The sequence below is a fragment of the Ramlibacter sp. GS1-15 genome, assembly GCF_057785015.1.
The window spans coordinates 221617-277035 of sequence record NZ_JBYNTU010000002.1 but is presented as its reverse complement, the minus strand read 5'-3'; the positions used below and the strand labels follow the sequence as shown (position 1 = coordinate 277035).

Below are 55419 nucleotides of genomic sequence, written 5' to 3'. Positions count from 1 at the left end.
CGTCGGGGGCGAATCCTTGTTCACCGGGCATGGAGGATCTCCTTGTCGACAGTCGGTTGGCGATTCGCCCGCCACAGCCACGCGGCGGAAACGAACGAGGTCAGCGCCGCCACCTGCAGCGCGATGTTCAGGCCCGATTGCGCGAAGCCGGGCACGTGCAGCAGCAGCGAGGACGCGATCGGGCCGGCGATCTGGCCTAGCGCGAAGGACGAGGTCATGCGCGCGACCGCCGGCGTCGGGTCGCCTTGGGCCCGGGCCCGCACCTCCTGCACGCCGGCGAGCGTGACGATCATGAAAGTACCGCCGACCATCAGCGCGGACAGGGCGATGGTCACGCCGCTCAGCCACAGGCTGGGCAGCAGCACGCCCAGCCCCATGATGACGTTCGAGACCGCCCACACCTGCAGGCGCGTCGCGTGGCGCAGCGCCCAGCCGGCCACGAAGGTGGAGATCGCGGCCGTGATGCCGAACACCGGCCAAGCCAGGCCGAACAGGCGCGGATCGCTCACGAGCGTGCGCGCCATCACCGGCAGGAAGGTGGCGGGCAGGATGTAGCCGAAGCCGAGCATGCCGTAGCAGATGACGAGCCCCCGCAGGCCTTGCGGTGCCTCGGAGCGCGCCGCCGCGCGCGCGCCCGCCGGCATCTGCGCATGCAGGTGGCGCAGCACCATCGCCACCGGCACGATGAGCACGGCCGCGACGATCCCCAGTTGCACCCACATCGCCGGTGCGCTCGCGTGCAGCGCCGACGCCGCCAGGCAGTACAGGCCCGCCGCCGCGATGCCGAAGCCCACGCCGGAGAAGACGGCGCCGCCACGGTGGATCTCGCCGCGCTCGGCCAGCGCGCCCAGGCACCAGATCGCCGTGGCGACGAACGCCCACGCGCTGCACACGCCGGCCGCGAAGCGCAGCAGCGCCCAGCACCACGCGGGCACCGGCAGGGCCATGGCGGCCGTCAGCACGGCCGTGAGCACGAGCGCCACGGCGGCCAGCCGGACCGCGCCCCAGCCCAGGCGCGGCGCCGTGATCGCGCCGACGAGGTAGCCCGCATAGTTGGCGGCGGCGATCCAGCCGCCCGCCGCGGCGTCGAGCTGGCCGGCCTGGATCATCAGCGGCAGCAGCGGCGTGAACGCGAACCGGCCGATGCCCATCGCCACCGCCGCCGAGAGGATGCCCGCGACGGTGATCGCCAGCGGCGAGGCGCGGCCGGTGCCTTCGTTTGCCATGGAAAACGATTAGACCGAGAATCGCCCGCACGCACAAATGAATTATCGAGAAGGATCGTTCTTGCCGTGAGAACCATCGACCTGGAGTCGCTCGAGATCTTCCGCGCCGTCGTGCAGGAGGGCGGCGTGATCCGCGCCGCCGCCAAGCTCAACCGCGTGCAGTCGAACGTGACGACGCGCATCAAGCAGCTGGAGGAGCGGCTCGGGTTGCGGCTGTTCCGCCGCCAGGGCCGCTCGCTCGCGCTTTCGCCCGAAGGCGAGCTGCTGCTGTCGTATGCGCAGCGCCTGTTCCGCCTGGCCGACGAGGCCGAGAACGAGTTGCGCAGCGGCAAGCCCATGGGGGTGTTTCGCATCGGCTCGCTCGAGAGCACGGCCGGCAGCCGGCTCGCGCCCATCCTGTCGCGCTTCCATCGGCTCTATCCCGGCGTGGTGGTCGAACTCGTGACCGGCACCACCGGCGCCCTGGTGCAGCGCGTCGCCAATTTCGAGATCGAGGCCGCCTTCGTCTCCGAGCCCTTCACCGCGCCCGGGCTGGAATCGATCAAGGTGTTCGAGGAGGAACTGGTGCTGATCACCGCGCGCGACGTGGCCGAGGTGACGCGGGCGAGCCAGCTCGCCGGATCGACGCTGATCGCCTTTGCCAACGGCTGCTCGTACCGCAAGCGGGTGGAGGAGTGGCTGGGCGCGTCGGCCGTGATGCCCGCGCGCACGCTCGAGTTCGGCTCCTACCAGGCGATGATCGCCTGCGTCGCGGCCGGCACCGGCTTCGCGATCGTGCCGAAGTCGCTGCTGGTCGCGCTGAAGGCCACGCACGACGTGAAGCAGCACGAGCTGCCCGCGCGCATCCGGCGCAACCACACGCACCTGGTGTGGCATGGGGCGGCGTCGCAGGCGCTGGAGCGGTTGAAGGGGCTGGTGAAGTAGGCTGGAGTGCCGCTGCTCTCCTGGCTACCCATGTTTCCGTGGCGCTTCCTTGGGTCTCAGGCGAATCACGTTGTCGTCAAGCGGCCGAGCTTGTGGATTGCGCACCATTTCGCGAGCATCGTCGACTTCGATACCGAGATATCGAACAGTGCTCTGGGCTTCCTGTGGGACCGAATCACCGATACGGTTCTGCGGCTGGCCACCCAGTCTTTGCGAACTGCGTCACTGAAGCCTTCGATTTCCAAGGCTAGGATGCGCGCCAGGCTCGTTCATCCTGGGGAGACGGCGATGGCGACGGCATGGATTTAGGGTGCTTCGCGTGTACTCACGGTGCTCGCCTGGTGGCATGGGCGCGGCAATCGCAAAGGCAAGCGCTGCGAGCGCGCTCGGATCCTGCGCGAGCATCCCCGAGCTTGCGGAAGTCGCACCACGCGGCTGGCACACCTGAACTGACACCCGCGCCGGTGGGAGTGAGCCGGTAGGAGGGCGTTTGACGTAAGTGCCTAACGTATCAAGCATCACCGCTACTACGCGGATCGCCCCTCGTTGCCGCGTCTAATCCCGAGTTCACCGGCGGCGACTTGCGGCCGCCCCAGTCCCAGCTAATGATTCGTGAAGACGAGGAGTATCGATGCCAACGAACAGAATTCTTTTTCTTCATCTAAGCGACATCCACATCGGAGGCGTAGGAGATGTGGTTTTGACCCGCGGACAGAGCATTGCGGCAACGACTTTCAAATACCTTTCAGACGTCGATCTTGTGGCTGTAGTTCTGTCTGGGGACATCGTGTGGAGCGGCAAAGATGACGAATATGCGTTGGCCGAGAAGCTGCTGGCGGAAATCCTCGCTTCAATCCGAGCTGAGGCACCGGCGATGTCAATTGAAGTGTTCGCCTGCCCGGGCAACCACGATTGTGACTTCACGAAACACGATGACACTCGCGATGCAGTGCTGGACCGAGTGCGGCTACTCGAAGGAAAAGAGCCGAGCGAGTCACTGATCGACAGCGCGACGATCACTCAAGCAGCCTATTTCCGGTTTTTGTCGCGCGTGTCGACGAGTAGGTGGACCTTCTACTCCAAATTGGCGCAGGAGGTCAGCTTCGTGCTAGGTGACATGAATATCGGCGTACGCTGCCTGAACGTCGCTTGGATGTCCACGCTCAAAGAGAAGCAGGGTGCGCTCCAATTTCCGCCATCGGCGGTTCGCCCGTTCGCGTTCGATAAGCAGGGCGGACTATCGATCACCATCCTGCACCACCCGTTTAATTGGATGGGACAGGCTAGTTACCGTCGATTTCAGGCGAGCGTTCGCAATGAGAGTCATATCGTCTTCACCGGTCACGAGCATTTCCAGAACGCCGGTGAAATCTCTGACAGTCGGAGCACCCCAAGCGTTTTTGTTGAAGGAGGTGTTCTGTATGAAGAAAATGCGCCCGAGCACTCCACGTTCAACCTCGTCGTAGTCGACCTCAAGAAAGAGCAGTATCGAACCTCCTTCATTGAGTGGGGAGGAGATGCGTACGTTCCCGATGCGAGCAGTGATGAATTCGGATCACTGAAGACACTGCCTAGCATCGGAGCACGCAGGCTCAGACTTCGCCCAGACTTTGAGGCATTTCTTCGAGACCCTGGCGCGAATTTCAGCCACGCAAATAAGAAATCCCTTTTATTGGATGACATTTTTGTCTGGCCGGAGTTGCTCGATCTGGATGATCGCGCGCCGATCAAGCGGCAAGTTCTCGGCTCATTCTTTGAGAACGCCGAAAACCTGGGTGTGGGCGTCCTCATTCGAGGAGATGAGAAGACCGGAAAGAGCACCCTAGTTAAACAGTACTTCAATAGCTACTACTTGCGCGGTTATCTGCCGCTTTATGTTCGAGCTCGCTGGATTACAAGCGGCCACCAGACGGATCACTTGCGACTGGTCCGAAATGCCCTTGATAAGACCTATGAGCGGTCGAACCACGAAGAGTGGCTTCAACAGCCAAAGTCGAGGAAGGTTCTGCTGCTCGACGATGTCGATCTCAATACGCTGCCACCGGCAGCCTTGTCTGCCGCGCTCGAGGGGCTCTTCGCCTTTTTCGGAGCCATCATTGTCACAGCTCGAGACACCAGCGCGGCAACCGACCTTCTTTCACTAGAGAAAGTCGATGCGCTGCTAGGCCTTCGGCAATTTGAGCTGCGTGAGTTTGGGTACAAAAAGCGCTTTGAGCTTGTCTGCAAATGGGTTGAGGTTGGCAATGAGATTGACGATTCATCTGAGAGGTGGATGGCCACGATCGACAAGCTCGAGAAGGATTTGACAGCGGCCGTTGGCAAGCAGCTGGTTCCTTCCGTCCCGATCTTTCTCCTTACGTTATTGCAGAGTGTCGAGTCTGGTCGCACCGCCGACCTGAAGAACAGCGCATTCGGCCACTACTATCAATTTCTTATCACCTCCTCGTTCGAGGACGTCGGCTTCGAACGCGAGCAGTGGAACGAAGTCTTCAACTATTGCGCGAATCTCGCTTGGTTCTTTTATAGCAACAACCAACCGGGGATCTCGCTCCAGCAGATGAGCGACTTCAATGTCGCATTTAGCGTCGAATTCACCCCGGTTCATTTCGATCAGAGGTTGAGACGCCTAACAGAAGCCGGCGTTCTCGACCGCGACGGCGATGAACTACGCTTCAAGTATCCGTACATCTACTACTTCTTCTTGGGCCAGTACTTAGCGGATCGAATCCACGAAGAAGAAGTTAAGAATGTCATCGTGGAGCTCTGTAAAGAGCTTCATCTCCGCGAGAACGCGAATGCGCTTCTCTTCGCCAGCCACCATACCAAAGATCCCGTGGTCTACGAACAGGTAGCTGCAGCGCTCGATAAGTGCTTCGCGGGGGCACCCCGTTTCGATTTCCAGAAGGATGTTCAGCTGGTTAACGAATTGGTGGACGCGGCCCCGAGGCTGGTGTATCACGAGCGCCCCGTCAAGGAAAGTAGAGCCGCCATTCGTGCGCAGCAAGATGGAAAGGGCGATTCCGGCGTTCCGGCCCACGACGGTTCTGAGGCGATGAACGCAATTGCGGGGGTTACGCGATTGTTTCGCGCGATGGAGATTCTTGGACAGCTCCTCAAGAATCATTACGGCACGACGAAGAATCCCGTGAAGGAAGAGCTCATTCGTAAACTGATCGACAGTTCCCTTCGCGGTTTGCACTCCATCGCTCAAATGATTTTGAAAGATCGAGCTGGGCTAGCCGAGCACATTCAGAGAGCACTCGAAGACGATTCTCCAGGTGCTCCCAAGGAGCAGGTTGAGCGTCAAGCGAGAGCTATCGTCTTTGAGCTAATCGGATTCATTAGCTTTGGGTTTGTCCGCAAGGCATCGACTGCAATTGGATCCGGATACCTGCGTGAGAATGTGGAAAACGTAGTTGCCGAGGCGAATTCACTGGGGTACGACCTAGTCGAAATGAGCTACTTGCTCGACCTACCTGACGGACTTTCCCTACCAAAGCTGAGGGAGCTTCATAGGAATGTTGAAGGGAATTTCTTCTGCCGGACGTTGATTACTCATATCGCGCTGAATCATCTCCACCTGTTCAAAGTGAACTACCGGGACAAGCAGAAGCTCTGTGAGGAGCTTGGGATTGATCTCCGACGGCAAAACGCTCTGCAATACGACAGGACGAAGCGCGCAGGCTAGCGGAAAGCTCTGTGGACATCTTTGGACGCGCGAATGTCTGCTTCCACCCAGAGCAGCCCTTCGCGCTTAGCGCCCTCCGCCGGCACGCAGTCTGGCCAACGTGAGCGCGGAGGACGCCCTCAAGGCAGCCGCTGCAGGTGACGGAAGCGATACGCGAAGGGTTGCTCGATCTTCGGGTGCTTGCGTGCGTACTCGATCAGGTCTCCGGCCTTGAAGGACACGCCGGCGAACTCGAAGGGCGCCTGGACGATGAACGCCTCCCACTCCTCGACGTGCCCTGGCACGTCCGTTCGAGTCAGCACGATCCGGCCCGGGGAAGGCATGTCCCAAGACACCACCGTCGGCAGCGCGCGCTGCGTGGCGAACTGGTCAGCCTTGTCGGGGCACTTGATCGCGGAACCACGCAGTTCCGCGGTGCGCGACTCGCCTTCCGGCAGGAATCCGACCACCTCGCATTTCATCGGCACGATTCGCTCCTGCTGCCAGCTCGGGGACTTCGGCGGCAGAAACAGCTTCATCGATGGTTCTGGCATGAGCCAGGTGCCTTCGAGGTCCGCGCGTGCGGCGGGGCGCAGTTCCGTGCGGTGGTAGGGCGAGAAAGGACACGGGTAGCGACTGGACATCGCGACCAGGAGCTGAAGGGGCGTCGGCAGCCCCTGGACACCCGTGCGTTGCAGCTCGGCTTCGACCTCCTGCCGCACGGATCCGACCGAGTCTCCCGGCCCGAAGCACATTCGAAAGCCGTTCGTGGAGTCGCCAAGGTACCGAATGACGCCGCGGACCTGGTCCGCTGACGCCAGCGGTTGATCCATCGGCACCGTTTCTTGTGCCTGCACCGCGGACGAAGCGATGACGAGTGCAGCCCATACGATTTTCCGCATCTCAAATCGCTCCCCCAGGCTTCTTCGCGACCTTTTCAGTCACCCGCTCGCCCGTATCCACGTCTTCGATCCACACGGCGATCTCCTGCGCGTCCATGCTGCCCTTGACCTGGTACTTGTGTCCCGACTTCGGGCTGAAATCGACCACGCCCTTGTGGCTGTAGTAGAACTTCCCCTGCGCCAAAAGCGCGAAGCCCGCGAACGGAGCAGCCATATGCTGCGCCTGCAAGTGGACCTTCATCGGCCTGACTTCCACCATGCGAGTGGCCGAGGCTTCCATCAGGCCGAATGTGGCCCCTGTTGATCTTTGCGCGCTCGCACCGATCGCGTTGTAAAGCTGTTTACCGTCGATCTGGGTCGCAGCATAAGCACGCAGCACCCCGGGACTTTCGCGCATCACTGAATCCGACAGTTCCACGGTGGGTCCCGTGTACTCCTTCGGCACGCTGTAAGTCGTTGCGCAACCTGCGACCGCGACGGCCAACAGAGCAACGGAATACGTCATCCACTTCATGGGGGTCCTCCTCAAATGCAAATGCCGTGCAATCGTAGTCGCGGGCCGGCCGCTCTGCCAACAAGCGACCCCGCCTGATTGCGGCGCGCATGCCACAAACGATCAACTTCCCGGGTCCCAATCAGGCGACCCGCCGAATTGGCGATGTCACGTCAAAGCAGTGACCGCACGCGCTCCGGCGTGATGTCGTACAGGCAGCGCGTGTGGCCGAGCGGGCAGTCGCGCTCGAAGCAGGGCGAGCAGTCCAGCGGCGGCGTGTAGGCCGGGTCGTTGCGCAGCCAGATCACCTGCGCGCGCACGTTGAGCGGCGGCGTGTGCTCGGGGCTGGACGAGCCGAACAGCGCGACCTGCGGCACGCCGAACGCGGCGGCGACGTGCATCAGGCCCGAATCGTTGCTGACCATCGCGCGCGAGCCCGCGATGAGCGCGAAGGCATCGAGCAGCGAGGTCTTGCCGGCGAGATTGAGGCAATGGCCGTCGGCCGCCTCCTGCGCGATCTCGTCGGACAAGGGCCGCTCCTTGGCGGAACCGAGCAGCACCACGGGCAAGTCCAGGGATTTCGCGAGTTCGGCGTAGTGGATCGCTGGCCAGCGCTTGGCGGGGCCGTACTCGGCGCCGGGCGCAAAGACGAAATACCTGCCGGCAGGAAGGTGGGCCCTCTCCAGCGCGGCGTCGATCTTCTCTTGAGGAAGCAGCAGCTGCGGCCGGTCACCTTCGATGCCCGTTTCGCCGCTCAGCGCCGAGTAGAACGCCACCATCGGCGGCTTGCCCTTGGGGTTCTTCAGCCGGTGCGTGAGCAAGCCGACGCGCGCCTCACCGAGATAGCCCACACGCTTCGGGATGCTGGCCAGGAAAGGCAGCAGCGCGCTCTTGAGCGAATTCGGCAACACGTACGCAACGTCGAAGCGGCCCTCCACCTCCTTGGCGAGGCGTCGCCGCTCGCGCAGTTGCAGCCCCCCGTGATGGAACGGGAACTCGATGACCTCGTCGACCTGCGGCATCGCCCGGTACACCGGCGCCACCCAGGGCAGCGCGCCGACGGCGATGCGCTCGCCGCGCGCACGCAGGCGCCGCAACAGCGGCTCGGTCATCACCGCGTCGCCGATCCACTGGGGCGCGATGACGAGCGAGCGCGTCACGCGAGCGCGGTCAGTGGTGACCGCCCCAATGCTCGCCCGGCTTGAGCTTGTACACGGTGCCGCAGTATGCGCATTTCGCTTCGCCCGTGCGCGCGACGTCGAGGTAGATGCGCGGGTGGTTGTTCCACAGTTTCATGCCGGCCGTGGGGCTGGGGCAGAACACGCCACCATTGGCATTCAGGTCCTTCGCGGAGAGCTCGACGACGGCTTCCTTGTGGGCGGTGCTTTCCATGTTGTGCTTCAGACCTTGGTCAGCCAGTGGGCGTATTTGGGATTGCGGCCGTTGACGATGTCGAAGAAGGCCGACTGGATCTTTTCCGTCACCGGGCCGCGCGCGCCGATGCCGATCTGCACGCGGTCCAGTTCGCGGATGGGCGTGACTTCAGCGGCGGTGCCGGTGAAGAAGGCCTCGTCGGCGATGTAGACCTCGTCGCGCGTGATGCGCTTCTGCACGATCTCGATGCCGAGATCTTTGGCGATGTGGAACACCGTGTTGCGCGTGATGCCGTTGAGCGCACCGGCCGACAGGTCGGGCGTGTAGATCACGCCGTCCTTCACGACGAAGATGTTCTCGCCCGCGCCCTCGGACACGAAACCGGCCGCGTCGAGCAGCAGCGCCTCGTCGTAGCCGTCGTCCAGCGCTTCCATGTTGGCGAGGATGGAGTTCGAGTAGTTCGACACCGCCTTGGCCTGCGTCATCGTGATGTTCACGTGGTGGCGCGTGTAGCTGGAGGTCTTCACGCGGATGCCGCGCTTCAGGCCCTCTTCACCCAGGTACGCACCCCAGGCCCAGGCCGCGACCATCATGTGGATGCGGTTGCCCTTGGGGCTGACCCCGAGCTTTTCCGAGCCGATCCACACCAGCGGGCGGATGTAGCAGCTCTCCAGCTTGTTCGCGCGCACCACCGCCTTCTGGGCCTCGTTCACCTGCTCCTTGGTGAAGGGCATCTGCATGCGCAGGATCTTGGCGCTGTTGAAGAGGCGATCGGTGTGTTCCTGCAGCCGGAAGACGGCCGTGCCGTTCACGGTGTTGTAGGCGCGCACGCCCTCGAACGCGCCGCAGCCGTAGTGGAGCGTGTGGGTGAGCACGTGGACCTTGGCGTTGCGCCAGTCCACCATCTCGCCATCCATCCAGATCTTGCCGTCCCGGTCGGCCATCGACGGTATTGCGCTCATGCTGAAAGTCCTTGGGTTCTCTGGGAACCCCGGATTTTACGGCGCGGGCTGCTCAGTCGCGGCCGGCCGCTCCAGCGTCCATTTCACCAGCCGCCCGTGCACGAACTCGCAGGTGACGCTGGAGCCACTCTCGTCCGTCCAGCGGAAAAGCTCCGGATCCTGGCCTTGCGGGGTGAGCGCCTCGCCGATCGAGCGCGTCATCGCCATCACGTGCAGCAGGTTGACACCCGGCTTGAGCTTGGCATTGAGCATCACGGCGCTGCCGACGTGGCCCTTAGGGTTCTTGGCCGCGCGGTTGAGCACGCCCATCATCCGGCTGAAGTGCATCAGCACGAACATGATCAGGCCGCCGGCCACGAACGCCAGCCCGCCCCAGCGGGCCGAGTACCAGCCGGCGTAGAGCAGCGCCAGCACGGCAATGGGAACAACGATCTTTCGCCAGTCCATGGTCTCTTCTTATTGCAATGCTCGCACGACTTCCATCGCTTCCTCGATCCGGTCCACCGGGTGGATGGTCAGTCCCTCGAATTCGCGCCCGCCCTTTTTCGGCGCGTTGGCCCTGGGCACCACGGCGACCGAGAAGCCGAGCTTGGCGGCCTCGCGCAGGCGCTCCTGTCCGCGCGGCGCCGGGCGCACTTCGCCGGCCAGGCCGACTTCGCCGAAGGCGATGAAGCCGCGCGGCAGGGGCCGGCCGCGCAGGCTGGAGGTGATGGCCAGCATCACGGCCAGGTCCGCCGCCGGCTCGCTGATACGCACACCGCCCACCGCGTTGACGAACACGTCCTGGTCCAGGCAGGCGACGCCCGCGTGGCGATGCAGCACCGCCAGCAGCATGGCGAGGCGGTCGCGATCGAGGCCCACCGACAGCCGGCGTGGGCTCGGCCCGCCGCTGTCGACCAGCGCCTGGATCTCCACCAGCATGGGCCGCGTGCCTTCGAGCGTCACCAGCACGCAGCTGCCCGGCACCGGCTCGGCGTGCTGCGACAGGAAGATCGCGCTCGGGTTGGCCACGCCCTTGAGGCCCTTCTCGGTCATCGCGAACACGCCGATTTCGTTGACAGCGCCGAAGCGGTTCTTGATCGCCCGCACGAGCCTGAACGAGGAGTGCGTGTCGCCCTCGAAATAGAGCACCGTGTCCACCATGTGTTCCAGCACGCGCGGGCCGGCGAGCGCCCCTTCCTTCGTCACGTGGCCCACCAGCACGACGGCCGTGCCGCTCGCCTTGGCCGCGCGCGTGAGGTGCGCGGCGCACTCGCGCACCTGCGCCACCGAGCCCGGCGCGGAGGTGAGCTGGTCCGAGTACACGGTCTGGATCGAATCGATCACGGCGATCGCCGGCTGCGAGCCGCCCATCGTGGCCAGGATCTTCTCGAGCTGGATCTCGGCCAGCACCTTCACCTGCGAGTTGTCCAGGCCGAGGCGCCGCGAGCGCAGCGCCACCTGGGCGCCGCTCTCCTCGCCCGTGACGTAGAGGCTCGGGACATTCGCGCGCTGCAGGCCGTCGAGCGCCTGCAGCAGCAGCGTCGACTTGCCGATGCCCGGGTCGCCGCCGATCAGCACGACGCCGCCTTCGACGATGCCGCCACCGAGCACGCGATCGAGCTCGCCGATGCCGGTGGGCGTGCGTTCGATGTCGCTCGCCTCGATGTCGGCCAGCACCGCCACTTCGGCCGTCCTGGCCAGCGAGGCAAAGCGGTTGCGGCTCGTGGCCGCGGCCTGCTCCGGCACGGTTTCGATCAGCGTGTTCCAGGCCTCGCACTGCGGGCACTTGCCCAGCCAGCGCGGGCTGGTGCCGCCGCATTCGGTGCAGGTGTAGGTCGTCTTCTCTTTCGCCACGCGGCGAGTGTAGGCGAGGCGGCGCTAAACGATCCCGCGGTACGACCCCCCATCCAGCTGGATGTTCTGGCCGCAGATGTAGGAAGCCTGCGCGCTGCACAGGTAGGCGCACATGTCGCCGAACTCCTCGGGCCGCCCGAATCGCTTGGCGGCAATGGTGTCCGTGAGCTTGGCGCGCGCTTCTTCCAGCGTGCTGCCATCGATCTTCGCCTGCCGCTCGATCAGGTACTGCTGGCGGCCGGTATCGATGCGCTCCGGCAGCAGGTTGTTGATCGTCACGTTGTCGACCACCGTCTCGCGCGAGATCGCCTTGCACACCGCCGTCAGCGCCGTGCGCGCCGCGGTCGACAGGCCCTGGTGCGGGTTGGGCGACTTCACCATCGCCGACGTGATGTTCACGATGCGGCCGAACCGGCGCTCGCGCATGCCCGGAAGCAAGGCGCGGATCAGCAGCACGGCCGGCAGCATGTTCTGCTCGAAGACGGCGATGTAGGCGTCGTGGTCCCAGTCCTCGAACTTGCCCGGCGTGGGCCCGGCGTTGTTCGTCACGAGGATGTCCGCGTCGGGACAGGCCGCCACCAGCGCGGCGCGGCCGGCCTCGGTCATGATGTCCGCCACCACCGGCACGACCTCGTTGCGCGTCTCGCGCATGAGCTCCTGCGCCGTCGCCTGCAGCTTGTCGGCGTGGCGGCCGTTGATGAACACCTTCACGCCTTCGCGCGAGAGCGACAGGGCGCAGGCCCTGCCCAGCCCCTGGGACGACGCGCAGACGATCGCCTTGCGGCCAGCGATGTGCAGATCCATGCGGGTTGCCTCCTGTTTGCGCCCGACGGGGCATTCATTTAACATCTTAACTAATCGGCCGCGCCATGACCACTTTCAAGCACCGCAACCTGCCGCGCCTGCTGCTGCAAGCGCGCGAGGCCGTCATGGCCCACACGCGGCCCAGCCTGCGCGGCCACGGCCTGTCGGACCAGCAGTGGCGCGTGCTGCGGGTGCTGGGCGAGCACGGCACGGTGGAAACCGGCCGCGTCGCGCGCGAGGCGTTCATCCTCGGGCCCAGCCTCACCGGCGTGCTGGCGCGCATGGAGCGCGACGGCCTGGTGCGGCGTGAGCGCGATCCCGCCGACCAGCGGCGCACCGTGGTCGAGGCCACGGCCAAGGGGCTGAAACTCGTCGAGAAGCTGTCGCACACCGTCGAAGCCCATTACGCCTGGATGGAACAGCAGCTGGGCACGGCCAAGCTGACGCAGCTCTATCGCCTGCTGGACGAAGTCATTGCGCTGGAGGGCGCGGCGCCCGAACATTCCCGGCGTCACACGAAACTGCAACCATGCGAATCGACCACCTCATCAACGGCAAGCCGGTCCCGGGCCGCGATTACTTCGAGAGCCTGAACCCCGCCACGCAGGACGTGCTGGCGGAAGTCGCCTCGGGGGGCGAGGCGGAAGTCAGCGCCGCGGTGCAGGCCGCCAAGGACGCGTTCCCGAAATGGGCCGCGCTGCCGGCGCAACAGCGCGCGAAGCTCGTTCGCAAGTTGGGCGACCTGATCGCGCGCGACGTGCCGGAGATCGCGCGCATCGAAACCGACGACACCGGCCAGGCGATCGCGCAGACCGGCAAGCAACTGGTGCCGCGCGCCGCCGACAACTTCCACTACTTCGCCGAGATGTGCGTGCGCGTGGACGGCCACACCTACCCGACCGACACGCACCTGAACTACACATTGTTCCACCCGGTCGGCGTGTGCGCGCTGATCTCGCCCTGGAACGTGCCGTTCATGACGGCGACATGGAAGGTCGCGCCCTGCCTGGCCTTCGGCAACACGGCGGTGCTGAAGATGAGCGAGCTGTCGCCCATGACCGCCGCACGGCTGGGCGAGCTTGCGCTGGAAGCGGGCATCCCGCCCGGCGTGCTGAACCTCGTGCACGGCTACGGCAAGCAGGCGGGCGAGCCGCTGGTGCGCCACCCCGACGTGCGCGCGATCTCCTTCACCGGCTCGACCGCGACGGGCAACCGCATCGTGAAGGAAGCGGGCCTGAAGAAGTTCTCGATGGAGCTGGGCGGCAAGTCCCCCTTCGTGATCTTCGACGACGCGAATCTCGAGCGCGCGCTCGACGCCGCCGTGTTCATGATCTTCTCCAACAACGGCGAGCGCTGCACGGCCGGCTCGCGCATCCTGGTGCAGCGTTCGATCTACGCCGACTTCGCGCAGAGGTTCGCAGTGCGCGCGAAGAAGATCCGCGTGGGCGACCCGCTGGATGAATCGACCATCATCGGTCCCATGGTGTCGCAAGGCCACCTGGCCAAGGTGCGCAGCTACATCGAGCTCGGCACGAAGGAAGGTGTGACGCTGCTGTGCGGCGGGCTGGACATGCCCGAACTGCCGCAGCGCGTGCGCAAGGGCAATTACGTGGCGCCCACGGTCTTCGCCGACGTGGACAACGCCATGAAGATCGCGCAGGACGAGATCTTCGGGCCGGTGGCCTGCCTGATCCCCTTCGACGACGAAGCCGATGCGATCCGCATCGCCAACGACATCCCGTACGGGCTGTCGAGCTACGTATTCACCGAGAACGTCGGCCGCGCGCTGCGGGTGGCGGCGGCGATCGAGGCCGGCATGTGCTTCGTCAACAGCCAGAACGTGCGCGACCTGCGCCAGCCCTTCGGCGGCACGAAGGCCTCGGGCGTCGGCCGCGAAGGCGGCACCTGGAGCTACGAAGTGTTCCTCGAGCCGAAGAACATCGCCGTGTCGCTGGGTTCGCATCACATTCCACATTGGGGGGCGTGACATGGGCAAGCTCGCGTTGGCCGCAAAAATCACGCACGTGCCCTCGATGTACCTGTCGGAGCTGCCCGGCCCGCGCCACGGCACGCGGCAGGACGCGATCGACGGCCACATCGAGATCGGGCGGCGCTGCCGCGAGCTGGGCGTGGACACCATCGTCGTCTTCGACACGCACTGGCTGGTCAACGCCAGCTACCACATCAACTGCGGCCCGCACTTCGAGGGGCTGTACACCAGCAACGAGCTGCCGCACTTCATCAGCAACATGGCCTTCGGGTTCCCCGGCAACCCGGCGCTCGGGAAGCTGCTGGCGAGGAAGGCGAACGACATGGGCGTGGAGACGCTCGCGCACGACGCGACCACCCTGGCCCCGGAGTACGGGACCCTGGTGCCGATGCGCTACATGAACGGCGACCGGCGTTTCAAGGTGGTGTCGCTCGCGGCCATGTGCATGGCGCATTACCTGAACGACAGCGCGCGCCTGGGCTGGGCGATCCGGCGCGCGATCGAGGACGAGTACGACGGCACCGTGGCGATCTTCGCCAGCGGGTCGCTGTCGCACCGCTTCGCGCAGAACGGCCTCGCGCCCGAGTACGCGTTCAAGGTCTGGAGCCCGTTCCTCGAACAGCTCGATCGCGACGTGGTGCGCCTGTGGCAGGCCGGCGAGTGGAAGACCTTCTGCGGCATGCTGCCCGAATACGCGGCCAAGGGCCACGGGGAGGGCTTCATGCACGACACGGCGATGCTGCTGGGCGCGCTCGGCTGGTCGGACTACGACGGCCAGACCGAAGTGGTGACGCCCTACTTCGGCGCGTCGGGCACGGGGCAGATCAACGCGGTCTTCCCGGTCACGCCGCAGGACGGGAAGGCCATCCCGAAAGCGGTGGCCTCCTGCGCCGAGGGCTACACCTCCGTCGCCACGAGGCTCTGACCCATGCCGCATTGCGTGATCCTCTACACCCCGAACGTCGAGGCGAAGACGGACATGACGGCACTGTGCCGCGCGCTCGCCGACACCATGCTCACGATCCTGGACGAGGCCGGCAGGCAGGTGTTCCCGACCGGCGGCACGCGCGTGCTGGCGTATCCCGCCGCGCATTACGCCGTGGCCGACGGCCAAGGCGACTATGCGTTCGTCTACATCAACGTCCGCATGGGCGCGGGCCGCAGCGAGGCGGTGAAGAAGAACGCGGGCGACACCTTGCTCGCCACGGTGAAGCGGCACTTCGCGCCGATCTTCGATTCGTCTCTGATCGGCATCACCTTGCAGATCGACGAAAGCCCCGGCCAGGTGTACGACGCCAAGCACAGCACACTGCACCCGCTGTTCAATCCATGAGCCTTTCCCAGGATCTCATCGCGCAGCTCGCACATGAACTGGACGAGAGCGAGCGGTCGCGCGTGCAGGTCGAGCATTTCTCCAGGCGCTTTCCCGGCATGAGCATCGAGGACGGCTATGCCGTCTCGCGGGCCTGGGTGGCGATGAAGATCGCGCGCGGGCGACGGCCGATCGGTCACAAGATCGGCCTGACCTCGCGCGCGATGCAGCAGTCGTCGCAGATCGACGAGCCCGATTACGGCACGCTGCTCGACGACATGCTGTTCGCCCCGGGCGACATCCCGGGATCGCGCTTCATCGCGCCGCGCGTGGAAGTGGAACTCGCCTTCGTCCTCAAGCAACGGCTGCGGGGCGCGAACGTGACGGTCGACGATGTGATCGCCGCGACCGACCACGTGACGCCGGCCATCGAGATCATCGATGCGCGCATCGAGCAGTTCGACCGCCGCACGAAGGCGCCGCGCCGCGTGCAGGACACGATCAGCGACAACGCGGCCAATGCCGGCATCGTGATCGGCGGGCGCAGAATGGACCCGCGCGAAGTCGACCTGCCCTGGTGCGGTGCGATCCTGCGCCAGAACGGCGCCGTGGAGGAAACGGGCCTGGCCGCCGGCGTGCAAGGCCACCCCGCGATCGGCGTCGCCTGGCTCGCGAGGAAGCTCGCACCCTGGGACGAGTGCCTGGAGGCCGGCGAGATCGTGCTGGCCGGCTCGTTCACGCGGCCCGTGCCGGCGAAGCCAGGCGACCTGTTCGACGCCGATTACGGGCCGCTGGGCCGTTTCGAATTCCGCTTCGTTTAAGAGAGAAGGACGACGATGAAGACACCGGTGAATCCCTTCAAGCAGGCGCTGAAGGACCAGCGCACGCAGTACGGCCTGTGGGTCAGCCTGCTGGGGCCCCTGAACACGGAGATCTGTGCGGCAGCGGGTTTCGACTGGCTGCTGCTGGACGCCGAACACACGCCGAACGACCCGATGAACCTGCTGCTGCAGGCGCAGGTGATCGCCGGCTATCCCGGCACGCATGCGATTGCGCGCGTACCGATGGGCCACGGCTACGTCGGGCAGGCCCTGATCAAGCAGTATCTCGACGTGGGCATCCAGACGCTCCTGGTGCCGATGGTGGAGACGGCGGAGCAGGCGCGCGAGCTGGTGCGCTGCATGCGCTACCCGCCCGGCGGCATTCGCGGCATGGCGGCGACGCGGGCGTCCGGCTGGGGCCGGAATCCCGCCTATGCGAAAGAAGCCAACCGCGAGGTCTGCCTGCTGGTCCAGGCGGAGACGCGCAAGGGCATCGACAACCTCGACGAGATCGCCGCGGTGGACGGTGTCGACGGCGTGTTCATCGGGCCGTCGGACCTGTCCGCCGCCTTCGGCCATGTGGGCGACCCGTGGCATCCGGAGATGGAGCAGATCATCGCCGACGCGTTCGGCCGCATCCGCAAGGCCGGCAAAGCCGTGGGCATCCTGACGCTGGACGAGGCCCGCGCGAAGCAGCATGTGGAGATGGGCGCGACCTTCATCGCCGTGGGCACCGACAGCAACCTCATGGTCCGGGGCACGACCGAGCTGCGCTCGAAGTTCAAGGACGACAGCGCGCCGAAGGCCGCCGGCAATTACTAGGAGGTTCGCGAATGCACCCCGATGAATGGGCCGCGCGCGTGCAGCTGGCCGCGTGCTACCGCATCTTCGACATGCTCGGCTGGACCGAGATGATCTACAACCACATCACGGTGCGCCTGCCCGAGAGCGTGACGGGCGGAGCGAAGCACTTCCTGATCAACCCGTTCGGGCTGCACTACAGCGAAGTGACCGCGGGCAACCTGCTCAAGATCGACGTGCAGGGCCACAAGCTCGACGACAACCCCTGGCCGGTGAACCCGGCAGGCTTCGTCGTGCATTCGGCGATCCACGAGAACATCGCCGAAGCGCATTGCGTGATGCACACGCACACGACAGCGGGACTGGCGGTGGCGTGCACGCAAGGCGGGCTCGCGCAGAACAACTTCTATTCGGCGCAATTGCACGACATGGTGGCGTACCACGACTTCGAGGGCATCACGGTGCATGCCGACGAGGCGCCGCGCCTGCTGAAGAACATCGGAAACAAGCCGGTCGTGATCCTGCGCAACCACGGGCTCTTGTCCTGGGCGCGCACGCTTCCGCTCGCTTTCGTGCGGCTGTGGACGCTGCAGCGCGCCTGCGAGGTGCAGGTGGCGCAGGCCGCACTCGGCCCGGCCGTCGCCGTGCCGCAGGCCGTCGCGGCGAAGACCACGCACGACTCCTTCCAGTGGGACCAGCAGTTCGGCGCCGGCCAGGACGTGTTCGACGCGCTGGTGCGGCGCCTGGACCGCGTCGATCCCTCCTACAAGAACTGACGCGATGAAAGCCTGCATCTACGGCGCCGGCGCGATCGGCGGATGGATCGGCGTCAAGCTGGCGCGCGCGGGGTGCGACGTGAGCGTGGTGGCGCGCGGCGCGACCCTCGAGGCCATCGAACGCGACGGCCTGCGCCTGCGGGAAGGCGACGAGACGCTGGCCGCCGCCGTGCGGGGCAGCGCGTCCCCCGCCGACCTGGGCGTGCAGGACCTCGTCGTCGTCGCCGTGAAGGCGCAGGCGATGGCCGAGGTCGCGAGGTCCATCGGCCCCCTGCTCGGCCCGCAGACCATCGTGCTCACCGCCATGAACGGCGTGCCCTGGTGGTTCTTCGAAGGCTTCGGTGGCGCCTATGCGGGCACGCGCCTGAAGGCGGTCGACCCGCAAGGTGCCATCGCCCGCGCCATTCCCGTGAAGCACATCGTCGGCTGCGTCGTGCATGCGAGCTGCGCCGTCGATGCACCGGGTCGGGTGCGCCACGTGTTCGGCAACGGCCTGATCATCGGCGAGCCTTCGGGCGAGGACTCGGCGCGCGTCCGCGATCTCGCCGCCTGGCTCGCGAAAGCCGGTTTCGAATGCAAGGTCTCGCCGCGGATCCAGAAGGACGCCTGGTACAAGCTGTGGGGCAACATGTCGACCAACCCGATCAGTGCGATCACCGGCGCGACCACCGACATGATCCTGGCCGACGACCTCGTGCGCGAGTTCACCACCCGCGTCATGCTCGAAGCCCGGGAGATCGGCGCGCGCATCGGCGTGCCCATCGAGCAGACGCCCGAGGACCGCCACCAGATCACGCGCAAGCTCGGGGCCTTCCGCACGTCGATGCTGCAGGACGTCGAAGCCGGCAAGAGCGTGGAGCTCGATGCGCTGGTGACGGTGGTGAAGGAACTGGGCGAGCTCACGCACGTCGCTACGCCCTACACCGACGCGCTGCTCGGGCTGGCCCGCCTGCACGCCCGGGTCCATGGCCTGTACTGAATGACTGCCCCCCGGATCTCCGACCTGCACATCGCCCGCGAGGACGCACTGCCCTCGCCGCGCGCGCTCCAGGTGGAGCTGCCCTGCAGCGAAGCGCAGGCGCAGTTCATCGCGACGGCGCGCGAGACGGTGCGCCGGATCCTTCGCGGCGACGATCCGCGCCTGCTCGTGATCGTCGGCCCCTGCTCGATCCACGATCCGCAGGCGGCCGTCGATTACGCGCAGCGCCTGCACGATGCCGCGCAGCCCCTGGCCGACGCGATCTTCCCGGTGATGCGCGTCTACTTCGAGAAGCCCCGCACCCGCATGGGCTGGAAAGGCCTGATCTACGACCCGTCGCTGGACGGCCGCGGCGACATCGGCGAAGGCCTGCGCGCGGCGCGGCGCCTGCTGCTCGAATGCGCGCGCATCGGCGTGCCGGCGGCCTCGGAGATCCTCGACCTCGTCACACCGCAGTACTACGCGGAGCTGTTGTCCTGGGGCGCGATCGGCGCGCGCACGGTGGAAAGCCCGCTGCATCGCCAGATGGCGTCGGCCCTGTCCGCGCCGCTGGGGTTCAAGAACGCCACCAACGGCAGCGTGGCCGTGGCGATCGATGCGATCCATGTTGCGGCGCAGGCGCACCGGTTCCCGTCGATCTCGATGGACGGCCGGGCCATGGTGGTCACCACCAGCGGCAATCCCGACACGCACCTCGTGCTGCGCGGCGCGAACGGCGGGCCCAACTACGACGAGGCGAGCGTTGCCGCCGCCGCGAAGGCGCTGCGCGACGCCGACCTGCCCGCGCGCCTGCTGGTCGATTGCAGCCACGGCAACAGCTCGAAGGACTATCGCCGCCAGCCCGAGGTCGCCGCCGACGTCGCCCGGCAGGTCGCAGCCGGATCGCCGGCGATCGCGGGCGTGCTGCTCGAAAGCCACCTGGTCGAAGGGCGGCAGGACATCGTGGAAGGCCGCGCCGGGCTGCGCTACGGCCAGAGCGTCACCGACGGCTGCATCGGCTGGGACACGACGGCCGGCGTGCTGGAGACGCTCGCGCGGGCGGTGCGTTCCAGGATGTGATGCCCGCCACCCGCGCCCTCAGCGGCGCCGCCTTCGCCACGCTGCTGCTGATCGCGCTCATGATGGGCGCCAACCACGTCGCCGCACGCATCGCGTTCAACCATGGCGCCGATGTCGCCACCGCCGTCATCTTTCGCAGCGGCACGACGGCGGCGGTGCTGGTCGCGATCATCGCGCTGCAGCGCGTGCCCGTGAAGTTCAGCCCGCGCCACAAGCGCATGCTGCCGGCCATCGGCCTCTTGATCGGCGTGCAGAGCCTGTGCCTCTATTCGGCGGTGGCGCGGCTGCCGGTCGCGCTGGCGCTGCTGGCCTTCAACACCTACCCGATCTGGACGGCGCTGTGGTCGCGCGTGATCTACCGGCACCGGCCGGAACGCGCCTTGCTGATCACCATGCCGGTGATCCTGTGCGGCCTGGCGCTGGCGCTCGACGTGTTCGGCGCGGCCTCGGGCCTGGGCGCGGCGGGCCAATGGGCGCGCATCGGCGCGGGCGTCGGCTTCGCCCTCGCCGCTGCGGGCACCTTCGGGCTGGCCCTGGTCGTCACGCAGCACGAAGCCGCCGATGTCGACGGCCGCGTGCGCACCGCGACGACGATGGCGATGGCCGGCCTGGTCGCACTGGCCAGCATCGTGGCGCAGGGCGGCCTGCACCTGCCCGACGCTCCGGCCGGCTGGGCGGGCCTGGCGACCCTCACCCTCCTTTACGGCACCGCCTTCACCATCATGTTCACCGTGCTGCCCCGCCTGGGCGTGGTCGGCAACTCCGCGATCATGAACGTCGAGCCGGTCTTCGCGCTGGTGCTCGCCTGGCTGGTCCTCGGCCAGGCGATCGCGCCGGTGCAGGTGCTCGGCGCGCTCGTCGTGGTGGGCGCGGTGATGGTGCTGGGAATGCGCCGGCGCTGATCGCTGGCGTCAATCGACCGTGACCGGCACCCGCTGCGCCAGCGCGCACATCAGCTCGTAGCCGAGCGTGCCGCCGGCGCGGGCGACGTCGTCGATCGCCAGGATCGCGCCGTTGCCCGCGCGGCCCCACAGCGTGACTTCGGTGCCGATGCCGGCATGCGGCACGGGCGTGAGGTCCACGGCCAGCATGTCCATGCTCACGCGGCCGACCAGCGCGGTGCGGATGCCGTCCACCAGGACCGGCGTGCCGGTGTTGCAGTGGCGCGGGTAGCCGTCGGCATAACCGCAGGCGACGACCCCGATGCGCATCGCGCGGTCGGCGGTGAAGTTCGAGCCATAGCCCACCGTGTCGCCGGGTTGGAGGTCCTGCAGGCCGATCAGGCGCGAGGCCAGGGTCATCGCCGGTTGCAGCTCCCAGTGCGCGATGTCGCGCGCGGGGTGGTCGGGCGCGCTGCCGTAGACGGCGATGCCGGGGCGGATCCAGTCGCCGCGCACGGCGGGATCGTCGCCGAAGCGCAGGGCCGCCGCGCTGTTGGCGAGCGTGCGTTCACCCGGCAGGTCGCGCGTCACCTCGTCGAAGACGCGCAGTTGGTCGGCGATGCCCTTGTCGCCATCGGCATCGGAGAAGTGCGTCATCAGCGCGATCTCGTCCACCTGCGGCAGCGCCTCGAGCCGCGCCCACGCGGCGCGATAGCGCTGCGGCGCGAACCCGAGACGGTTCATGCCCGAATTCATCTTCAGGAAGACCTTGTGCGGCTGGTGCGTCTTGTGCACCGCCAGCATGTCGATCTGCTCGTCGCAATGCACCGTGTGCCACAGGTTCAGGCGCGAGCACAGCTCCAGGTCGCGCGCCTCGAAGACGCCTTCCAGCAGCAGGATCGGCCCGCGCCAGCCGAGGGCGCGCACGCGCTCGGCCTCGTGCAGGTCCAGCAGCGCGAAGCCGTCGGCTGCGCGCAGCGCCTCGTACACGCGCTCGATGCCGTGGCCGTAGGCATTGGCCTTGACCACGCCCCAGACTTTGGCGTCCTGGCCCGCGCGGCGCAGGCGCGCGAGGTTGTGGCGCAGGGCCGACGTATGGATGGTGGCGGTGATCGGGCGCGGCATGACGTCCTCATTCTGTCATCACCCCGCGTGATATAACCCTCTGTCGCTTGGAGACAGCCCCATAAATCACCGCCCATCAGGCGGACTGATCCGCCACTTTCGATGAAGCGCGGCTTTTACACGTTGATGTCGGCCCAGTTCTTTTCGTCGCTGGCCGACCAAGCGCTTTTCGTCGCCGCCGTCGAATTGATCAAGGGACAGGGCGGCCCCGAGTGGGAGCGCGCCGCGCTCGTCCCGATCTTCGCCCTCTTCTACGTCGTGCTCGCGCCCTGGCTCGGCGCCTGCGCCGACGCCTACCCCAAGCGCAATGTCATGTTCGCGAGCAACGCGATCAAGGTGGTGGGGTGCCTGCTGATGCTGGGTGGCGCGCACCCGCTGTTCGCGTATGCGGTCGTCGGCCTGGGCGCGGCGGCCTATTCGCCGGCCAAGTACGGCATCCTCACCGAGATGCTGCCGGCGTCGCAGCTGGTGAAGGCCAACGGCTGGATCGAGGGCCTGACGATCGCGTCCATCATCCTGGGCATCCTGCTCGGGGGGCAGCTGGTGGGCCACGCGGTCGCGTCCAGGCTCCTCGCGTTCGACTTCCCCCTCATCGACACCGGCATCGACACCGCGCCCGAGGCGGCGATCGCCATCCTGATCTTCGTGTACGCGGTGGCGGCGTGGTTCAACCTGCGCATCCCGCTCACCGGCGTGGAGATGCGGCGACTGCCGGCCAACCCGCTGGAGCTGGTGCCCGACTTCTGGATCTGCAACTCGCGCCTGTGGCGCGACAAGCTGGGGCAGATCTCGCTGGCGACGACGACGCTGTTCTGGGGCGTGAGCGGCAACCTGCGCTACATCATCCTCGCATGGAGTGCGGCGGCCCTGGGCTACAGCACGACGCAGGCGTCGTCGCTCGGGGGCGTCGTCGCCATCGGCACCGCGGTGGGCGCGGTCGTCGCCTCGATGCGCATGCGCCTGGACGCGGCCACCAACGTGATCCCGATGGGTGTGCTGATGGGCCTTTTGATCATCGCGATGAACTTCATCCACAACGTGTGGGTGGCCGCGCCCTTCCTGGTCCTGCTGGGCGGGCTGGGCGGCTTCCTCGTCGTGCCGATGAACGCGCTGCTGCAGCACCGCGGCGCCAACCTGATGGGCGCCGGCCGCTCGATCGCCGTGCAGAACTTCAACGAGCAGGCCTGCATCCTCGGGCTCGGCGCGTTCTACAGCCTGTCCACCGGCCTGGGGCTCACGGCCTTCGGCGCGATCACGGCCTTCGGCCTCGTGGTGGCGGGCATCATGATGTTGATCCAGCGCTGGCACCGCAACAACTGCGTGCGCCACGCGGACGAACTCGAGCACCTGCTGCGCGTCGCGCGCCACGACAACGTGCATGCCGCCGAATAGGCGGCCCTCCCTCGCCCCGGCCCTCGCGTTGCTCGTCAACGCGTTCGTGTGGGGCGTCTCCTGGTGGCCGTTCCGCGAGCTGCATCGCCTCGGCCTGCACCCGCTGTGGGCGACGGCGCTGATCTACCTCGTCTCGCTGTCACTGCTGCTGGCCGTCCGGCCCCGGGCGGGGCGGGCCTTTGCCCGCGAGCCGCTGCTGTGGGTGCTCATGGCCGGCGCGGGCATGACCAATGTCGGCTTCAACTGGGGCGTCACGGTGGGCGATGTCGTGCGGGTCGTGCTGCTGTTCTACCTGATGCCGGCGTGGACCGTGGTGCTGGCGTGGGTGATGCTGGGCGAGCGGCCCACGCGCGCGGCGGCGCTGCGCCTGGTCATCGCGATGGCCGGCGTGTTCACCGTGCTCAAGGCGCCCGATGCGCCGTGGCCGGTGCCGCAAGACACCGCCGACTGGCTGGCGATCGCCGGGGGCTTCAGCTTCGCGCTGACGAACGTGGTGCTGCGCCGTCTGCGCCAGGTCGAGGCGCCCGCGCGCATCCTCGCCATGTTCACGGGCGGCGCGGTGCTGGCGGGCCTGTCGGGGCTGCTGGGCGCCGGGCTCGGCATCGTGCCCGCCGTGCCCGGGCCGCAGGCCGGCTGGATCGCGGTCGGGCTCGTATTGAGCCTGGGCTTCCTGGCGAGCAACGTCGCACTGCAGTATGGCGCGGCGCACCTCAACGCGCACGCCTCGGCGCTGATCATGCTGTCGGAGATCGTGTTCGCCAGCGTCTCGTCGGTGGCGCTCGGTGCCGCGACGATGACGACGCGCACCTGGGTCGGCGGCGGCCTGATCCTCTTCGCCGCCGCCTGGTCGGCCTGGGCGCACAATGATCGTCCCTGACACACCGGAGGGTTGCATGACCACGGTCTACGATTTCGAGGCGAGGCAGATGGACGGCCAAACGGTGCCGCTGTCGCGGTTCGCCGGCAAGGTGATGCTGGTGGTCAACACCGCCAGCGCCTGCGGCTACACGCCGCAGTTCGGCGGGCTGGAGAAGCTGCACGAGACCTATGGCGACAAGGGCCTCGTCGTGCTGGGCTTTCCCTGCAACCAGTTCGGCGGGCAGGACCCGGGCAGCAACGCGGAGATCGCGCAGTTCTGCCAGCTCAATTACGGCGTGAGCTTTCCGATGATGGCCAAGATCGACGTCAACGGCCCCAACGCCGATCCGCTCTACCAGTGGCTCACGAAGGAAGCGCCCGGCGTGCTGGGCACGACGTCGATCAAGTGGAACTTCACGAAGTTCCTGGTCGGCAAGGACGGCCGGGTGATCAAGCGCTTCGCGCCCGCCGATGCGCCCGAAAAACTGCACAAGGACATCGAGCAGGCGCTGGCGGCCTGACGACGATCAGGCGGCGACGCGCTGCATCTGCTCGCGCTGCGCTTCGCTCATACGCAGCAGGTCCGCCAGCGTCTTGCCCGGCTCGTCGCGGAAGCGTTCGTCCAGCGCCTTGAGCTTGATCACGCGGTCGATGCGGAAGGTGCGGAAGTCGCTGCGGCGCTCGCACCAGGCCGACAGCGTCCAGACCTTGCCCCAGTAGAAGCAGCCGAGCGGGCGCAGCACGCGCTCGCTGGTCTTCTCGGCCAGGTCGCGATACTGGATGAAGACCTTGCGCTTTTCCTGCACCGATTCGCGCAGCTGCTGCAGCGTGCGCTGCGCCAGGTCGGACAGTCCGCCGGTCGGCGCATAGACGGCGAGCGCTTCGGCGGCGACGCGCGCCTCCAGCGGCAGCACCGACATGATCTTGCCGAGCGCGTCCTCCGCGCCCTGCGCCAGCGCCGGATCGACCCAGGCCTGCGCCATGCGCACCGAAGCGACCAGGGCCTTGGCCTCGTCGTGCGTGAACATCATCGGCGGCAAGTCGAACCCCGCACCGAGCCGGTAGCCCACCCCGGCCTCCCCCTCGATCGGCACGCCCTGCAGCTGCAGGTCGGCGATGTCGCGGTAGATGGTGCGCTCGGAGACCTCGAGCCGCTGCGCGAGGTACGAGGCGGTCGTCAGCCGCCGTCCGCGGATCAGCTGGATGATGTGGAAGAGTCGGTCGGCGCGGCGCATGGTTCACGAAAATACCGCATCCCGCGATGGCCTGCCATCGCAGTGGCCATGCGGTGCGTCTCTGTGTCAGGGAGGCGTTACTGTGCGCCGGCCTGCTGACAAGGTGATGTCAGGAGCGCGGCAGGGCCTGGTCGAGCAGCTCGACCCAGTGGCGCACTGGCGTGGCGGTGCCGCCCTGCAGGTGCGTGATGCAGCCGATGTTGGCCGAGACGATAGTCTGCGCCTGCAGCTGCGACAGGTGCCCCAGCTTGCGGTCGCGCAGTTCGTGCGCGATGTCGGCGTGCAGCAGGGAATAGGTGCCGGCCGAGCCGCAGCACAGATGCGCTTCGTTCATCGCGACGCGCACGTCGAAGCCGAGGTCGCGCAGGCCTTGCTCGACGCCGCCGCGCAACTTCTGCCCGTGCTGCAGCGTGCACGGCGGGTGATAGGCAATCACGCTCGCGGGTGCGGTGACCTTGCCGCGCAAGGCGTCGGCGATGTCGGGCAGCAGCTCGCCCAGATCGCGCGTCAGCTCGCTCACGCGCGCGGCTTTCCCGGCATAGGCCGCATCGTGCGCGAGCATGTGGCCGTAGTCCTTGACGGTCACGCCGCAGCCCGACGCGTTCATGACGATGCTTTCGATTTCGCCACGCTCGACGAAGGGCCACCACGCGTCGATGTTGGCGCGCATCTGCGCGCGCCCGCCCTCCTGGTCATTCAGGTGGAACCTGATTGCGCCGCAGCAGCCGGCCCCCCTGGCCACGAGGGTCTGGATGCCGGCGGCGTCGAGTACGCGGGCGGTCGCGCTGTTGATGTTGGGCATCATCGCCGGCTGCACGCAGCCTTCGAGCAGCAGCACCTTGCGCGCGTGTTCGCGCGTGGGCCAGCGGCCCGCCTCCTGCGTCGCGGGCACCTTGTCCTTCAGCACTTGGGGCAGCAGGGGCCGCACGGCGCGGCCGAGCGCCATCGCCGGCGCGAACAGGGGCGAGGTCAATCCCTCCTTCAATGCCCAGCGCGCCATGCGCGAACCGGGGCCGCGCGAGACCTTCTCGTCGACCACCTTGCGGCCGATGTCGACCAGGTGCCCGTACTCCACGCCACTGGGGCAGGTCGATTCGCAGTTGCGGCAGGTCAGGCACCGGTCCAGGTGCAGTTGCGTCTCGCGCGTCGGCGTCTCGCCCTCGAGCACCTGCTTGATCAGGTAGATGCGCCCGCGCGGCCCGTCCAGCTCGTCGCCCAGCACCTGGTACGTCGGGCAGGTCGCGGTGCAGAAGCCGCAATGCACGCACTTGCGCAGGATGGCCTCGGCTTCACGGCCCTCGGGCGTGTCCTTGAACTGCTCGGACAGATGGGTCTGCATTCAGAGATCCGGATACAGGCGGCCGCGGTTGAAGATGCCGGCGGGATCGAACTCGCGCTTGAGCTCGCGATGGATGCGGTCCAGCGGTGCCGCAAGCGGCGTGAAGCGGCCGGCCGCCGCCGGGTCGGCCGGGCGGAACAAGGTCGCGTGGCCGCCGGCGCGCGCCGCCACCTCGCGGATGCGTGCGCCCGCGCCCGGCTTCACGCGCACCCAGCGCTGGCCGCCCTGCCACTCGATGAGCGGTGGTTCGGGCAGGTCCAGCACCGGCGCCGTCTGCGGGACCGACACGCGCCACAGATCGCGCTCGCCGCGCGCAGCGAACCAGGGCAGCTGCTGGTCGCGGCAAGCCGCCCAATCGAAGTGCGTGCGCTCGCCACCGAGCATCGCGTAGGCGGCTTCCACCGCGGCGGCCGCGCCGCGCAGGCGCAGGAACAAGGCGCCGTCGATCCAGCAGCTCGCGTTCAGCGGCAGCGGCCGGCCGCCCCATTCGTTCAAACGGCGCAAGGCCTCGTGCTGGGGCAGCTCGAAGCGCAGCGTCGCTTGCGCCGCCGCGATCGGCAGCACCTTGAGGCTCACCTCGACGATGAGCCCGAGCGTGCCCAGTGCGCCGGCCATCAGGCGCGACACGTCATAGCCCGCGACGTTCTTCATCACCTGGCCGCCGAAGGTGAGCAGCTCGCCGCGGCCGTTGATCATCGTCAGCCCCAAGACGTAATCGCGCACGGGGCCGACGCTGGCTCGCGCCGGGCCGCTCAAGCCCGAGGCGACCATGCCGCCCACCGTCGCGCCGCCGGCGAAGCGCGGCGGCTCGAAGGGCAAACACTGGCCATGTTCCGCCAGCACGGCTTCGAGCTCCGCGATCGGCGTGCCTGCGCGCACGGTGACGACCAGCTCGCTCGGTTCGTGATGGGTGATACCGGCAAGGCCCAGCGTGGAGAGCTCCTCGCCGCCGGCCGGCTCGCCATAGAAATCCTTGCTGCCGCCGCCGCGGATGCGCAGGGGCGTGCCATGGCGGGCCGCAGCCTGGATTGTCGCGATCACTTGCTCGACAGTCATCGCTTCAATGGTAAGCGCGTGCCGGCCACCGATCCCGCTGCACCGGGGCTGAATTTTTTTGGATCAGGTCCTGACGAAATTGACCGGCAGCCCGGCAACATCGACCCGGGTGGCGATCACGTGGCCCGAAAGCGGAAACTCTTCCAGCTCTTCGGCCGGGCGTTTCTCGCGCGACGACGTGACATACAAGGTGCGCAGGTCGTCGCCGCCGAAGCATGGCATCGTCGGGCAGCGCAGGGGCAGCGCGATCTCCTGGATGACCTCGCCACGTGGCGACAACTTCACAAGCCGCTGTCCTTCGAACAGCGCGCACCAGTAGTTGCCTTCCACGTCGACCGACGCGCCGTCCGGTCGGCCCCGGTAGCCCGGCTGGCCCGGCTTCCAGTCCGGCGGCTTGGGCGCGAACTGGTGGAACACGCGGTGCCGGCTCATCGCGTTCGCGTCGGCCTGCCAGTCCCACGCGTAGATCGCGTGGCGCGGGGTGTCGGCCCAGTACATCGTGCGCGCGTCGGGCGACCAGGCGAGGCCGTTGGCGGTGGTGGCGTTCTGCGCCTTCAAGTGCACGACCGGCTCGCCCGAGCTGCCGTTGTCCGGACGCAGGTCGACGCAATAGAGCTCCGCCTTGCGCGCATCGCGCGGCTCGTAGATGGTGCCCGCCCAGAAGCGCCCTTCCGGGTCGGCCTTGCCGTCGTTGAAGCGCGTGGTCGCCGGGTCGTGGTTGATGCGCGCCACGCATTCGAGCGTGCCGCCCCAGCTGGTCGCGCGGTAGACGCCGTCGCGCAGCGCGATCATCAGGCCGCCGGCGTCCACGGGCGCGATGCAGCCGGGCTCGCTGGGCATCTCCCAGGTTTCCGCCATGCCGTCCGGGTCGAGCCGCTTGACCTGCCGGCCCGGGATGTCGATCCAGTACAGCGTGCGCTCCAGCGGATGCCAGAACGGCGATTCGCCGAGGAGGTCGGGCACGCGCGTGACGGCGGTCCATTCCTTCATGCGTGGCGCCTCACTTCGATCGTCATGTCGGCCGTGAGCGATTCGCCGGGCGCGAGCGTGACCAGGCCGAGTTCCGCGGCGTCGGCGCCCTGGGCGACCAGCGCGAGCGCGTTGTTCACATGGCTGACGGGCTCGATCGCGATCACGTCGCGCGCGGGCGTCGTGAAGACCACCAGGCGCGAGAGGTTGGACGTGACGCGGATCTCGAAGACGCCGTCGCGCATCACGGCCGCGCCGCTCCAGCCCTCGAAGCAGTGGTCCACGTCGAGGGTGGCGCAGGGCCCCTCGAAGCCGGCGCTGGGAACACGCCGGGTCGGCAACTTGTCCTCGCCCATTTCCCAGCGGCCGTCGGCGATGAAGGACAGGTGCGCGCCCGCTCGCTTCATGAAGAAGGGGTGCCAGCCCAGCCCCGCGGGCGCGGGCTGCTGCGACTGGTTGGTGACCGACAGTGTGAAGGCCAGCGAATCGGGCGAGAGCCGCAGGCTCTGCGAGCTGTCGAAGGCGAACGGCCAGGACTCGTCGGCGCGATGTTCGAACGACAGCAGGGCGAAACCGGTGTCGCTGTCGAGCACCTGCCAGGGCCGCTGCCAGCCCACGCCGTGGATCGCATGCGGCTCGTCGCCGTTGTTGCGCACCAGCGGGTACAGCGTGCCCTGCCACTGCAGCGTGGCCTGGGCGATGCGGTTCGAGAAGGGCACGAGGGGGTAGCAGCCGGATTGGCGCGCCGTGCTGAGCTGCGAGGGCTGCGCCGAGCGCAATACCGGCGTGCCGTCCAGCCAGAGGCCCGCGATGCAGCCGCCGAGCTCGGGCTCGATGTGGCAGACGAGCGCACCTGCTTGCAGTCGGACCATCGGGCCATTGTGCCGCGATCCGGGCGTAAAAAAGGCCCGCGGAGCGCTAGCTCACGCGGGCCAACATCCAAAGGAGATCGTTATCGCTGCATCTTGCCGATCAGCGGTTGTAGGCGGTCTCGCCGTGGCTGGAGATGTCCAGGCCTTCGCGCTCTTCTTCTTCCGAGACGCGCAGGCCGATCACCACGTCGACGATCTTGTAGGCGATGAAGGCGACGACGCCGGACCAGATGTAGGTGGTCAGCACGCCCTGGAACTGGATCCAGACCTGGCCGCCGATCGAGTAGTCGGCCGCGACCTTGTTCGCGACATAGTCGTACACGCCCGTGCCGCCCAGGGAGGGCGAGCAGAACACGCCGGTCAGCAGCGCGCCCAGCGTGCCGCCGACGGCGTGCACGCCGAACACGTCCAGCGCGTCGTCGGCGCCGAGCATGCGCTTGAGGCCGTTGACGCCCCACAGGCAGACCAGGCCGGCGATCAGGCCGATCACGATCGAGCCCATCACACCGACGAAGCCGCAGGCGGGCGTGATCGCGACGAGGCCGGCGACGGCACCCGAGGCGGCGCCCAGCATGGAGGCCTTGCCCTTGGCGAGCGCTTCACCCGCGATCCACGACAGCGTCGCGGCAGCGGTGGCGAACAGCGTGTTGGCGAACGCCAGGCCCGCGGTGCCGGTGGCTTCCAGGTTGGAGCCGGCGTTGAAGCCGAACCAGCCCACCCACAGCAGCGAGGCGCCGACCATCGTGAGCGTCAGGCTGTGCGGTGCGAACGACTCCTTGCCGAAGCCGATGCGCTTGCCCACCAGGTAGGCGCCCACCAGGCCGGCGACGCCGGAGTTGATGTGCACCACGGTGCCGCCCGCGAAGTCGAGCGCGCCCTTGGCCCACAGCCAGCCGCCATTGGCGGTGACGGTTTCCAGCGTCTTGGCGTCGGTGATCGCGTCCGGGCCGTCCCAGTACCACACCATGTGCGCGATGGGCAGGTAGCTGAACGTGAACCACAGCACGATGAACAGCAGCAGCGCCGAGAACTTGATGCGCTCGGCCAGCGCGCCGATGATCAGCGCGCAGGTGATCGCCGCGAAGGTCGCCTGGAAGGTGATGAAGCTCAGTTCCGGGATCACGACGCCCTTGCTGAAGGTGGCCGCGACGGAGTCCGGCGTGATGCCCTTCATGAAGATCTTGTCGAAGCTGCCGATGAACGGGTTGCCCGCGGTGAACGCGAGGCTGTAGCCGTACAGGGCCCACAGGACATAGATCAATGCCGTGATCACGAAGACCTGCATCAGCACGGACAGCATGTTCTTGCTGCGCACCAGGCCGCCGTAGAAGAGCGCGAGGCCGGGAATGGTCATCAGGATGACGAGCGTGGTGGCCACGGTCATCCACGCGGTGTCACCCTTGTTGGGGACGGGCGCGGGTGCGGAAGCGGCGGCGGCCGGTGCCGAGGCCGCCACGGCCGCAGCGGGTGCGGCGGCCGCAGGCTTGGCTTCGGCGGCAGCAGCGGATGCGGCCGGTGCCGCGGCAGCCGACGCCGGCGCCGCCGGGGTCTGGGCCAGCGCAGCGCCGCCCGCCAGGAGGCCCCAGCCGAGGGCCAGGGATACGAGAAGTCGTTTCATGGTGTCGTCTCTCTTGTCGTGTCCAGGCGGCGCTTAGAGCGCCTCCTTTCCGGTTTCACCCGTGCGGATGCGCACGACCTGCTCCAGGTCGTACACGAAGATCTTCCCGTCCCCGATCTTGCCGGTGCGGGCCGCGCCCTCGACGGCTTCGATCACGCGGTCGACGAGGTCGTCGGACACCGCCGCCTCGATCTTCACCTTGGGCAGGAAGTCCACCACGTACTCCGCGCCGCGGTACAGCTCGGTGTGGCCTTTCTGGCGTCCGAAGCCCTTGACTTCGGTGACGGTGATGCCCTGCACCCCGATGCCGGAGAGGGCTTCGCGCACCTCGTCCAGCTTGAATGGCTTGATGATGGCCGTTACGAGTTTCATGTGATCTCCTTGGGGACGGATGGCTTGTCCTTCTGTTCGTGCCGGGACGTCAGAAGGTCTTCTTGATCCCGGCGACCAGGTTGGCCTTGCCGAGGTCCTTCGTGCCGCTGCCGGGCAGCGTGTAGGGGAAGCCGAAGTGGCTCTTCCAGTTGGTGCCGATCACGGCCAGGCTCACCGACAGGCCATTGCCCAGGTCCTTGGCGCCCGTGAGCGAGTAGTCCATGTAGGTGCCGAAGTTCTTGATGCGCTGCCAGCCCACGTGCGGCGTGACCGAGTAGCCGTTGCCCAGGTCGACCGCGGCCGACAGGTCCAGGTAGCCGCTTTGCTTGCTGTTCGGCGTGCCGAACAGGTTGGTGAGGCTGTGCGAATACTTGGCGGTGAAGATGCTGTACGTCAGCGCGCCGTACAGCTCGAAGGTGTTGGCGTTCTCGCCCGTGATGTGCTTGAGCGTGTTGCCCGCGTACCAGTATTCGAGGCCGCCGACGTCGTAGGAGAGCGCGTCGCTGATGCTGCCCTTGTAGCCGCCGTAGAGATCGATTTCCACCGGACCCTTGGCCTGGGGGCCGCCGGGGATCGAGGAGTCCTTGATCCACTTGATGGTGGACGCCCAGGTGCCGACATACCAGCCGCTCTTGTGGGCGAAGTCGATGCCGCCCTGCAGCGCGGGTTCGCGCGCCGACTGCGAAATGCCGCGGTAGCGGTATTCGGTGACGGCACCGATGTTGTACGACAGCGTGTAGTCCGGTTCCGGGGCCTTGGTCTGCGCGAACGCGGCGCCCGACAGGGCGAGGACCGCGAGGACCATCTTCGGGGCGAGCTTCTTCGAATCCACTGAGTTCTCCTGAGATAAAGGAAGGGGCAGGAGCCCTCGTAGCAGGGAGCGTGCCAAACGTCACAAGAACGCTGGAGCGAGTGCACGACCCGCATGGCGCGGCCGTTGTGATGGGCTGAAGCCGGGCTGGAGGGCGGATCCGCACGCGCGTGGTGCGCGGGCGACGCGTTCCGGCGCACGTGGTGCGTTATGCACCCGAATGGGGAGGAACGACTCGATGAGCCTGTCATTGGTGCAAAGCCGGGCACTGGTGGGTCTGCACGCTTCGGCCGTCACTGTCGAGGTTCACTTGGCCAATGGCCTGCCCAACTTCATGCTCGTCGGCTTGGCCGATGTCGAGGTGAAAGAGGCGCGCGAGCGCGTCCGCTCGGCCCTGCAGAACTGCGGCTTCGAATTTCCCCACAACAAACGGATCACCGTCAACCTGGCACCGGCGGACCTGCCGAAGGACTCCGGGCGATTCGACCTGCCGATCGCGTTGGGCATCCTGGCCGCCAGCGGGCAGCTCGATGCGGGCCGCCTGGCGGGCTGGGAATTCGCGGGCGAGCTGTCGCTTTCGGGCGAACTGCGGCCGGTGCGCGGCGCGCTTGCGATGAGCCTGGCCCTGCATGCCGGCGGCGCGCGAACCCGGCTCGTGCTGCCGCCAGGCAGCGCCGATGAAGCGGCGCTGGTGCCGGGGGCGCAGGTCTACCGCGCGAACCACCTGCTCGATGTCGCGCGCCAGTTCATGCCGGCGCAGGAAGGGCAGGATGCGCCAGCCGAGGGCTGGTCGCGCCTGGAAGCGCAAGCGGTGCTGAACGCCGGCGTGTATCCCGATCTCGCTGACGTGAAGGGGCAATCGGCTGCGAAGCGCGCGCTGGAAATCGCCGCGGCCGGCGGCCATTCACTGCTGCTGCTCGGCCCGCCGGGTTCGGGCAAGTCGATGCTGGCGCAGCGCTTCGCCGGCCTGCTGCCGCCCCTGTCGGTGGACGAGGCGCTGCAGACCGCGGCCATCGCCAGCCTCGCCGGCCGCTTCGCGCCGTCGGCGTGGGGCACGCGGCCGACGCGCACGCCGCACCACACCGCGAGCGCCGTGTCGCTGGTGGGCGGCGGCTCGCCGCCCCGCCCGGGCGAGATCTCGCTGGCGCACAACGGCGTGCTGTTTCTCGACGAACTCCCCGAGTTCCCGCGCGCCGCCCTGGAGGCCTTGCGCGAGCCGCTCGAGACCGGGCAGATCACCATCACGCGGGCCGCTCATCGCGCCGACTTCCCGGCGCGTTTCCAGTTCGTCGGCGCGATGAACCCTTGCCCCTGCGGCTGGCTGGGCGCGTCGCACCGCGCCTGCCGCTGCACGCCCGACCAGGTCGCGCGTTACCAGTCCAGGCTCAGTGGCCCGCTGCTCGATCGGATCGACCTTCATGTCGAGGTGCCCGCGATGCGCGCCGAGGAGCTGTTGCACGCGCCGGCGGGCGAGGCGACGTCGCGGGTGCGCGAGCGCTGTGCGGCGGCGCGCGAGCGTTCGATGCAGCGCCAGGGCAAGGCCAATTGCGCGCTGCAGGGCAAGGAGATCGACTTGCACGCCGGGCTCGATGATGCCGCCGCGAAGTTCCTGAACATCGCCTCGGCGCGCCTGGGCTGGAGCGCGCGCGCCACGCATCGGGCCATGAAGGTGGCGCGCACGATCGCGGACCTTGCCGGGGCGCCGGCCACGCAGGTCGCGCACGTGGCCGAGGCGGTGCAGTACCGGCGGGCGCTCGCGGCCGGGGCCTGACGCGCGTCAGGCGGCCAGTGCCGTGCCCAGCTGGCGCAGCATCGCCGCGCCGTCGCCGGCCCACGCGCTGCCGTGCATGCAGGCGAGCACCTTGGGTTCGAGCCGCGCGAGCTTCTCGATCATCGCGGGCAGGTTGCCGGTGTGCGAGTAATAGTCTTCCTGCCGGCGGAACGCTTCGCTGGGCGTGAGGATGTCGCCGCGCGTGAGCGGCTCCTCGCCCATGCCGGGCTGCGTGAACAGGTCGCCGCAGAACAGCGTGCCGCTCGTGCGGTCGTACAGATAGCCGCATTCCCAGCCATGCGGCAGGTGCGGGGTCGACTGCCACACGACCTGGTGCGCGCCCAGGTCCAGCACGTCGCCGTCGTTCATCGCCACTGGCTCGACGTCGACCTGGTCCCTGATCGCGATCATGGCGGCCACGCGGCTGCAGACCGGCCGCGCTTCGGGCGCTGCGGAAAGGAAGTCCTGCAGGGCGCCGCATTCGTCGGCCTCGTAATGCGAGAACGCGATGTAGCGCAGTTTCGCGACCGGCATCACGGTCTCGATCTGCGATCGCACCAGCGGAAACAGCTTGCGCGGCCCGGTGTGGAACAGCAGCGGCTTGTCGTCAACCACCAGGTACTGGTTGAACGAGAACCCGCCCGGAATGAATTCGGGCGGCATGGCGATGCTGATGCGCCAGGTGTCGGGCGCGACACGGTGGATGGAGGGGCGCGGTTGCGGCGTGTTCATCGGGCACTCTTTCTTCTCGGACGCGGGGTGGACATGGCTGCAGGCGGCGGTCCGAGGGCAGCGAGCAGCAGCTCGGCCTGGCGGCGGCGCACGGTGCTGCGCGCCAGCTTGTGCTCGCGCACGAGCCGCTGCCAGGTGTCGAAGGAAAGAAGGGTCTCCCAGAGGGCCGCGACTTCATCGCGGTTCGGCGCCGCGGCGCCGTGCCGGGCCAGCAGGGCCTCGCACAAGGCGCGCATCTGGCGGCGCCGGGTATCGACCAGCGTGCGCAACGCCTCGATGCGATGGTGCTCGCGCCAGGCGGCCCAAGGCTCGAAATGCGCGTTGAGCGCGTCGCACGCGTCCACCAGCGCCTGCGCCGCCGTGGCGAGGTCGGCCGCGTCCATCACGCGAGCCTGCGGGAACGTCGGCGCCTGCGCGGCCACGTGTCCGGTGCAAGCCTGCACCAGGTCGTCCAAAGTCGGGTAGTGCTTGTAGACGGTGGGCAGCGACACGCCGGCCCGCTCGGCGACCTGCGCGTACGAGGTGGCCAGCGCGCCCTGGGTCGCGTGCAGGTCGGCCGCCGCGGCGGCAATGCGCGCCTTCAGCTCGGCCTGTTGCTGCAGGCGGGTCTCGTTGTTGTAGGCGCGGGGCGGCATGGATGGGGAGTCTCTCTCAATTTAATTTAGTTTATATCAACGCAAACTAAACTGACAAGCCCTTCGGCCGTGGACAATCGCCGGGATGGCTACGGAACGCCGCCTTGTCTTCTGGCTCTCGCTGGCCCAGCTGATCGCCTGGGGCGGCATCTTCTACACGTTCTCGCTGCTGCTCGAGCCGGTCGAGCGGGAGCTGGGCCTGACGCGCGCGCAGTCCTCGCTCGCATTCAGCCTGGCCTTGCTGGCCGAGGGGGTGGCCGCTTATCCAGTCGGCCACTGGATCGATGCCGGCCACGAGCGCGCCGTGATGACGGGCGGCTCGCTGCTGGCGGGCGGTTGCCTGCTCGCGCACAGCGTCGTGACGACGGCCGCCGGCTTTTATGCCGTGTGGCTGGGGCTGGGCGCGTCGCTCGCCGCCATCCTGTACACACCGGTGTTCTCCGTGGTGACGCGGCGCTTTCCGCAGGATTTCCGGCGCGCCATCATCACCCTCACCTTCCTCGGCGGGCTGGCGAGCACCGTGTTCATTCCGCTGTCGGCGTGGCTGATCACCTCGCTGGGCTGGCGGCATGCGTTGTGGGTGCTGGCCGCATTGCAGCTCTTCATCTGCGCGCCGATCCATGCGGTGCAATTGCGCGGCGCGCAGGCGCCGGTCGTGCGCGAGGAGGTGCGTGCCACGTCGGCCCGTGATCACCTGCGCAGCGCGCCCTTCCTGCTGGTCGGGGCGTTCACCGTGGGCATGCTCGCCGTGACGGCGGCCCTTCCGCCGCACATGATCAGCCTGTTGCGCGGTGCCGGCCTCGACGAGCGCTGGGTGATCGCGATCCCGGCGAGCATCGGCGCGATCCAGGTGGTCGGACGCCTGCTGCTGTTCTTTTTCGAGCACCACTTCGACCTGCACGTGGCCAACCGTGCGATCCCGCTGCTGATCCCGATCGGCCTGGCTTTCCTGATCGCGGGCACCGGCCACGCCTGGGCCGCCCTTCTGTTCGTCGCCTTCTTCGGCCTGGGCAACGGGATGATGACGATCGTCAAGGGCACCGCGATCGCGCAATACGTGAGCCGCGAGCACGTCGCCTTGCTCAACGGGGCGCTGGGCGTGCCGACGGCGATCGCGCGCGCACTGATGCCCTGGCTGATGGGCGCGCTGTGGACCGCGCAGGCGGGCTACACCTGGGGCCTGTGGCTGCTGTTCGCGCTGAGCGCGCTCGGCGCGGCCGCGCTGTGGGCGGCCCAGCGCATCGCCTTGCGCCCTACAGGTTCGGCGCCAGCAGCCGCTTGAGCTGCGCCACGTCGGCGCCGCGCCGGCGCGCGAGGTCCTCGACCTGGTCGTCGCCGATCCTGCCGACGTTGAAATACGCGCTTTCGGGGTGCGAGAAGTAGAAGCCGCTCACGCTGGCCGCCGGCGTCATCGCCAGCGACTCGGTCAGGCCCAGGCCGGCCTCTTGCGCCTGCAGCAGTTCGAACAGATCGCGCTTGACGCTGTGGTCCGGGCAAGCCGGATAGCCGGGCGCGGGCCGGATGCCGCGGTACTTCTCGGCGATCTGGTCCTCGAGCGACAGCGATTCATCGGGTGCGTAGCCCCACAGGTCTTTCCGGACGCGCTCGTGCATCGCTTCGGCAAAGGCTTCGGCGAGGCGGTCCGCCAACGCCTTGAGCATGATCGCCGAGTAGTCGTCCAGGTCGTCGAGGAAGTACTTCTCCTTCTTCTCGACCCCGATGCCCGCCGTCACCGCGAAGGCGCCGAGATAGTCGTTGGCGACGCCCCTGGGCGCGACGAAGTCCGCCAGGCAGCGGCTCGGGCGCATCACGCCGTCGACCGCCTGCTTCTCCGCCTGCTGGCGCAGCCCGAACCAGGTCATCGCCACATCCTTGCGCGATTCATCGGTGTAGAGCTGGATGTCGTCGTCGTTGACGGTGTTGGCCGGCCACAAGCCGACCACCGCGTTGGCCGTCAGCCAGCGGCCCTCGATCAGGCGCTTGAGCATGCGCTGGCCGTCGGCGTAGACGCGCACCGCCTCGGTGCCGACGACCTCGTCCTTGAGGATGTCGGGGAAGCGCCCGGCCAGGTCCCAGGTCTGGAAGAACGGGCCCCAGTCGATGTACTTCGCCAGTTCCGCCAGGTCGAAGTTCCTGAACACGCGGCGGCCGATGAACTTCGGCTGCGGGGGCGTGTAGTGCGACCAGTCGATCGGCGTCTTGTTGGCGCGCGCCTTCGCCAGCGGCCACAGCGGCACCTGCTTCTTGTTGGCGTGCTGGATACGCACGCGCTCGTAGTCGGCTTCGACCTCGGCGATGTACTTCGTCGCCTGGTCCGACAGCAGCCCCTGCGCGACGCTCACGCTGCGCGATGCATCCGGCACGTACACCACCGGGCCTTCGTAGTGCGGCGCGATCTTCACGGCGGTGTGCACGCGACTGGTGGTCGCACCGCCGATCAAGAGCGGGATCTTCTTGATGCGGAAATGCTCGTCCTTCTGCATCTCGCTGGCGACGTATTGCATCTCCTCGAGCGAGGGCGTGATCAGGCCCGACAGGCCGACGATGTCCGCGCCCTCGACCTTCGCCTTCGCCAGGATCTCGTGGCACGGGACCATCACGCCCATGTTCACGACCTCGAAGTTGTTGCACTGGAGGACGACGGTGACGATGTTCTTGCCGATGTCGTGCACGTCGCCCTTCACCGTGGCGATGATGATCTTGCCCTTGGAGCGGATCTCCTCGCCGGCCGCGGCCTGCTGCTTCTTTTCTTCCTCGATGTAGGGAATGAGGTGGGCCACGGCCTGCTTCATCACGCGGGCGGACTTCACCACCTGCGGCAGGAACATCTTGCCCTGGCCGAACAGGTCGCCCACGATGTTCATGCCGTCCATCAGCGGGCCTTCGATCACGTGCAGCGGCCGGCCGCCCTTCGCCAGGATCGCGCGGTACGCCTCTTCGGTGTCCGCCACGATGTGGTCGGTGATGCCGTGCACCAGCGCGTGCGCCAGGCGCTGCTCCACGTTCAGCGCGCGCCATTCGTTGCGCTTGGTGTCGTCCTTGGCCGCGCCCTTGGCCGCCTCGGCGATCTCGATCAGCCGCTCGGCCGCGTCGGGTCGGCGATTGAGCACGACGTCCTCGACGCGCTCGCGCAGTTCCGGCTCGACCTCGTCGTACACGCCGACCATGCCCGCGTTGACGATCCCCATGTCCATGCCCGCCTGGATCGCGTGGTACAGGAGCACGGTGTGGATCGCCTCGCGCACCGGGTCGTTGCCGCGGAAGGAGAAGCTCACGTTCGACACGCCGCCCGACACCTTTGCGCCCGGCAGGTTCTGCTTGATCCACTTCGTCGCCTCGATGAAGTCGACGGCGTAGTTGTCGTGCTCCTCGATGCCGGTGGCGATCGCGAAGATGTTCGGGTCGAAGATGATGTCCTCGGGCGGGAAATCGAGCTCGTCGACCAGGATGCGGTAGGCGCGCTCGCAGATCTCGATCTTGCGCTGGTAGGAGTCGGCCTGGCCCTGCTCGTCGAACGCCATCACCACCGTCGCCGCGCCGTAGCGCTTGACCAGCTTCGCCTGGCGCTTGAACTCCGCGATGCCCTCCTTCATGGAAATCGAGTTCACGATGCCCTTGCCCTGGATGCAGCGCAGGCCGGCCTCGATCACCTCCCACTTCGAGGAGTCGATCATCACCGGCACCTTGGCGATGTCCGGCTCGCTCGCGATCAGTTGCAGGAAGCGCACCATGGCGGCCTTGCTGTCCAGCATGGCCTCGTCCATGTTGATGTCGATGACCTGGGCGCCGTTCTCCACCTGCTGGCGCGCCACGGCCAGCGCCTGCTCGAACTGGCCGGCCAGGATCATGCGCGCGAAGACCTTGGAACCGGTGACGTTGGTGCGCTCGCCGATGTTCACGAACAGGCTCCCGGGCCCGATGGCCACGGGCTCGAGGCCGGAAAGTCGCAGGGGGGGCAGTTCTCGTTCGCGCATGTCTCACCTCGGAATTGCAGGTGAGCGCGGTTGGGACATCTCAAGCCTGACGCCGGGCGGTGGGCCTGGACGCTGCAGCGCTCCTTGAGCAGCCCCGATTCTAAAGAAAGAAAAAGTCCCCCGAAGCTGGGCCGGCTCCGGGGGGCATGAAGGGTCGGGCTGAAGAAACTTGCAAAGTGCCCAACCGAGGAGACGCCGTGACATAAGCACGCGCCGTGCCCGGCCGCGCGACCGGCTTCACAGCGGCAGGTCCGCCTTCTTCAGCGTGCGAAGCACGAAGCTCGACTTGCTGTGGCGGATGCCCTTGATCTTGTACAGGCGCTCACGCAAGAGCCGCTCGTAGTCGCGCGTGTCCTTCACCGCCACCCGCAACAGGTAGTCGTACTCGCCCGACACGAGGTAGGCCTCGACCACTTCGGGGATCGCCGCCAGCGTCTCGCCGAACTTCTCCAGCGTGTTGTCCGAGTGGCTGTCGAGCGTGACCTGCACCAGCACGGTGTCCTGCCAGCCCAGCGCCGGGCCGTTCAGGCGCACGGTGTAGCCCTCGATCACGCCGGCCTGCTCCATCTTGCGGATGCGCTCCCAGCAGGGCGAGGTCGACAGGCCCACCGCCTGCCCCACTTCCTGCAGGCTGGCGCGGGCGTTTTTCTGCAGCACGGCGAGGATTTTTCTGTCCAAGGCATCCATGCCGAAAAGTTTACCGCCGCTCCCGCTCAATGAAGAAAGATCGGCAAGACTTCCTGGGCGAAGGCGAAGACACTGGGAGCTCGGACAGGCGGGCTTACCGGCATCGCGTGGACGTACCGGGGCCCGGCGGGTTATCGCCCGCCGGGCGGGTCGGATGGAGGGCCTTAAGCGGCCTCTTTGTAGAAGAACTCGCGCTGCAGGCTGCGCGCCGCCAGCGGCTGCACCGCCTCGCGGATCGCCGCGATGTGCTCCGGCGTGGTGCCGCAGCAGCCGCCGACGATATTCACCAGCCCCTCGGCGGCGAACTCGCGCAGCAGGCGCGAGGTCACTTCGGGGGTCTCGTCGAAGCCGGTTTCGGCCATCGGGTTGGGCAGGCCGGCGTTCGGGTAGCAGCTGATGTAGGTGTCGCCGGCGACCTTCGCCAGCTCCTGGATGTAGGGCCGCATCAGTGCGGCGCCGAGCGCGCAATTGAGCCCCACGGCGAGCGGGCGCGCATGGCGCACGCTGTACCAGAAGGCCGGCACCGTCTGGCCGCTGAGGATCCGACCCGAAGCATCGGTCACCGTGCCGCTGATGATCACCGGCAGGCGCTCGCCCGATTCCTCGAACCACTCGTCGATGGCGAACAGCGCGGCCTTCGCGTTGAGCGTGTCGAAGATCGTCTCGACCAGCAGCAGGTCCGCGCCGCCTTCGGTCAGGCCCTTGGCCTGCTCGTAGTACGACAGGCGCAGCTGCTCGAAGTCGACATTGCGTGCACCGGGATCGTTCACGTCCGGGCTGATGCTCGCGGTCTTCGGCGTGGGGCCGAGTGCGCCGGCGACGAAGCGTTTCTTGTCGGGCGTGGTGAACTTGTCGGCGGCCGAGCGCGCGAGCTTGGCCGACTCGCGATTCAGCTCCAGCGCGATGTCCGCCAGGCCATAGTCCTCCTGCGCGACGCGCGTGGCGCCGAAGGTGTTGGTCTCGATGATGTCGACGCCGGATGCGAGGTAGGACTCGTGGATGTCGCGCACGATGTCCGGCCGCGTGAGCGTCAGCAGGTCGCCGTTGTTGCGCAGGTCCTTGGGATGGTCCTTGAACCGCTCGCCGCGGTAGTCGGCCTCGGACAAGCGGAAGCGCTGCATCATGGTGCCCATCGCCCCGTCGAGGATCGCGATGCGCTGCTCGAGGATGCGCGGCAGTTCCTGTCCGCGGGTGTAGACGATTGGCTTCATGGTGCGTTCATTGTAGGGACCCGGCCATAAGTCCGGGACAATCAGGGCCATCTTGCCGTCACCCCAATCCGTCCTCCGCGAAGTTTTCGGCTACGAGCAGTTCCGCGGACCCCAAGCCGACATCATCGACCACGTCGTCGCCGGCGGCGACGCGCTCGTGCTCATGCCCACCGGCGGCGGCAAGTCGCTCTGCTACCAGGTCCCGGCCATCGTCCGCCAGCGGCGAGGGCGCGGCGCCACGGTCGTCGTTTCGCCCTTGATCGCCTTGATGCACGACCAGGTCGGCGCGCTGCACGAGGCGGGCGTCGAGGCGGCGTTCCTCAATTCCACCCTCAGCGGCGACGAGGCCTGGGCGATCGAAAAGCGCCTGGCGCGCGGCGAGTTGACGCTGCTGTATGCGGCGCCCGAGCGCGTGACCACGCCCCGCTTCCTGTCGCAGCTCGACGCGCTGCACGAGCGCGGCCTGCTCTCGCTCTTTGCCATCGACGAGGCGCATTGCGTGAGCCAATGGGGTCACGACTTCCGGCCCGAGTACCGCGCGCTCACCGTGCTGCACGAGCGCTTCGCCTCGGTGCCGCGGATCGCGCTCACGGCCACGGCCGACGCCATCACGCGCGAAGACATCGTCGAGCGGCTGCAGCTGCAGCAGGCGCGCCAGTTCGTCAGCAGCTTCGATCGGCCCAACATCTCCTACGCCATCGCCGAGAAGAAAGACCCGTCGGCGCAGCTGCTGCGCTTCATCGAGCGCGAGCACGAGGGCGAAGCCGGCATCGTGTATTGCCAGACGCGCAAGCGCGTCGAGGACACGGCCGCACTGCTCGCGAGCCACGGCATCCGCGCGCTGCCCTACCACGCGGGCCTCGAGGCCGACATGCGCCAGCGCCACCAGGACCGCTTCCTGCGCGAAGAAGCCATCGTGATGGTCGCGACCATCGCCTTCGGCATGGGCATCGACAAGCCCGACGTGCGCTTCGTCGCGCACCTGGACATGCCCAAGAACATCGAAGGCTATTACCAGGAGACCGGGCGCGCCGGCCGCGACGGCCTGCCGTCGGCCGCCTGGATGCTGTACGGCCTGCAGGACGTGGTGAACCAGCGCCGCATGATCGACGAGAGCCCGGCGCCCGACGAGTTCAAGCAGGTGATGCGCGGCAAGCTCGACGCGCTGCTCGCGCTGGCCGAGGCGACCGACTGCCGGCGCGTGCGGCTGCTGCGCTATTTCGGCGAGCACTCGACGCCCTGCGGCAACTGCGACAACTGCCTCGCGCCGCCGCAGGTGTGGGACGGCACGGACGCCGCGCGCAAATTGCTCTCGACGGTCTACCGCGTGCAGCAGCAAAGCGGCATCTCGTTCGGCGCTGGCCACATCATGGACATCGTGCGCGGCAAGGCGACCGAGAAGGTCGCGCAATTCGGGCACGAGCGGCTGTCCACTTTCGGCATCGGCGCGGCGTTCAGCGAGGCGCAGTTGCGCGGCGTGCTGCGCCAGCTGGTCGCGACCGGGGCACTGGCCGTGGACAGCGAGGCGTTCAACACGCTGCGCCTCACCGAAGGCTCGCGTGCGGTGCTCAAAGGTGAGGCCCAGGTGCTGCTGCGCGAATCCATCTCGCAGCAGGGCGGTTCACGCCGGCGCGCCAGCGCGCCGGCGGCCGCCGCCGTCAGCGCCGGCCTGACCGGCTCGGGGCAGGCGCGCTTCGCGGCCCTGAAGGCGTGGCGCGCCGAGATCGCGCGCGAACACAACCTGCCGGCCTACGTGATCTTCCACGACGCGACGCTGGCGGCCATCGCCGCGCTCGCGCCGAAGTCGCTGGGCGAGCTGCAAGGCATCAGCGGCATCGGCACGAAGAAGCTCGAGGCCTACGGCGTCGAGGTGCTGCGCGTCGTCTCCGCGGCCTGAACCTCGACCACGCCGACGCGCTGCCGCGTGGCGCGCATCCGCTCGAATTCCTTCTCGAGGAATTCCAGTTCGCTGTCCGACATGGCTTCGAGATGGATCAGCTGGTTGCGCGCGGCGCCCGTGGCCCGGATCAGCTCGTCGAGCTTGAGCTGCATGGCCTTGGCGTCGCGGTTCTGCGTGTTCTGGATCAGGAACACCATGAGCGACGGGATGATCGAGCAGATGGTGCTCATGGTGAGTTGCCAGGTATCGGTGAACCCGAACACCGGGCCCAGCGCCAGCCAGACCCCGACACCGCTCAACGCCGTGAGGAACGCCCAGGGCGAGCCGGCGGCCTCGGAGGCCCGCTGGGCGAAGATGCGAAACGACTCCTTCATCCGGCCGGTATACCGCGCCGGCCGCCGCCCCGTTGTCAGCGGGTGCCCTTCAGTGCAGGAAGCCGATGCTGCGCGACTCGCGCACTTCGGGCTTGATGCGGTGCTCGGCTTCGAGCTGCTCCAGGAATTCATCGACCGTGAACTGGGCCGCGAGGATCTGCACCTGGCGCTTCACTGCGGCGAAATCGCCGGGGCACAGCTGTTCGAGTTTCGCCAGCCGTGCACGAATCTCGGCCGTGAGCGCCTCGTCCTTGCCGTCCAGCGCCTCGACCGCGAACATGCGCTCGCGCTGCGCCGGCGTGAGCGGCTTGAAGCGGATCTTGAAAGTGAAGCGCCGCAGTGCCGCCTGGTCTATGCGGTCCATGAGGTTGGTGGTGCACACGAAGATGCCGGAAAAGCGCTCCATGCCCTGCAGCATCTCGTTCACTTCGGTGACTTCGTAGGTGCGTTGCGCGCCGCGCCGGTCCTGCAGGAAGCTGTCCGCCTCGTCGAGCAGCAGCACCCCCTTTTCGGTTTCCGCCTCCTCGAACATCGCCGCCATGTTCTGCTCGGTCTCGCCGACGAACTTGCTCATGAGGTCGCTCGCCTGCTTGACCAGCAGCGGCTTGTCCAGCTGCCGCGCGATGTGTTCCGCCAGCGCCGTCTTGCCGGTGCCGGGCGCGCCGTAGAAGCACAAGGTGCCGTGGCCGCGCGCCTTCAACGCGGCGATGATGCGCGGCACCTCGAAGCGCGTTTCGACGTTCAGCATCTCGAGGTCGTAGGTCGTCACCGCGCGGCGCTGGCCCGATTCGCTGCTGCGGTTGCCGAGCGCCTGGTCCGCGTTGCGCAACTGCCGCTCGATCAGTGCTTCGGTCTTGGCCCCTTCCGCGCCCGCCAGGCCCGCGAAGCGCACCGCCGTGCGGATCTGCGCCGGCGTCAGGCCCTTGCGCTCGGTCAGCTTGGCGATGAACGCATCGGACACCGGCACGCCCTCGAGCGTCTTGCGCACCAGCCCTTCGCGCGCGCCCGGCGGCGGCGACTTCAGTTCCAGGTGGTAGGCGAACCGGCGGCGGAAGGCCGGGTCGATCTGCTCGATGCGGTTGGTCACCCAGATGGTCGGGACCGAATTCGATTCCAGGATCTGGTTGACCCAGGCCTTGCCGCTCACGCTGCCGCTGGCGGGGGCGATCACCTGCTCGGCACGCGCCATCAGCTGCGCCGCCTCGCTGGAGATCGGCGGGAACACGTCTTCCACTTCGTCGAACAGCAGCGCCGCCTGCGCGCTGCCCTTCAGGAACACCTGCGCGATCTGCAGCGAGCGATAGCGGTCGCGCCCCGACAGCGAATTGCCGTCGCGGTCCGCATATTCGACCTCGAACAATTCGAGGCCCGCGGCCTGCGCCACCACCTTCGCCAGTTCGGTCTTGCCGGTGCCGGGCGGCCCGTACAGCAGCACGTTGACGCCGGGTTCCTTGCGCGTGACCGCGTTGCGCAGCAGCGAGCACAGCACCTGCGCGTCCTCGTCGACGAAGCCGAAGTCCGCGAGCTTCAACTGGCTCTTGGCCGAGGGCCGCGTGAACACGGCCATCAACTCGTTCTGGTCGCGGTACTCGCGCATCAGCACGGGCGGCAGCTTCTCGCTGACCTTCATCAGGTCCGCGAGGTCGGTGATGTTGTGCTCGGAGATGAGGTTCTCCACCAGGCCGATGCGCTCCAGGCGCGAGCCCGCGCGCAGCGCCTCGCCCACATCATTGGCGTTCACGCCGGCGATCTCCGCGATCGCGGCGTAGGCCTCGGGGGCATTGTTGACCTTGAACTCGACCAGCAGGCTGCGCAGGTCACGCTGGTAACGCGCCAGCGTGCCGTACAGCAGCAAGGCCCGTTCGGCCTGGTTCAATTGCAGCAGGCCCGACAGCGCGTCGATGTTCTTTTCGACCAGCGTCGAGTGCTTCTTGAGCGCGTGCGTGAGCCATTCGCCCGTCACGGCCAGCACCGACAGCAGGTCCTTGGGCTGGTCCTTGGCGTACTCGTCCAGGTAGAAGAACAGCGTGCCTTCTTCGTAGGGGCCGCGCCAGACGCCGTGCCGCTCGAGAAAGTCGGCGGTGGACAGCTGCTCGTGGCCGCGCCAGAACTCGTTGTCCTTGCAGCGGCGCGCGAGGAACTCACGCAGGCGCGCCAGCGCCGGGACGGGCCACACCAGATGGCGGCCGGCCAGCGACAACAGGCCGTTCAGGTCGCGCCGCACGTTGAACTTGCCGCCCTGCTTGGCCGCCAGCGTCAGCACGAAATGCGAGCACATCAGGTCCAGCACGGGCGCGTCTTTCAGCCCCGGTGAGGGCAGCAGCTGCAATTCCGCCGAACGCTTGACCATGGGCACGTCCTCCGTCTTGGGGACCCGATTTCCACGCGGACGATAACGCGAGTTGATGCTACATGGAAGACGCTGATTGTGGGAATTCCGCGACTGGCGGCGGCATTTGCCGTGACAATCGCCCTCCATGCTGGAACTCGCCGACATCCGCGCCGCCGAAGCCCGCCTGGCGGGGCAAGTCCTCGACACGCCCTGCGTGGAGTCGCGCACCCTGTCGCAGATCACCGGGGCGCAGGTTTTCCTGAAATTCGAGAACCTGCAATTCACTGCATCCTTCAAGGAACGGGGCGCCTGCAACAAGCTCGTGCAGCTGAGCGATGCCGAAAAGGCGCGCGGCGTCATCGCCATGAGCGCCGGCAACCACGCGCAGGGGGTGGCCTATCACGCGCAGCGGCTCGGCTTGCGCGCCGTGATCGTGATGCCGCGCTTCACGCCCGGCGTGAAGGTCGAGCGCACGCGCAGCTTCGGCGCGGAGATTGTGCTGCACGGCGATACGCTGGAGGAGTCGCGCGCCCATGCGCTGAAGCTCGCGGCCGAGCAGGACCTGACCTTCGTGCATCCCTACGACGACGAGGCCATCGTCGCGGGCCAGGGTACCGTCGGGCTGGAGATGCTGCGCGCCGTGCCCGAGCTCGACACGCTGGTGGTCGCCGTGGGCGGCGGCGGGCTGATCGGCGGCATCGCCGTCGCCGCGAAGGCGCTCAAGCCGTCGATCCAGGTGATCGGCGTGCAGACGCTGCGCTTCCCGAACATGTTCAACGCGGTGAAGCACGCGTCGCTGCCGCAGGGCGGCAGTACGATCGCGGAAGGCATCGCCGTCGGCACGCCGGGCCGCATCACGCAGGCCATCATCGAGAAGTGCGTCGACGACCTCGTGCTGGTCGACGAAGGCGATATCGAACAGGCGATCGTGCTGCTGCTCGAAATCGAGAAGACGCTGGTCGAAGGCGCGGGCGCGGCAGGACTGGCGGCGCTGCTGAAGGATCCGCCGCGATTTCGCGGCCGCAAGGTCGGGCTCGTGCTCGGGGGCGGCAACATAGACCCGCTCCTGCTCGCCGCGATCATCGAGCGCGGCATGGTGCGCGCCGGGCGGCTCGCGCGCATCCGCGTGAGCTCGCGCGACGTGCCCGGGTCGCTGGCGCGCATCACGGCGATCGTCGCGGAAGCCGGCGCGAACATCGACGAGGTGCACCACCAGCGCGCGTTCACCTTGCTGGCCGCGCAGAACGTCGAGATCGAGCTGGTGCTGCAGACACGGGGGCGCGACCACATCCGGGCCGTCATCGAGGCGCTGAAGGCCGGCGGCTACCAGGCCCAGGAGCAATGATGGAGACGAGCACGCTGCAGTCGGCGCTGGCCGAGTACTTCGCGCCCTGGGTGCAGGAACTGGGTTTGCGGGTCGAGGGCTTCGATGCCCAGAGCGTGACCTTGCGGCTGCCGCAGAGCGAGCGGCTGTCGCGCGTCGGCGGCATGCTGTGCGGCCAGGCGATGATGGCCGCCGCCGACACCGCGATGGTGCTGGCCCTGATCAACCAGTCCGGCAGTTTCCGCCCCTGCACGACGGTGCAGATGAACACCAGCTTTCTCAAGCCCCTGTCGAGCCAGGACGCGCTGGTCCAGGCGCGGGTGCTGCGGGCCGGCAAGACGCTGGCGTTCGGCGAGATCGACCTGCGCGGCGCTGACGACGGGACGAGCGTCTGTCGGGCGAGCGTCACTTACGCCCTGCTCTAAAATCGGCGCAATCCCGAGAATCAGGAACGAACCATGGCCTCCCACCCGACCCACGCCGAACACCCGGCCGAGCAAGACCCCATCGAAGCCGTGACGCCGCTCATCCCCGTCGTGCTGCCCGTGGTCGGCGGCCTGCTGATGTTCCTGCTGGCGTTCATCGCCGTCTACCTGGCCTAAGCCGCCCTTCCTTTCTGCGATTTCGGCCGCGCTCAGCGCGGCTTTTGTCGTGGCCGGAACTCGTTTTGCGGATGCATAAACCTATGCACGTTATGCATGGAAAACGGGTAGCACGGCAGCCCGGCGCGGTCCGCGCTCCCTAAAATTGGCTTCCCAGCCGACCCGCGGACAGTGAACCACCCCTTCACACCCACCCGCTGCCCACCCCGCAGCCCCGCCCGTTGACTGAGCCGAAGCCCGATTTCAAAAAGGCAGCGCTCGGTTCCCCAGAGCTCCGCCGTTCTGAAACCCGGTTTCACTTTTCAGGAGCTTTTGGATGAACTCTCCCGTCATGCAGGGATTGCAGCTGGACCACCCCGCCTTCGTCAAGAACGCGAAGCTGATCGCTTGGGTGGCCGACATGGCCGCGCTGTGCAAGCCCGACCGCATCCATTGGTGCGACGGCAGCCAGGAAGAGTACGACCGGCTGTGCCAGCAGCTGGTCGCGGCCGGCACCTTCCGCAAGCTCGACGCCGCCAAACGGCCGAACTCCTACCTGGCCTGCTCCGACCCGAGCGACGTCGCGCGGGTCGAGGACCGCACCTTCATCTGCTCGCGCCGCAAGGAGGACGCCGGCCCGACCAACAACTGGGTGGCGCCGGAAGAAATGCGCGCCACCTTGCAGCCCCTGTTCGACGGCTGCATGCGCGGCCGCACGATGTACGTCGTGCCGTTCTCGATGGGACCGCTGGGCTCGCCGATCGCGCACATCGGCATCGAGCTGTCCGACAGCCCGTACGTCGCCGTCAACATGAAGCTGATGACGCGCATGGGCCGCGCCGTCTACGACGTGCTGGGCGTGGACGGCGAGTTCGTCCCCTGCGTGCACACCGTGGGCGCGCCGCTGCAGCCGGGCCAGAAGGACGTGAGCTGGCCCTGCAACAAGACCAAGTACATCGTCCACTATCCCGAGACGCGCGAGATCTGGTCGTTCGGCTCGGGCTACGGTGGCAACGCGCTGCTGGGCAAGAAGTGCTTCGCGCTGCGCATCGCGTCCACGATGGGCCGCGACGAGGGCTGGCTCGCCGAACACATGCTGATCCTGGGCGTCACCAACCCGCAGGGCAAGAAGTACCACGTCGCGGCGGCGTTCCCCTCGGCCTGCGGCAAGACCAACTTCGCGATGCTGATCCCGCCCAAGGCCTTCGAAGGCTGGAAGGTCACGACCATCGGCGACGACATCGCGTGGATCAAGCCCGGCCAGGACGGCCGCCTGTACGCGATCAACCCCGAGGCGGGCTACTTCGGCGTCGCGCCCGGGACCAACTACAAGACCAACCCGAACTGCATGGAGTCGCTGCGCAAGGACGTGATCTTCACGAACGTGGCGCTCACCGACGACGGCGACGTGTGGTGGGAAGGCATGGACGGCGAGCCGCCGGCGCACTGCATCGACTGGCAGGGCAAGGACTGGACGCCCGCAATCGCGAAGGAAACCGGCGCGAAGGCCGCGCACCCGAACGCGCGCTTCACCGTTGCCGCCACGAACAACCCGGCGCTCGACCCGGCCTGGGACGACCCGGCGGGCGTCCCGATCGATGCCTTCATCTTCGGCGGCCGCCGTTCGAACACGGTGCCGCTGGTGACCGAGGCGAACGACTGGGTCGAGGGCGTGTACATGGCCGCGACCATGGGCTCCGAAACGACGGCCGCCATCGTCGGGCAGGTCGGCGTGGTGCGGCGCGATCCGTTCGCCATGCTGCCCTTCACCGGCTACAACATGAGCGACTACTTCCAGCACTGGCTGGACATGGGGCGCAGGCTGCAGGAGCGCGGCGCGAAGCTGCCGAAGATCTACCAGACCAACTGGTTCCGCAAGGACGACAGCGGCAAGTTCGTGTGGCCCGGCTACGGCGAGAACATGCGCGTGCTCAAGTGGATGATCGACCGCATCGAGGGCCAGGCCGCGGGCCGCCCGCATGCGTTCGGCGTCAGCCCGGCCTACGAGGAGCTGAACTGGAGCGGACTCAGCTTCACCCTGGAGCAGTTCGATCAGGTGATCGGCGTCGATCGCGAGGCGAGCGAGAGCGAGCTGCAGCTGCACCACGAGTTGTTCCTGAAGCTGGAGTACCACCTGCCGCAGGAACTGCAGGCCACGAAGGCCGAGATCCAGCAGCGCCTCGCGGGCTGATCGCGCAGGGCCCAAAGCGAAAGAGCCACCCGGGGGTGGCTCTTTTCATTGCGATTGCGGCTTCAGCCGGCGCGCACGCCGCTTCAACGCGACGCGGTAGGACCAGGCATCGAGCGCCCGGCGGGCGGTCCCGGGCAGCACCTTGAGCGCGAGCTCGATCCCGCGCTTGATGGCGAAGGCGACCATCTCAGTAGTACGGGTAGGCGCGCGAATCCTCGAGCGCCGCGGCACTCATGGCACGGCTGATGTCGGCCATGATGCGCGCGTCGGTGAGGGCCGCCTGCCAGTACTGCTCGTCGGCGCGGGAGCGAAGGCGCCGCTCGTTCCACGCCTTCGTGCCGATGCGCAGCGTGGTGACGGCGCGGCGCGCGGGCGCAGCCAGCAGCGCGAGCGCGGCGAAAGCCACGGTCCACAGCACGATCCAGGCGGCCAGCAGGTGACCTTCGGTCCAGGTGTCGATCACCTGGTTGGCGACGACCAGCAGGGCGGCGACGATGGCGGCCAGCAGCATGCTCGAGGCGGCGCGGGCGCCGTCGAAGCCCCGGATCAGGGACGCGAACAGGCCGAAACTGCGCTGGGCACGCGCGACGCCGGGGTGTTCGGTCGGGTATTGAACGGATGCAAAGCTGGTGGTCATCGTTTCCTCCTTGTGAGAGCCACGCCGTTCTTGGCGCGTGACCACATACTAGGGTTCACCCTGATATATTTCCAATTTAGATTCATGATGCCTATCATTCACTGGAATGATGAAAGCACCGAATTTCCGCACCCTGGACCTGAACCTGCTGCGGGTCTTCGACCAGGTGATGGCCGAGCGCAACCTCACGCGGGCCGCCCGCAACCTCTCGATGACGCAGCCCGCGGTGAGCAATGCGCTCAGCCGCCTGCGCGACGCCCTCGGCGACCGCCTGGTGGCGCGCAGCGGCTATGGCGTCGAGCCGACGCCGCGCGCGCTGGCCTTGTGGCCAGCCATCGCCGATGCGCTGCGGCAGCTGGAGGCGTCGATCACGCCGGGGGATTTCGTCGCTTCGGAAGCGAACAACACCTTCCTGCTGGCGATGGCGGACGCCACGGCGGCGGCGCTCATGCCCGGCATGGTGGAGATCATCGAGCGCGACGCGCCGGGCGTGTCGGTACGCGTGCTGCCGCTCACCACGCGCGATCCGCGCCCCTTGCTGGATGAAGGCCAGGTGGACCTCGCGGTCGGCTTCTTTCCCGCCGTGCTGGCCGACCTCACGGCGCAGGCGCAGCAAGGGGGCATGGCGCCGTTCGACCACCAGCGCCTGTACGAAGGCAAGTACGTGTGCGTGATGCGCGAGGGGCATCCGCTGGCCAAGGGACCGTTCACGCTGAAGCGCTACTGCGCCGCGCACCACCTGCTGGTGAGCTTTTCCGGCCGGCCCTACGGCTTCGTGGACGAAGCGCTGGCGGCGCTCGGGATGAAGCGGCGCGTCGTGCTCACGGTGAACCAGTTCTTCACCGCCGGCCGCGTCGTGTCGACATCCGACCTGCTGACGGTGCTTCCGAGCCACTTCGTCGACGTCACAGGCATCGCCGACCGGCTGGTATTGCGCGAACTGCCGTTCAGCGTGCAACCCGTGCACGTCGACGCGCTGTGGCACCGCCGCCAGAACCAGCGCAGCGACCATGCGTGGCTGCGGCTGGCGATCGCGGCGTCGGCACAGCGGGCCTTCGGCCCGCGTGCCGGTTGATGGCATGCGGCTTGCTGGCTACGCTGGCTCACCCACCGCCGAGTAGGTTTCCATGGCCCAGCATCCCTTCTCCACCTCACGCCGGCGTGCCCTGCGCGCGCTCGCCGCGGGCTCCGTCGCATCGCTTGCCTTGCCGGCGTTCGCGGCCTGGCCCGAGAAGCCGATCCGCATCGTGGTCACCTTCCCGCCGGGCGGGGCCAGCGACATCGTGGCGCGCGCCCTGGCCGATCCGCTCGGCGCCCGCCTCGGCCAGCCGGTCGTGGTGGACAACCGGCCCGGCGCCGGCGGCAGCGTCGGCGGCCAGCTGGTCGTGCAGGCGCCGCCCGACGGCTACACGCTGCTGCTGTCGAACTCGACCCCGATATCGATCGGTCCCTTCGCGCTGGAGAAGCAGCCCTACGACCCGGTCGAGGCCTTCACCCACATCGCCTTGATCGGCAGCGCGCCCTGCGTCGTGATGGCCAACCCCAAATCCGGCTTTCGCAGCCTGGCGGATCTCGAAGCCGCCGCGAACGCCGGCCGCGTGGATTTCGGCTCGGGCGGGCCGGCTTCGATCGGCCATGTGTACGGCGAGCTGATGAAGAAGGCGCTGGGGCTGAACTTCGTGCACGTGCCCTACCGCGGCGGCGCGCCGATGACGACCGACCTCATCGCCGGCGTCGTGCCGGTGGGCATCGACGTGCTCACGGCCTACGTGCCGTATTTCAAGGGCGGCCAGCTCGCGCCGCTGGCGGTGACGTCGACCCGGCGCTCGCCGCTCGTGCCCGACGTGCCGAGCGTGGTCGAAACCGGCCGGCGCAACCTGGTGCTGGAGAATTTCTTCGGTCTGTCAGGCCCGGCCAAAATGCCGGCCGACCTCGTCCTGCGCATCAACGCGGCCTGCAACGAGGTGCTCGCGCTGCCCGAAATCCACCGGAAGATGGAGGATCTCGGGATCGTGCTTTCGCCCGCGTCGCCGGCCGCCTTCACGGCTTTCGTGAAGGAGCAGGTGGCGCAGCTGTCCCCGGTGGTGAAAGCCGCGGGCGTACGCCTGTAGGCGCGGGACTCAGCGGACGACGCGCAGGTAGGCGAGCGCTGCGCCACGCAGCTCGGAGGCCTGGCGCGCGCTGGTGCCGGCCCGCGCCTCGGCGCGCTCGAGCAGCGAGCGCGGCACCGCGGCATGGCCGATGCGGTTGCGGCCCGGCATGAAGACGCGGGCGATCTGGGCAAACAGGAAGTACATGGTGGGTCCGGCCCTGGGCCGGTCCTTTGTCGTCGATAGGTGAAGAATAAGGGTTTTCCCTAGGCCTTCAAGCCGGCCGGGTCTTCCGCCCGATGCAGATCGGGCATGCCGCTATGCTCGCGCCATGTCCGCCCAGCCGATCACCGCCCTGTCGTCGGGCCATTGGCTCGCGCAGGTGGCAGACGTCATCGACGAAATGCTGTGGGTGCAGGACGCGGCGAGCGGGCGCATCCTGTATGCCAATCCCGCGTTCGCGCGTTTCTGGGGAGCGGAGGCTGCCCGCAGCCACGGCCCGGACGCGCTGCTGGAGTTCGTCGCCGAAGCCGACCGCGAGCACCTGCGCCGCGTGCGCGCCCAGGTCGCCCAGTCGCCGTACGCCACCGAGTACCAGGTCCGGCTGCCCGCGATGGGCTCGCGGCCCCCGCGCACCGCGCGAGTGCGCGAGAAAGCCTTCCGTAGCCGGGCCGCTTCGGGTGAGGACTGGATCACGCACGTGGCCCGCGACATCTCCCGGCAGTTCGACGCGACGGCGCAATTGCAAGCCGAGGTCGCGCGCCGCACCGATGCCGAGCGCAACCTGGACGACGCGATGCAGCGGCTGGACGCGCTGATCGCGACCGCCAACGATGCGGTGATCACGATCGACGCGCGCGACGGCATCGTCGAGTGGAGCGGCGCGGCCGAGCGCATCTTCGGCTGGACGCGCGACGAGGCGCTGGGACACGACCTCGCCGACCTGATCCTGCCGCCCGCGCACCGCGAGCAGCATCGCGCCGGGCTCGCGCAATACCTGCGCGGCGGAACGGGCGACATCTTCAAGCGGCGCGTGGAGGTCACGGCGTTGCGGCGCGACGGCGAGGCGTTCGACGCGGAGATGTCCGTCTGGCCGGTGCGCACCGCGCAAGGCCACACCTTCACGTCCCTGGTGCGCGACATCTCGCGCCGCAAGACGGCGGAACGCGCGCTGCTGGAGTCGGAAGCCAAGTACCGCAAGGTGGTCGAGAACGTCAACGAGGGCATCCTGATCACCGCCGGCGGCCGCATCCTGTACGCCAACCCGCGCGCGCTGGAGATCACGGGCCTGGACGATGCCACCGCCAGGTCCAAGCCGTTCATCGAGTTCATCCACCCCGACGACCGCGATCGTGTGCTGGGCAACCACCTGCGCCGCTTGCGCGGCGAAACGGTGGAGAACCACTACCACTTCCGCGTGGTCCATCGCGACGGCGCGGTGCGCTGGCTGGAGATCAGCGCCGTCGTTTTCGAATGGCAGAACGCACCGGCGACGCTCAACTTCCTGACCGACGTCACCGAGCGGCTGCAGATCGAGCACGACATTCGCGAAGCGCTGGCGCGCGAGCGCGAGCTCTCGGAGCTGAAATCGCGCTTCGTGGCCGTCGCCTCGCACGAGTTCCGCACGCCGCTGGCCGCGATCCTGTCGTCGGTCGAACTGCTCGACGACTACGGCGCGCGGCTGCCGGACGATGAGCGGCGCGAGATCGTGGCGCAAGTCAAGAACGCGGTGGCCCGCATGAAGAGGATGGTCGACCAGGTGCTGGTCACGAGCCGGCTCGAATCGGGCCGGTTCGTCTTCGAGCCGAAGCCGCTCGGCATCCCGGACCTGATGGTGGAGGTCGCGGCCGAGATCGACCAGGCCCATGCGCAGTCATCGCGCATCGCGGTGCGTTGCAGCGGCATCGACCGGCCGCGCCTGGTCGACGGCAAGCTGATCAGCCACATCCTGGTGAACCTGCTGGGCAACGCGCTCAAGTACTCATCGCCCGACACGGCGGTGGACTGCACCGCGACGGCCGAGGGCGACCGGCTGCGCTTTCGCATCGCCGACAAGGGCATCGGCATCCCCGCGGGGGACCTGCCGCGCCTGTTCGAGAGCTTCCACCGCGGCACCAACGTCGGCAACATCCAGGGCACCGGCATCGGGCTGCACATCGTCAGGGAATGCGTGCAGCTTCACCGCGGAACCATCGAGGTTCAGAGCGTGGTCGGCCAGGGCACCACCTTCCACGTCGACGTGCACGCCCCCGTTGCCGCCTAGGAGCCCGGGCGGCCGGGAAGCGGGCCTGCGCGCACGGCGCGCTGCCCGCACAATAGGCGGGTGCGAATACAGCTGATGTCGGACCTCCACCTGGAGACGAATCCGCAATTCCGCCCGCGGCCCGCGCCGGGCGTGGACCTGCTGGTGCTGGCCGGCGACATCGGCTCGTACCAGCCCCGCAGCCGCCTCGAGGAGCCGGACTTCGGCCTCGCGCGCTGCTCGCCGCGCCACGGCTGGCCCTGCCCCGTGCTGTACGTGCCGGG

General features: G+C 67.7%; 56 protein-coding genes and 1 riboswitch (2 of these 57 cut by a window edge). Of the genes, 27 read left to right on the top strand and 29 right to left on the bottom strand.

Features of this window, described 5'->3' with window-relative positions:
- Together AC3EF3_RS20350 and AC3EF3_RS20345 are read right to left on the bottom strand one after the other, a co-directional pair.
- Positions 1-31, bottom strand: partial view of a carboxymuconolactone decarboxylase family protein gene (locus AC3EF3_RS20350; protein ID WP_488534087.1) — the 5' end (the start) only. It extends 560 nt beyond the left edge of the window; 31 of the gene's 591 nt are visible here — the first part of the coding sequence; the start codon lies at positions 29-31; its stop codon lies off the left edge, out of view.
- The gene (locus tag AC3EF3_RS20345) at positions 21-1226 is read right to left on the bottom strand and encodes a YbfB/YjiJ family MFS transporter (RefSeq protein ID WP_488534086.1); all 1206 of its coding nucleotides are present in this window, start codon (positions 1224-1226) and stop codon (positions 21-23) included. Before AC3EF3_RS20345 ends, AC3EF3_RS20350 begins: the two co-directional genes overlap by 11 nt.
- A gap of 66 nt (positions 1227-1292) precedes the next feature.
- Between AC3EF3_RS20345 and AC3EF3_RS20340 the strand changes: the two genes are divergently transcribed.
- The 3 genes from AC3EF3_RS20340 (at position 1293) to AC3EF3_RS20330 (ending at position 5838) form a co-directional block, all read left to right on the top strand.
- Positions 1293-2150 (top strand): LysR substrate-binding domain-containing protein, encoded by an 858-nt coding sequence (locus tag AC3EF3_RS20340; RefSeq protein WP_488534085.1) that lies wholly within the window; start codon positions 1293-1295, stop codon positions 2148-2150.
- Between the two features lie 6 nt (positions 2151-2156).
- Positions 2157-2459 carry a hypothetical protein gene (locus AC3EF3_RS20335; protein WP_488534084.1) on the top strand — a complete coding sequence of 101 codons (303 nt, stop codon included), beginning with the start codon at positions 2157-2159 and terminating at the stop codon, positions 2457-2459.
- A gap of 322 nt (positions 2460-2781) precedes the next feature.
- The gene (locus AC3EF3_RS20330) at positions 2782-5838 is read left to right on the top strand and encodes an anti-phage protein (RefSeq protein ID WP_488534083.1); all 3057 of its coding nucleotides are present in this window, start codon (positions 2782-2784) and stop codon (positions 5836-5838) included.
- A 119-nt stretch (positions 5839-5957) separates the two neighbouring features.
- On the opposite strand, the gene AC3EF3_RS20325 is transcribed toward AC3EF3_RS20330, so the two are convergent.
- The 8 genes from AC3EF3_RS20325 to AC3EF3_RS20290 all read right to left on the bottom strand — a co-directional run bounded on the left by AC3EF3_RS20325 (position 5958) and on the right by AC3EF3_RS20290 (position 12188).
- Positions 5958-6650, bottom strand: a complete 693-nt coding sequence (locus tag AC3EF3_RS20325; protein ID WP_488534082.1) for a hypothetical protein — start codon at positions 6648-6650, stop codon at positions 5958-5960.
- 70 nt (positions 6651-6720) lie between these two features.
- Positions 6721-7233 (bottom strand): hypothetical protein, encoded by a 513-nt coding sequence (locus AC3EF3_RS20320; RefSeq protein WP_488534081.1) that lies wholly within the window; start codon positions 7231-7233, stop codon positions 6721-6723.
- A gap of 152 nt (positions 7234-7385) precedes the next feature.
- On the bottom strand, positions 7386-8372 hold the full coding sequence (waaF, locus tag AC3EF3_RS20315; protein ID WP_488534080.1) for a lipopolysaccharide heptosyltransferase II: 987 nt from the start codon (positions 8370-8372) through the stop codon (positions 7386-7388).
- Positions 8373-8382: 10 nt separating this feature from the next.
- On the bottom strand, positions 8383-8604 hold the full coding sequence (locus AC3EF3_RS20310) for a zinc-finger domain-containing protein (protein ID WP_488534079.1): 222 nt from the start codon (positions 8602-8604) through the stop codon (positions 8383-8385).
- An 8-nt stretch (positions 8605-8612) separates the two neighbouring features.
- Positions 8613-9548 carry a branched-chain amino acid transaminase gene (locus AC3EF3_RS20305; RefSeq protein ID WP_488534078.1) on the bottom strand — a complete coding sequence of 312 codons (936 nt, stop codon included), beginning with the start codon at positions 9546-9548 and terminating at the stop codon, positions 8613-8615.
- Positions 9549-9584: 36 nt separating this feature from the next.
- Positions 9585-9995, bottom strand: coding sequence for a glycerate kinase (locus tag AC3EF3_RS20300; protein WP_488534077.1), 411 nt, complete (start codon positions 9993-9995; stop codon positions 9585-9587).
- 9 nt (positions 9996-10004) lie between these two features.
- Positions 10005-11384: a DNA repair protein RadA gene (radA, locus tag AC3EF3_RS20295; RefSeq protein WP_488534076.1), complete on the bottom strand. Its 1380-nt coding sequence runs from the start codon at positions 11382-11384 to the stop codon at positions 10005-10007.
- 24 nt (positions 11385-11408) lie between these two features.
- Entirely contained in the window at positions 11409-12188 is a 780-nt protein-coding gene (locus tag AC3EF3_RS20290; RefSeq protein ID WP_488534075.1) for an SDR family oxidoreductase, read from the bottom strand.
- A gap of 65 nt (positions 12189-12253) precedes the next feature.
- On the opposite strand from AC3EF3_RS20290, the gene hpaR reads away from it, so the two are divergent.
- From hpaR to AC3EF3_RS20240, 10 genes are read left to right on the top strand one after another with little or no spacing between them, the layout of a single operon-like run.
- Positions 12254-12781 carry a homoprotocatechuate degradation operon regulator HpaR gene (gene hpaR, locus AC3EF3_RS20285; protein WP_488534074.1) on the top strand — a complete coding sequence of 176 codons (528 nt, stop codon included), beginning with the start codon at positions 12254-12256 and terminating at the stop codon, positions 12779-12781.
- Complete coding sequence (gene hpaE / locus AC3EF3_RS20280) at positions 12718-14175, top strand: 5-carboxymethyl-2-hydroxymuconate semialdehyde dehydrogenase (protein ID WP_488534073.1); 1458 nt, start codon at positions 12718-12720, stop codon at positions 14173-14175. Before hpaR ends, hpaE begins: the two co-directional genes overlap by 64 nt.
- A gap of 1 nt (position 14176) precedes the next feature.
- Positions 14177-15103, top strand: coding sequence for a 3,4-dihydroxyphenylacetate 2,3-dioxygenase (gene hpaD, locus AC3EF3_RS20275; protein WP_488534072.1), 927 nt, complete (start codon positions 14177-14179; stop codon positions 15101-15103).
- 3 nt (positions 15104-15106) lie between these two features.
- Entirely contained in the window at positions 15107-15511 is a 405-nt protein-coding gene (locus AC3EF3_RS20270; RefSeq protein WP_488534071.1) for a 5-carboxymethyl-2-hydroxymuconate isomerase, read from the top strand.
- A complete protein-coding gene (gene hpaH, locus AC3EF3_RS20265; protein WP_488534070.1) occupies positions 15508-16311 on the top strand; it encodes a 2-oxo-hept-4-ene-1,7-dioate hydratase in 804 nt (267 codons plus the stop codon). The genes AC3EF3_RS20270 and hpaH overlap by 4 nt, the downstream gene beginning before the upstream one ends.
- 15 nt (positions 16312-16326) lie before the next feature.
- Positions 16327-17133, top strand: coding sequence for an HpcH/HpaI aldolase family protein (locus tag AC3EF3_RS20260; RefSeq protein WP_488534069.1), 807 nt, complete (start codon positions 16327-16329; stop codon positions 17131-17133).
- Between the two features lie 11 nt (positions 17134-17144).
- Positions 17145-17888 carry a class II aldolase/adducin family protein gene (locus tag AC3EF3_RS20255; protein WP_488534068.1) on the top strand — a complete coding sequence of 248 codons (744 nt, stop codon included), beginning with the start codon at positions 17145-17147 and terminating at the stop codon, positions 17886-17888.
- Between the two features lie 4 nt (positions 17889-17892).
- A complete protein-coding gene (locus AC3EF3_RS20250; RefSeq protein ID WP_488534067.1) occupies positions 17893-18867 on the top strand; it encodes a 2-dehydropantoate 2-reductase in 975 nt (324 codons plus the stop codon).
- Entirely contained in the window at positions 18868-19926 is a 1059-nt protein-coding gene (locus tag AC3EF3_RS20245; protein ID WP_488534066.1) for a 3-deoxy-7-phosphoheptulonate synthase, read from the top strand. It begins immediately after the preceding gene.
- Complete coding sequence (locus AC3EF3_RS20240; RefSeq protein ID WP_488534065.1) at positions 19926-20828, top strand: EamA family transporter; 903 nt, start codon at positions 19926-19928, stop codon at positions 20826-20828. The genes AC3EF3_RS20245 and AC3EF3_RS20240 overlap by 1 nt, the downstream gene beginning before the upstream one ends.
- A gap of 9 nt (positions 20829-20837) precedes the next feature.
- On the opposite strand, the gene alr is transcribed toward AC3EF3_RS20240, so the two are convergent.
- The gene (gene alr / locus AC3EF3_RS20235) at positions 20838-21932 is read right to left on the bottom strand and encodes an alanine racemase (protein ID WP_488534064.1); all 1095 of its coding nucleotides are present in this window, start codon (positions 21930-21932) and stop codon (positions 20838-20840) included.
- Between the two features lie 102 nt (positions 21933-22034).
- On the opposite strand from alr, the gene lplT reads away from it, so the two are divergent.
- From lplT to AC3EF3_RS20220, 3 genes are read left to right on the top strand one after another with little or no spacing between them, the layout of a single operon-like run.
- On the top strand, positions 22035-23324 hold the full coding sequence (gene lplT, locus AC3EF3_RS20230) for a lysophospholipid transporter LplT (protein WP_488534063.1): 1290 nt from the start codon (positions 22035-22037) through the stop codon (positions 23322-23324).
- On the top strand, positions 23311-24201 hold the full coding sequence (locus tag AC3EF3_RS20225; protein ID WP_488534062.1) for a DMT family transporter: 891 nt from the start codon (positions 23311-23313) through the stop codon (positions 24199-24201). The genes lplT and AC3EF3_RS20225 overlap by 14 nt, the downstream gene beginning before the upstream one ends.
- A gap of 16 nt (positions 24202-24217) precedes the next feature.
- Complete coding sequence (locus tag AC3EF3_RS20220) at positions 24218-24703, top strand: glutathione peroxidase (RefSeq protein ID WP_488534061.1); 486 nt, start codon at positions 24218-24220, stop codon at positions 24701-24703.
- A 6-nt stretch (positions 24704-24709) separates the two neighbouring features.
- On the opposite strand, the gene AC3EF3_RS20215 is transcribed toward AC3EF3_RS20220, so the two are convergent.
- The 8 genes from AC3EF3_RS20215 to AC3EF3_RS20180 all read right to left on the bottom strand — a co-directional run bounded on the left by AC3EF3_RS20215 (position 24710) and on the right by AC3EF3_RS20180 (position 32475).
- A complete protein-coding gene (locus tag AC3EF3_RS20215) occupies positions 24710-25417 on the bottom strand; it encodes a helix-turn-helix transcriptional regulator (RefSeq protein ID WP_488534060.1) in 708 nt (235 codons plus the stop codon).
- Between the two features lie 109 nt (positions 25418-25526).
- Positions 25527-26756, bottom strand: a complete 1230-nt coding sequence (gene glcF / locus AC3EF3_RS20210; protein WP_488534059.1) for a glycolate oxidase subunit GlcF — start codon at positions 26754-26756, stop codon at positions 25527-25529.
- Positions 26757-27812, bottom strand: coding sequence for a glycolate oxidase subunit GlcE (gene glcE, locus AC3EF3_RS20205; protein ID WP_488534058.1), 1056 nt, complete (start codon positions 27810-27812; stop codon positions 26757-26759).
- A 63-nt stretch (positions 27813-27875) separates the two neighbouring features.
- Complete coding sequence (locus AC3EF3_RS20200) at positions 27876-28802, bottom strand: SMP-30/gluconolactonase/LRE family protein (protein WP_488534057.1); 927 nt, start codon at positions 28800-28802, stop codon at positions 27876-27878.
- Positions 28799-29653: an aldose 1-epimerase gene (locus tag AC3EF3_RS20195; protein ID WP_488534056.1), complete on the bottom strand. Its 855-nt coding sequence runs from the start codon at positions 29651-29653 to the stop codon at positions 28799-28801. Before AC3EF3_RS20195 ends, AC3EF3_RS20200 begins: the two co-directional genes overlap by 4 nt.
- Before the next feature lie 100 nt (positions 29654-29753).
- A complete protein-coding gene (locus tag AC3EF3_RS20190) occupies positions 29754-31271 on the bottom strand; it encodes an ammonium transporter (protein WP_488534055.1) in 1518 nt (505 codons plus the stop codon).
- A 33-nt stretch (positions 31272-31304) separates the two neighbouring features.
- Positions 31305-31643 (bottom strand): P-II family nitrogen regulator, encoded by a 339-nt coding sequence (gene glnK / locus AC3EF3_RS20185; RefSeq protein ID WP_488534054.1) that lies wholly within the window; start codon positions 31641-31643, stop codon positions 31305-31307.
- Between the two features lie 49 nt (positions 31644-31692).
- The gene (locus AC3EF3_RS20180; protein ID WP_488534053.1) at positions 31693-32475 is read right to left on the bottom strand and encodes a TorF family putative porin; all 783 of its coding nucleotides are present in this window, start codon (positions 32473-32475) and stop codon (positions 31693-31695) included.
- 217 nt (positions 32476-32692) lie between these two features.
- Between AC3EF3_RS20180 and AC3EF3_RS20175 the strand changes: the two genes are divergently transcribed.
- Complete coding sequence (locus AC3EF3_RS20175; protein ID WP_488534052.1) at positions 32693-34225, top strand: YifB family Mg chelatase-like AAA ATPase; 1533 nt, start codon at positions 32693-32695, stop codon at positions 34223-34225.
- 6 nt (positions 34226-34231) lie between these two features.
- On the opposite strand, the gene AC3EF3_RS20170 is transcribed toward AC3EF3_RS20175, so the two are convergent.
- Positions 34232-34957, bottom strand: a complete 726-nt coding sequence (locus AC3EF3_RS20170; RefSeq protein ID WP_488534051.1) for an oxygen-binding di-iron domain-containing protein — start codon at positions 34955-34957, stop codon at positions 34232-34234.
- On the bottom strand, positions 34954-35592 hold the full coding sequence (locus tag AC3EF3_RS20165) for a TetR/AcrR family transcriptional regulator (protein ID WP_488534050.1): 639 nt from the start codon (positions 35590-35592) through the stop codon (positions 34954-34956). The genes AC3EF3_RS20170 and AC3EF3_RS20165 overlap by 4 nt, the downstream gene beginning before the upstream one ends.
- An 85-nt stretch (positions 35593-35677) precedes the next feature.
- Here AC3EF3_RS20165 and AC3EF3_RS20160 point away from each other — a divergent pair, with 85 nt between their 5' ends.
- The gene (locus AC3EF3_RS20160; RefSeq protein ID WP_488534049.1) at positions 35678-36874 is read left to right on the top strand and encodes an MFS transporter; all 1197 of its coding nucleotides are present in this window, start codon (positions 35678-35680) and stop codon (positions 36872-36874) included.
- Here AC3EF3_RS20160 and metH read toward each other — a convergent pair.
- From metH to AC3EF3_RS20145, 3 genes are all read right to left on the bottom strand, one after another.
- On the bottom strand, positions 36846-39566 hold the full coding sequence (gene metH / locus AC3EF3_RS20155) for a methionine synthase (RefSeq protein WP_488534048.1): 2721 nt from the start codon (positions 39564-39566) through the stop codon (positions 36846-36848). The genes AC3EF3_RS20160 and metH overlap by 29 nt on opposite strands.
- A gap of 15 nt (positions 39567-39581) precedes the next feature.
- A riboswitch (S-adenosyl-L-homocysteine riboswitch) is annotated at positions 39582-39658 on the bottom strand.
- A gap of 145 nt (positions 39659-39803) precedes the next feature.
- Entirely contained in the window at positions 39804-40253 is a 450-nt protein-coding gene (locus tag AC3EF3_RS20150) for an Lrp/AsnC family transcriptional regulator (RefSeq protein WP_488534047.1), read from the bottom strand.
- 164 nt (positions 40254-40417) lie between these two features.
- Positions 40418-41464 (bottom strand): homocysteine S-methyltransferase family protein, encoded by a 1047-nt coding sequence (locus AC3EF3_RS20145; protein WP_488534046.1) that lies wholly within the window; start codon positions 41462-41464, stop codon positions 40418-40420.
- 52 nt (positions 41465-41516) lie between these two features.
- Between AC3EF3_RS20145 and recQ the strand changes: the two genes are divergently transcribed.
- A complete protein-coding gene (recQ, locus tag AC3EF3_RS20140) occupies positions 41517-43361 on the top strand; it encodes a DNA helicase RecQ (protein ID WP_488534045.1) in 1845 nt (614 codons plus the stop codon).
- On the opposite strand, the gene AC3EF3_RS20135 is transcribed toward recQ, so the two are convergent.
- Together AC3EF3_RS20135 and AC3EF3_RS20130 are read right to left on the bottom strand one after the other, a co-directional pair.
- On the bottom strand, positions 43322-43738 hold the full coding sequence (locus tag AC3EF3_RS20135) for a low affinity iron permease family protein (protein WP_488534044.1): 417 nt from the start codon (positions 43736-43738) through the stop codon (positions 43322-43324). The two genes, recQ and AC3EF3_RS20135, sit on opposite strands and share 40 nt — an antisense overlap.
- A gap of 49 nt (positions 43739-43787) precedes the next feature.
- Positions 43788-46088, bottom strand: a complete 2301-nt coding sequence (locus AC3EF3_RS20130) for an ATP-binding protein (protein WP_488534043.1) — start codon at positions 46086-46088, stop codon at positions 43788-43790.
- A 127-nt stretch (positions 46089-46215) separates the two neighbouring features.
- On the opposite strand from AC3EF3_RS20130, the gene AC3EF3_RS20125 reads away from it, so the two are divergent.
- The 4 genes from AC3EF3_RS20125 to AC3EF3_RS20110 all read left to right on the top strand — a co-directional run bounded on the left by AC3EF3_RS20125 (position 46216) and on the right by AC3EF3_RS20110 (position 50166).
- On the top strand, positions 46216-47415 hold the full coding sequence (locus tag AC3EF3_RS20125; protein ID WP_488534042.1) for a threonine ammonia-lyase: 1200 nt from the start codon (positions 46216-46218) through the stop codon (positions 47413-47415).
- Positions 47415-47819 (top strand): PaaI family thioesterase, encoded by a 405-nt coding sequence (locus AC3EF3_RS20120; RefSeq protein WP_488534041.1) that lies wholly within the window; start codon positions 47415-47417, stop codon positions 47817-47819. Before AC3EF3_RS20125 ends, AC3EF3_RS20120 begins: the two co-directional genes overlap by 1 nt.
- 33 nt (positions 47820-47852) lie before the next feature.
- Positions 47853-47996, top strand: coding sequence for a hypothetical protein (locus AC3EF3_RS20115; protein ID WP_488534040.1), 144 nt, complete (start codon positions 47853-47855; stop codon positions 47994-47996).
- A gap of 316 nt (positions 47997-48312) precedes the next feature.
- Entirely contained in the window at positions 48313-50166 is a 1854-nt protein-coding gene (locus AC3EF3_RS20110; protein ID WP_488534039.1) for a phosphoenolpyruvate carboxykinase (GTP), read from the top strand.
- A gap of 45 nt (positions 50167-50211) precedes the next feature.
- On the opposite strand, the gene AC3EF3_RS20105 is transcribed toward AC3EF3_RS20110, so the two are convergent.
- Both AC3EF3_RS20105 and AC3EF3_RS20100 read right to left on the bottom strand, forming a co-directional pair.
- Entirely contained in the window at positions 50212-50352 is a 141-nt protein-coding gene (locus tag AC3EF3_RS20105; RefSeq protein WP_488534038.1) for a hypothetical protein, read from the bottom strand.
- 1 nt (position 50353) lies between these two features.
- Positions 50354-50803 carry a hypothetical protein gene (locus AC3EF3_RS20100; RefSeq protein ID WP_488534037.1) on the bottom strand — a complete coding sequence of 150 codons (450 nt, stop codon included), beginning with the start codon at positions 50801-50803 and terminating at the stop codon, positions 50354-50356.
- A 109-nt stretch (positions 50804-50912) separates the two neighbouring features.
- Between AC3EF3_RS20100 and AC3EF3_RS20095 the strand changes: the two genes are divergently transcribed.
- The gene (locus tag AC3EF3_RS20095) at positions 50913-51878 is read left to right on the top strand and encodes a LysR family transcriptional regulator (protein WP_488534117.1); all 966 of its coding nucleotides are present in this window, start codon (positions 50913-50915) and stop codon (positions 51876-51878) included.
- A gap of 52 nt (positions 51879-51930) precedes the next feature.
- Positions 51931-52914, top strand: a complete 984-nt coding sequence (locus tag AC3EF3_RS20090) for a Bug family tripartite tricarboxylate transporter substrate binding protein (protein ID WP_488534036.1) — start codon at positions 51931-51933, stop codon at positions 52912-52914.
- Between the two features lie 9 nt (positions 52915-52923).
- Here AC3EF3_RS20090 and AC3EF3_RS20085 read toward each other — a convergent pair whose 3' ends face one another.
- The gene (locus AC3EF3_RS20085) at positions 52924-53100 is read right to left on the bottom strand and encodes a hypothetical protein (RefSeq protein WP_488534035.1); all 177 of its coding nucleotides are present in this window, start codon (positions 53098-53100) and stop codon (positions 52924-52926) included.
- Positions 53101-53224: 124 nt separating this feature from the next.
- Here AC3EF3_RS20085 and AC3EF3_RS20080 point away from each other — a divergent pair, with 124 nt between their 5' ends.
- Positions 53225-55156, top strand: coding sequence for a sensor histidine kinase (locus AC3EF3_RS20080; RefSeq protein ID WP_488534034.1), 1932 nt, complete (start codon positions 53225-53227; stop codon positions 55154-55156).
- 60 nt (positions 55157-55216) lie between these two features.
- On the top strand, positions 55217-55419 hold the start of the coding sequence (locus tag AC3EF3_RS20075) for a metallophosphoesterase (protein WP_488534033.1). Its footprint extends 622 nt past the window's final position; only the first 203 of its 825 coding nucleotides appear in the window; the start codon lies at positions 55217-55219; its stop codon lies beyond the right edge, outside the window.

Coding starts and splice junctions, on each gene's coding strand:
- glcE (WP_488534058.1), bottom strand. CDS start 27,812: ATGACTGTCGAGCAAGTGATCGCGACAATCCAGGCTGCGGCCCGCCAT.
- AC3EF3_RS20330 (WP_488534083.1), top strand. CDS start 2,782: ATGCCAACGAACAGAATTCTTTTTCTTCATCTAAGCGACATCCACATC.
- hpaD (WP_488534072.1), top strand. CDS start 14,177: ATGGGCAAGCTCGCGTTGGCCGCAAAAATCACGCACGTGCCCTCGATG.
- AC3EF3_RS20125 (WP_488534042.1), top strand. CDS start 46,216: ATGCTGGAACTCGCCGACATCCGCGCCGCCGAAGCCCGCCTGGCGGGG.
- AC3EF3_RS20160 (WP_488534049.1), top strand. CDS start 35,678: ATGGCTACGGAACGCCGCCTTGTCTTCTGGCTCTCGCTGGCCCAGCTG.
- AC3EF3_RS20345 (WP_488534086.1), bottom strand. CDS start 1,226: ATGGCAAACGAAGGCACCGGCCGCGCCTCGCCGCTGGCGATCACCGTC.
- AC3EF3_RS20220 (WP_488534061.1), top strand. CDS start 24,218: ATGACCACGGTCTACGATTTCGAGGCGAGGCAGATGGACGGCCAAACG.
- AC3EF3_RS20195 (WP_488534056.1), bottom strand. CDS start 29,653: ATGGTCCGACTGCAAGCAGGTGCGCTCGTCTGCCACATCGAGCCCGAG.
- glnK (WP_488534054.1), bottom strand. CDS start 31,643: ATGAAACTCGTAACGGCCATCATCAAGCCATTCAAGCTGGACGAGGTG.
- AC3EF3_RS20270 (WP_488534071.1), top strand. CDS start 15,107: ATGCCGCATTGCGTGATCCTCTACACCCCGAACGTCGAGGCGAAGACG.
- alr (WP_488534064.1), bottom strand. CDS start 21,932: ATGCCGCGCCCGATCACCGCCACCATCCATACGTCGGCCCTGCGCCAC.
- AC3EF3_RS20105 (WP_488534038.1), bottom strand. CDS start 50,352: ATGGTCGCCTTCGCCATCAAGCGCGGGATCGAGCTCGCGCTCAAGGTG.
- AC3EF3_RS20130 (WP_488534043.1), bottom strand. CDS start 46,088: ATGGTCAAGCGTTCGGCGGAATTGCAGCTGCTGCCCTCACCGGGGCTG.
- AC3EF3_RS20135 (WP_488534044.1), bottom strand. CDS start 43,738: ATGAAGGAGTCGTTTCGCATCTTCGCCCAGCGGGCCTCCGAGGCCGCC.
- hpaE (WP_488534073.1), top strand. CDS start 12,718: ATGCGAATCGACCACCTCATCAACGGCAAGCCGGTCCCGGGCCGCGAT.
- AC3EF3_RS20320 (WP_488534081.1), bottom strand. CDS start 7,233: ATGAAGTGGATGACGTATTCCGTTGCTCTGTTGGCCGTCGCGGTCGCA.
- AC3EF3_RS20255 (WP_488534068.1), top strand. CDS start 17,145: ATGCACCCCGATGAATGGGCCGCGCGCGTGCAGCTGGCCGCGTGCTAC.
- AC3EF3_RS20120 (WP_488534041.1), top strand. CDS start 47,415: ATGGAGACGAGCACGCTGCAGTCGGCGCTGGCCGAGTACTTCGCGCCC.
- AC3EF3_RS20300 (WP_488534077.1), bottom strand. CDS start 9,995: ATGGACTGGCGAAAGATCGTTGTTCCCATTGCCGTGCTGGCGCTGCTC.
- AC3EF3_RS20175 (WP_488534052.1), top strand. CDS start 32,693: ATGAGCCTGTCATTGGTGCAAAGCCGGGCACTGGTGGGTCTGCACGCT.
- AC3EF3_RS20165 (WP_488534050.1), bottom strand. CDS start 35,592: ATGCCGCCCCGCGCCTACAACAACGAGACCCGCCTGCAGCAACAGGCC.
- AC3EF3_RS20225 (WP_488534062.1), top strand. CDS start 23,311: ATGCCGCCGAATAGGCGGCCCTCCCTCGCCCCGGCCCTCGCGTTGCTC.
- AC3EF3_RS20150 (WP_488534047.1), bottom strand. CDS start 40,253: ATGGATGCCTTGGACAGAAAAATCCTCGCCGTGCTGCAGAAAAACGCC.
- metH (WP_488534048.1), bottom strand. CDS start 39,566: ATGCGCGAACGAGAACTGCCCCCCCTGCGACTTTCCGGCCTCGAGCCC.
- AC3EF3_RS20110 (WP_488534039.1), top strand. CDS start 48,313: ATGAACTCTCCCGTCATGCAGGGATTGCAGCTGGACCACCCCGCCTTC.
- AC3EF3_RS20245 (WP_488534066.1), top strand. CDS start 18,868: ATGACTGCCCCCCGGATCTCCGACCTGCACATCGCCCGCGAGGACGCA.
- AC3EF3_RS20200 (WP_488534057.1), bottom strand. CDS start 28,802: ATGAAGGAATGGACCGCCGTCACGCGCGTGCCCGACCTCCTCGGCGAA.
- AC3EF3_RS20215 (WP_488534060.1), bottom strand. CDS start 25,417: ATGCGCCGCGCCGACCGACTCTTCCACATCATCCAGCTGATCCGCGGA.
- AC3EF3_RS20260 (WP_488534069.1), top strand. CDS start 16,327: ATGAAGACACCGGTGAATCCCTTCAAGCAGGCGCTGAAGGACCAGCGC.
- AC3EF3_RS20145 (WP_488534046.1), bottom strand. CDS start 41,464: ATGAAGCCAATCGTCTACACCCGCGGACAGGAACTGCCGCGCATCCTC.
- lplT (WP_488534063.1), top strand. CDS start 22,035: ATGAAGCGCGGCTTTTACACGTTGATGTCGGCCCAGTTCTTTTCGTCG.
- AC3EF3_RS20190 (WP_488534055.1), bottom strand. CDS start 31,271: ATGAAACGACTTCTCGTATCCCTGGCCCTCGGCTGGGGCCTCCTGGCG.
- hpaR (WP_488534074.1), top strand. CDS start 12,254: ATGACCACTTTCAAGCACCGCAACCTGCCGCGCCTGCTGCTGCAAGCG.
- AC3EF3_RS20290 (WP_488534075.1), bottom strand. CDS start 12,188: ATGGATCTGCACATCGCTGGCCGCAAGGCGATCGTCTGCGCGTCGTCC.
- AC3EF3_RS20310 (WP_488534079.1), bottom strand. CDS start 8,604: ATGGAAAGCACCGCCCACAAGGAAGCCGTCGTCGAGCTCTCCGCGAAG.
- AC3EF3_RS20090 (WP_488534036.1), top strand. CDS start 51,931: ATGGCCCAGCATCCCTTCTCCACCTCACGCCGGCGTGCCCTGCGCGCG.
- AC3EF3_RS20240 (WP_488534065.1), top strand. CDS start 19,926: ATGCCCGCCACCCGCGCCCTCAGCGGCGCCGCCTTCGCCACGCTGCTG.
- AC3EF3_RS20095 (WP_488534117.1), top strand. CDS start 50,913: ATGAAAGCACCGAATTTCCGCACCCTGGACCTGAACCTGCTGCGGGTC.
- hpaH (WP_488534070.1), top strand. CDS start 15,508: ATGAGCCTTTCCCAGGATCTCATCGCGCAGCTCGCACATGAACTGGAC.
- AC3EF3_RS20115 (WP_488534040.1), top strand. CDS start 47,853: ATGGCCTCCCACCCGACCCACGCCGAACACCCGGCCGAGCAAGACCCC.
- AC3EF3_RS20170 (WP_488534051.1), bottom strand. CDS start 34,957: ATGAACACGCCGCAACCGCGCCCCTCCATCCACCGTGTCGCGCCCGAC.
- AC3EF3_RS20085 (WP_488534035.1), bottom strand. CDS start 53,100: ATGTACTTCCTGTTTGCCCAGATCGCCCGCGTCTTCATGCCGGGCCGC.
- AC3EF3_RS20080 (WP_488534034.1), top strand. CDS start 53,225: ATGTCCGCCCAGCCGATCACCGCCCTGTCGTCGGGCCATTGGCTCGCG.
- glcF (WP_488534059.1), bottom strand. CDS start 26,756: ATGCAGACCCATCTGTCCGAGCAGTTCAAGGACACGCCCGAGGGCCGT.
- AC3EF3_RS20305 (WP_488534078.1), bottom strand. CDS start 9,548: ATGAGCGCAATACCGTCGATGGCCGACCGGGACGGCAAGATCTGGATG.
- AC3EF3_RS20100 (WP_488534037.1), bottom strand. CDS start 50,803: ATGACCACCAGCTTTGCATCCGTTCAATACCCGACCGAACACCCCGGC.
- AC3EF3_RS20250 (WP_488534067.1), top strand. CDS start 17,893: ATGAAAGCCTGCATCTACGGCGCCGGCGCGATCGGCGGATGGATCGGC.
- AC3EF3_RS20325 (WP_488534082.1), bottom strand. CDS start 6,650: ATGGATCAACCGCTGGCGTCAGCGGACCAGGTCCGCGGCGTCATTCGG.